The 57671-nt window shown below is 37.3% G+C and carries 47 protein-coding genes and 1 tRNA gene (2 of these 48 only partly in view); 19 read left to right on the top strand and 29 right to left on the bottom strand.

Annotated elements, in window-relative coordinates; genetic code table 11:
- The 4 genes in view from ACUNWD_RS09180 to ACUNWD_RS09195 are tightly spaced (at most 42 nt apart) and all read right to left on the bottom strand, a layout consistent with a single transcriptional unit that may run on beyond the window.
- On the bottom strand, nt 1-146 hold the beginning of the coding sequence (locus tag ACUNWD_RS09180) for a chemotaxis protein CheB (RefSeq protein ID WP_445587499.1). Its footprint begins 421 nt before the window's first position; the window shows 146 of its 567 coding nt (coding positions 1-146); its start codon is at nt 144-146; its stop codon lies off the left edge, out of view.
- The gene (locus ACUNWD_RS09185) at nt 146-991 is read right to left on the bottom strand and encodes a CheR family methyltransferase (RefSeq protein WP_445587500.1); all 846 of its coding nucleotides are present in this window, start codon (nt 989-991) and stop codon (nt 146-148) included. Before ACUNWD_RS09185 ends, ACUNWD_RS09180 begins: the two co-directional genes overlap by 1 nt.
- Nucleotides 972-2597, bottom strand: a complete 1626-nt coding sequence (locus ACUNWD_RS09190) for a response regulator (RefSeq protein WP_445587501.1) — start codon at nt 2595-2597, stop codon at nt 972-974. Before ACUNWD_RS09190 ends, ACUNWD_RS09185 begins: the two co-directional genes overlap by 20 nt.
- 42 nt (nt 2598-2639) lie before the next feature.
- Nucleotides 2640-6398, bottom strand: coding sequence for a response regulator (locus ACUNWD_RS09195; protein ID WP_445587502.1), 3759 nt, complete (start codon nt 6396-6398; stop codon nt 2640-2642).
- Nucleotides 6399-6801: 403 nt separating this feature from the next.
- On the opposite strand from ACUNWD_RS09195, the gene ACUNWD_RS09200 reads away from it, so the two are divergent.
- Nucleotides 6802-9276 carry a TonB-dependent receptor plug domain-containing protein gene (locus ACUNWD_RS09200; RefSeq protein WP_445587503.1) on the top strand — a complete coding sequence of 825 codons (2475 nt, stop codon included), beginning with the start codon at nt 6802-6804 and terminating at the stop codon, nt 9274-9276.
- Nucleotides 9277-9293: 17 nt separating this feature from the next.
- On the opposite strand, the gene ACUNWD_RS09205 is transcribed toward ACUNWD_RS09200, so the two are convergent.
- The 3 genes from ACUNWD_RS09205 to ACUNWD_RS09215 form a co-directional block, all read right to left on the bottom strand.
- Nucleotides 9294-10100 carry a hypothetical protein gene (locus ACUNWD_RS09205; protein ID WP_445587504.1) on the bottom strand — a complete coding sequence of 269 codons (807 nt, stop codon included), beginning with the start codon at nt 10098-10100 and terminating at the stop codon, nt 9294-9296.
- Nucleotides 10090-10458, bottom strand: a complete 369-nt coding sequence (locus ACUNWD_RS09210) for a heavy-metal-associated domain-containing protein (RefSeq protein WP_445587505.1) — start codon at nt 10456-10458, stop codon at nt 10090-10092. Before ACUNWD_RS09210 ends, ACUNWD_RS09205 begins: the two co-directional genes overlap by 11 nt.
- A 128-nt stretch (nt 10459-10586) precedes the next feature.
- Nucleotides 10587-10982 carry a heavy-metal-associated domain-containing protein gene (locus tag ACUNWD_RS09215; protein ID WP_445587506.1) on the bottom strand — a complete coding sequence of 132 codons (396 nt, stop codon included), beginning with the start codon at nt 10980-10982 and terminating at the stop codon, nt 10587-10589.
- 90 nt (nt 10983-11072) lie between these two features.
- On the opposite strand from ACUNWD_RS09215, the gene ACUNWD_RS09220 reads away from it, so the two are divergent.
- Nucleotides 11073-11144, top strand: a tRNA-Thr gene (locus ACUNWD_RS09220).
- 124 nt (nt 11145-11268) lie between these two features.
- Here the strand turns inward: ACUNWD_RS09220 and ACUNWD_RS09225 are convergent.
- From ACUNWD_RS09225 to ACUNWD_RS09240, 4 genes are all read right to left on the bottom strand, one after another.
- Nucleotides 11269-12876 carry an efflux RND transporter periplasmic adaptor subunit gene (locus ACUNWD_RS09225; protein WP_445587507.1) on the bottom strand — a complete coding sequence of 536 codons (1608 nt, stop codon included), beginning with the start codon at nt 12874-12876 and terminating at the stop codon, nt 11269-11271.
- A gap of 36 nt (nt 12877-12912) precedes the next feature.
- Entirely contained in the window at nt 12913-14148 is a 1236-nt protein-coding gene (locus ACUNWD_RS09230; RefSeq protein WP_445587508.1) for a TolC family protein, read from the bottom strand.
- Nucleotides 14145-17951, bottom strand: a complete 3807-nt coding sequence (locus ACUNWD_RS09235; protein ID WP_445587509.1) for an efflux RND transporter permease subunit — start codon at nt 17949-17951, stop codon at nt 14145-14147. Before ACUNWD_RS09235 ends, ACUNWD_RS09230 begins: the two co-directional genes overlap by 4 nt.
- Before the next feature lie 127 nt (nt 17952-18078).
- On the bottom strand, nt 18079-18456 hold the full coding sequence (locus tag ACUNWD_RS09240) for an HYC_CC_PP family protein (protein ID WP_445587510.1): 378 nt from the start codon (nt 18454-18456) through the stop codon (nt 18079-18081).
- A gap of 107 nt (nt 18457-18563) precedes the next feature.
- On the opposite strand from ACUNWD_RS09240, the gene ACUNWD_RS09245 reads away from it, so the two are divergent.
- On the top strand, nt 18564-19706 hold the full coding sequence (locus ACUNWD_RS09245) for an aldose epimerase family protein (protein WP_445587511.1): 1143 nt from the start codon (nt 18564-18566) through the stop codon (nt 19704-19706).
- Between the two features lie 85 nt (nt 19707-19791).
- Here the strand turns inward: ACUNWD_RS09245 and ACUNWD_RS09250 are convergent, their stop codons facing one another.
- Nucleotides 19792-20073, bottom strand: a complete 282-nt coding sequence (locus ACUNWD_RS09250; protein ID WP_445587512.1) for a cytoplasmic protein — start codon at nt 20071-20073, stop codon at nt 19792-19794.
- 108 nt (nt 20074-20181) lie between these two features.
- Between ACUNWD_RS09250 and ACUNWD_RS09255 the strand changes: the two genes are divergently transcribed.
- On the top strand, nt 20182-21207 hold the full coding sequence (locus ACUNWD_RS09255) for a zinc-dependent alcohol dehydrogenase family protein (RefSeq protein ID WP_445587513.1): 1026 nt from the start codon (nt 20182-20184) through the stop codon (nt 21205-21207).
- Nucleotides 21208-21214: 7 nt separating this feature from the next.
- Here ACUNWD_RS09255 and ACUNWD_RS09260 read toward each other — a convergent pair whose 3' ends face one another.
- The gene (locus ACUNWD_RS09260; RefSeq protein WP_445587514.1) at nt 21215-21760 is read right to left on the bottom strand and encodes a hypothetical protein; all 546 of its coding nucleotides are present in this window, start codon (nt 21758-21760) and stop codon (nt 21215-21217) included.
- A gap of 151 nt (nt 21761-21911) precedes the next feature.
- Between ACUNWD_RS09260 and ACUNWD_RS09265 the strand changes: the two genes are divergently transcribed.
- Nucleotides 21912-22745: a hypothetical protein gene (locus ACUNWD_RS09265; protein ID WP_445587515.1), complete on the top strand. Its 834-nt coding sequence runs from the start codon at nt 21912-21914 to the stop codon at nt 22743-22745.
- A gap of 97 nt (nt 22746-22842) precedes the next feature.
- Here the strand turns inward: ACUNWD_RS09265 and ACUNWD_RS09270 are convergent, their stop codons facing one another.
- The 15 genes from ACUNWD_RS09270 to ACUNWD_RS09340 all read right to left on the bottom strand — a co-directional run bounded on the left by ACUNWD_RS09270 (nt 22843) and on the right by ACUNWD_RS09340 (nt 39184).
- The gene (locus tag ACUNWD_RS09270; protein WP_445587516.1) at nt 22843-23229 is read right to left on the bottom strand and encodes a pyridoxamine 5'-phosphate oxidase family protein; all 387 of its coding nucleotides are present in this window, start codon (nt 23227-23229) and stop codon (nt 22843-22845) included.
- A 164-nt stretch (nt 23230-23393) separates the two neighbouring features.
- Nucleotides 23394-23966, bottom strand: a complete 573-nt coding sequence (locus ACUNWD_RS09275; RefSeq protein WP_445587517.1) for a Crp/Fnr family transcriptional regulator — start codon at nt 23964-23966, stop codon at nt 23394-23396.
- Between the two features lie 47 nt (nt 23967-24013).
- Nucleotides 24014-24613 (bottom strand): MarC family protein, encoded by a 600-nt coding sequence (locus tag ACUNWD_RS09280; protein WP_445587518.1) that lies wholly within the window; start codon nt 24611-24613, stop codon nt 24014-24016.
- A gap of 156 nt (nt 24614-24769) precedes the next feature.
- Nucleotides 24770-27034 (bottom strand): glycoside hydrolase family 2 protein, encoded by a 2265-nt coding sequence (locus ACUNWD_RS09285; RefSeq protein WP_445587519.1) that lies wholly within the window; start codon nt 27032-27034, stop codon nt 24770-24772.
- 201 nt (nt 27035-27235) lie between these two features.
- A complete protein-coding gene (locus tag ACUNWD_RS09290; protein ID WP_445587520.1) occupies nt 27236-27907 on the bottom strand; it encodes a hypothetical protein in 672 nt (223 codons plus the stop codon).
- A 136-nt stretch (nt 27908-28043) separates the two neighbouring features.
- Complete coding sequence (locus ACUNWD_RS09295; protein WP_445587521.1) at nt 28044-28280, bottom strand: CDGSH iron-sulfur domain-containing protein; 237 nt, start codon at nt 28278-28280, stop codon at nt 28044-28046.
- Between the two features lie 149 nt (nt 28281-28429).
- Entirely contained in the window at nt 28430-29329 is a 900-nt protein-coding gene (locus tag ACUNWD_RS09300; RefSeq protein ID WP_445587522.1) for a DUF4382 domain-containing protein, read from the bottom strand.
- Nucleotides 29330-29451: 122 nt separating this feature from the next.
- Nucleotides 29452-30366, bottom strand: coding sequence for a Cbp1 family collagen-binding glycoprotein adhesin (locus tag ACUNWD_RS09305; protein WP_445587523.1), 915 nt, complete (start codon nt 30364-30366; stop codon nt 29452-29454).
- Nucleotides 30367-30542: 176 nt separating this feature from the next.
- Entirely contained in the window at nt 30543-31892 is a 1350-nt protein-coding gene (locus ACUNWD_RS09310) for a sigma-54-dependent transcriptional regulator (RefSeq protein ID WP_445587524.1), read from the bottom strand.
- Between the two features lie 90 nt (nt 31893-31982).
- Complete coding sequence (locus tag ACUNWD_RS09315) at nt 31983-34394, bottom strand: ATP-binding protein (protein WP_445587525.1); 2412 nt, start codon at nt 34392-34394, stop codon at nt 31983-31985.
- 135 nt (nt 34395-34529) lie between these two features.
- Nucleotides 34530-35036 carry an O-acetyl-ADP-ribose deacetylase gene (locus ACUNWD_RS09320; RefSeq protein ID WP_445587526.1) on the bottom strand — a complete coding sequence of 169 codons (507 nt, stop codon included), beginning with the start codon at nt 35034-35036 and terminating at the stop codon, nt 34530-34532.
- Between the two features lie 155 nt (nt 35037-35191).
- The gene (locus tag ACUNWD_RS09325) at nt 35192-36094 is read right to left on the bottom strand and encodes an EamA family transporter (RefSeq protein WP_445587527.1); all 903 of its coding nucleotides are present in this window, start codon (nt 36092-36094) and stop codon (nt 35192-35194) included.
- Between the two features lie 110 nt (nt 36095-36204).
- Complete coding sequence (locus ACUNWD_RS09330) at nt 36205-36585, bottom strand: SRPBCC domain-containing protein (protein ID WP_445587528.1); 381 nt, start codon at nt 36583-36585, stop codon at nt 36205-36207.
- Nucleotides 36586-36640: 55 nt separating this feature from the next.
- The gene (locus ACUNWD_RS09335; protein ID WP_445587529.1) at nt 36641-38632 is read right to left on the bottom strand and encodes a DUF3078 domain-containing protein; all 1992 of its coding nucleotides are present in this window, start codon (nt 38630-38632) and stop codon (nt 36641-36643) included.
- 90 nt (nt 38633-38722) lie between these two features.
- The gene (locus ACUNWD_RS09340; RefSeq protein ID WP_445587530.1) at nt 38723-39184 is read right to left on the bottom strand and encodes a CYTH domain-containing protein; all 462 of its coding nucleotides are present in this window, start codon (nt 39182-39184) and stop codon (nt 38723-38725) included.
- A gap of 326 nt (nt 39185-39510) precedes the next feature.
- Here ACUNWD_RS09340 and ACUNWD_RS09345 point away from each other — a divergent pair, with 326 nt between their 5' ends.
- The 11 genes from ACUNWD_RS09345 (at nt 39511) to ACUNWD_RS09395 (ending at nt 54875) form a co-directional block, all read left to right on the top strand.
- The gene (locus ACUNWD_RS09345) at nt 39511-39975 is read left to right on the top strand and encodes an NADH-quinone oxidoreductase subunit NuoE family protein (protein WP_445587531.1); all 465 of its coding nucleotides are present in this window, start codon (nt 39511-39513) and stop codon (nt 39973-39975) included.
- 14 nt (nt 39976-39989) lie between these two features.
- Nucleotides 39990-41177 carry an NADH-ubiquinone oxidoreductase-F iron-sulfur binding region domain-containing protein gene (locus ACUNWD_RS09350; protein WP_445587532.1) on the top strand — a complete coding sequence of 396 codons (1188 nt, stop codon included), beginning with the start codon at nt 39990-39992 and terminating at the stop codon, nt 41175-41177.
- Nucleotides 41178-41196: 19 nt separating this feature from the next.
- Nucleotides 41197-42987 (top strand): NADH-dependent [FeFe] hydrogenase, group A6, encoded by a 1791-nt coding sequence (locus ACUNWD_RS09355; protein WP_445587533.1) that lies wholly within the window; start codon nt 41197-41199, stop codon nt 42985-42987.
- A gap of 124 nt (nt 42988-43111) precedes the next feature.
- Nucleotides 43112-44413: a serine hydrolase domain-containing protein gene (locus ACUNWD_RS09360; protein ID WP_445587534.1), complete on the top strand. Its 1302-nt coding sequence runs from the start codon at nt 43112-43114 to the stop codon at nt 44411-44413.
- Between the two features lie 75 nt (nt 44414-44488).
- A complete protein-coding gene (locus ACUNWD_RS09365; RefSeq protein ID WP_445587535.1) occupies nt 44489-44968 on the top strand; it encodes a methylated-DNA--[protein]-cysteine S-methyltransferase in 480 nt (159 codons plus the stop codon).
- A gap of 168 nt (nt 44969-45136) precedes the next feature.
- Nucleotides 45137-45538, top strand: a complete 402-nt coding sequence (locus ACUNWD_RS09370) for a hypothetical protein (RefSeq protein ID WP_445587536.1) — start codon at nt 45137-45139, stop codon at nt 45536-45538.
- 82 nt (nt 45539-45620) lie between these two features.
- Nucleotides 45621-46223, top strand: coding sequence for a DUF2490 domain-containing protein (locus ACUNWD_RS09375; RefSeq protein WP_445587537.1), 603 nt, complete (start codon nt 45621-45623; stop codon nt 46221-46223).
- Nucleotides 46224-46226: 3 nt separating this feature from the next.
- Nucleotides 46227-47039 carry a polyphosphate polymerase domain-containing protein gene (locus ACUNWD_RS09380; RefSeq protein ID WP_445587538.1) on the top strand — a complete coding sequence of 271 codons (813 nt, stop codon included), beginning with the start codon at nt 46227-46229 and terminating at the stop codon, nt 47037-47039.
- A complete protein-coding gene (locus tag ACUNWD_RS09385) occupies nt 47002-47679 on the top strand; it encodes a DUF4956 domain-containing protein (RefSeq protein ID WP_445587539.1) in 678 nt (225 codons plus the stop codon). Before ACUNWD_RS09380 ends, ACUNWD_RS09385 begins: the two co-directional genes overlap by 38 nt.
- Before the next feature lie 9 nt (nt 47680-47688).
- The gene (locus ACUNWD_RS09390; protein ID WP_445587540.1) at nt 47689-51240 is read left to right on the top strand and encodes a CotH kinase family protein; all 3552 of its coding nucleotides are present in this window, start codon (nt 47689-47691) and stop codon (nt 51238-51240) included.
- 110 nt (nt 51241-51350) lie between these two features.
- Nucleotides 51351-54875 carry a CotH kinase family protein gene (locus ACUNWD_RS09395; protein WP_445587541.1) on the top strand — a complete coding sequence of 1175 codons (3525 nt, stop codon included), beginning with the start codon at nt 51351-51353 and terminating at the stop codon, nt 54873-54875.
- Here the strand turns inward: ACUNWD_RS09395 and hydE are convergent.
- On the bottom strand, nt 54872-55966 hold the full coding sequence (hydE, locus tag ACUNWD_RS09400; protein ID WP_445587542.1) for a [FeFe] hydrogenase H-cluster radical SAM maturase HydE: 1095 nt from the start codon (nt 55964-55966) through the stop codon (nt 54872-54874). The genes ACUNWD_RS09395 and hydE overlap by 4 nt on opposite strands.
- 118 nt (nt 55967-56084) lie before the next feature.
- Here hydE and sigZ point away from each other — a divergent pair, with 118 nt between their 5' ends.
- From sigZ to arsN2, 3 genes are all read left to right on the top strand, one after another.
- Nucleotides 56085-56636 carry an RNA polymerase sigma factor SigZ gene (sigZ, locus tag ACUNWD_RS09405; protein ID WP_445587543.1) on the top strand — a complete coding sequence of 184 codons (552 nt, stop codon included), beginning with the start codon at nt 56085-56087 and terminating at the stop codon, nt 56634-56636.
- 64 nt (nt 56637-56700) lie between these two features.
- A complete protein-coding gene (locus ACUNWD_RS09410) occupies nt 56701-57501 on the top strand; it encodes an arsenite methyltransferase (protein WP_445587544.1) in 801 nt (266 codons plus the stop codon).
- A gap of 56 nt (nt 57502-57557) precedes the next feature.
- On the top strand, nt 57558-57671 hold the 5' end (the start) of the coding sequence (arsN2, locus tag ACUNWD_RS09415; protein ID WP_445587545.1) for an arsenic resistance N-acetyltransferase ArsN2. The gene runs 342 nt beyond the window's last position; 114 of the gene's 456 nt are visible here — the first part of the coding sequence; the start codon lies at nt 57558-57560; its stop codon lies beyond the right edge, outside the window.

Genomic DNA, 57671 nt, shown 5'->3' on the forward strand with positions numbered 1-57671 from the left:
TGCCTGATAAATATCTCATTATTGTGCTCACCAATATGCAACACCACAATAACGGGAATTGGAAAATTCTTCATGAATTTTGGAAGAATAGCTTTTAATGCATCCAATCCGCCAAATGAAGTACCTATGACAATGGCTTTGTACATCAAATTATTTTCTTCTTATAAATTTTCTGTTTTTGATCAATACAATCAAACTTGTTCTCAAAATTGGTGAATTTAATGCTCTCCTTTGTTCCAAGGCAAAGAATCCCGGATGGAACTAAACTCTCATAAAATAAATTTAACACCTTATTTTGAAGATCTTTCTCAAAATAGATTAAGACATTTCTACACATTACCAGATTCACTTCTGCAAAAACACTATCAGTTACCAGGTTATGATCGGCAAAAACAATTCGATTTGCAAGCTCTTTTTTCAACATAACCGAGCCATACATTCCTTTATAATAATCGGAGAGTTTATTGGTTCCTCCAGAGAGTTTATAATTGCGTTCGTATTGAAGCATATCTTCTTTCTGATAAACACCCTCTTTGGCAATTTCAAGTACCTTTCGATTAAAATCAGTTGCATAAACCTGACAACGTTCCAATAAACCTTCTTCGTGCAGTAAAATTGCTAACGAATAAACTTCTTCACCCGTAGAACATCCGGCATGCCATATTTTGAAATAAGTGTATGTTTTCAGTTTTGGGACAATATTTTCGCGAAAAGAGCGATAGAAATCAGGATCGCGAAACATTTCAGTTACGTTTATAGAGAGATCATCCAGAAATTCGCGAAAAAATTCCTGATCGCGCAGTACTTTATCCAACAGCTGAGTCACTGTCTCTAAATTACTCATACCTAAACGATTTAAAACGCGTCGGCGAATATGAGCTTTACTATAATTTCTGAAATCATAACCATATTTCAGAAAGATACCCTCCAATAACAAATTCAATTCAATAGTCAGCAGGCTTGCATTGGAATCATTGTAATAGGTATTCATGTTCCGTTTGATTCTTTTTAGTTAGTCGCTTTGCAACTTCCTGCAAGATATGCACAAGTTCCTTTTCAGAGAAGGGTTTACTTAAAAAATTATTCATTCCGGAAATAATACAATCCTTTTTATCTTCGACCAATGAGTTAGCCGTAACTGCAGTGATGTAAACCTCCGTTTTCACCATCGCACTCTTTTCATATTCACGAATCATCCGGGTAGCCTGCAAACCATCCATTTCAGGCATTTGCATATCCATGAGGATTAAATCATATGGTAACTTTTGATACATTTCAACAGCCTCTCTACCATTATTGGCAATATCACATTGATAGCCGAGCTGCTTCAATGTAAGTGTGGATACTTTTTGATTGATCAGGTTATCTTCTGCCAACAATATTCGAATTCCTTTGGAAAGTTTGTCATTTTTCTCAAAGGCACTGTCAATATCAACAACAGCTTCTTTTAGTGGTAGTCGAAACCAGAATTCTGAACCTTTTCCCAATTCACTATTGACATTAATTTCACCATGCATTAAGCTCACCAGATTTCGCGAAATTGCCAACCCAAGCCCAGTTCCACCATATTTTCGTGTAATAGACGATTCGGTTTGATGAAATTCTTTAAATAATAGGTTTTTTCCCTCTTCTGATATTCCAATACCAGTATCAATAACCCGAAAGAGTAATCGTGCAATGTTATTAATGTTATCGACCAGCTCAATTTTTAATTCAACTTTTCCTCTGTGAGTAAATTTTATGGCATTATTCACAAGGTTCATCAACACCTGATTAATTCGCAAAGGATCTCCGCACAATATGGGAGGTATTTCCTCTGCAATCGTATAATTAAGCTCAATACCTTTTTCTTCTGCTTTGAATTTCAGCAATTGATATACATTTTCAACCATCTCCACCAATTCAAAATTGATGGTCTCAAATTGTACCTGACCCGACTCAATTTTTGAATAATCGAGGATATCGTTAATGATCATCGTCAAATTCTCACCCGAATTGGTAATAATGCTGATCAGTTCATGCTGCTCTTCATTCAGATCTGATTTTTGAAGTAACTTCGATATTCCGATTACACCATTTAAAGGAGTTCGAATTTCATGCGACATATTCGCCAAAAACATCGATTTTGTGCGGGTAGCTTCTTCTGCTCTATCTTTAGCATTTTTCAGATTCAAATTAGCCTCCTCCATTTCAGCCAATAAATGATCGAGCTTTTTTCGCTGAAGATACAAATCCAGAAATACTCTCACTTTTCCCCGTAAAATATCGGGAATAATCGGCTTTGGAATAAAATCAACCGCGCCAGTTTCAATTCCTTTAATTATGTGAAGATCACTTTGATGAATAGCTGAAACAAAAATCACCGGCAGATACCTTGTTTTCTTACGTTGTCTCATCATCTCCAGCGTTTCATAGCCATTCATGCCTGGCATTTGGACATCCAAAATTACTAAGGCAAACTCCTCTTTCATGCTCCACTTTAACGCCTCTTCTCCGGATTGTGCTCTGATTATCTCAATCTCAAAATCTTCAAGGACTGCCTCCAAACTAATCAGGTTCTCAATCAAATCATCAACTATCAAAATTTTCGGTGTCATCTGCTATCAATTCAAGTTAGATTTATTTTCGCTTCTCTTCTGCTAATTCTTATACAACCAAATCTTAAGCATTGAAAATAGTTTCTCCTCGTTAAGCGGTTTTGACAAGTAATCATTTGCCCCATTTTTCAATGCATTCTCATGATCTTCCTTCATGGCTTTCGCTGTCAGGCAGATTATTGGAATGTTTTTAACTTCAGGGGTGTTTCGTATAATTCGCATGGCCTCGTAACCATCCATAACAGGCATCATTACATCCATTAATACCAGATCGACATTTTGATTCTCCTTCAGCATATCAATGGCAACTTGTCCATTTTCAGCTTCGATCACCTCAACGTCTCTCTCCTCCAGCATTTGCCCGAGTGCAAATACATTTCGGATGTCATCGTCAACCACAAGAATTTTCTTTCCTTTAAAAAGAGACTCCTCGTTTGCGATGGATGGTTTAGAAGAATTTTCAGGCATGCGTTTTGAAACCTGATGCAAGAACAAGGTTACTTCGTCCATTAAACGTTCATCAGATTTTATTCCTTTTAAAATAATAGTATCCGTGTAACCATTCAACTCCTTGATTTCTTCTGGAGTCATTTCCTTACCAGTGTAAACGATAACCTTCGGAATTTGAACATTATTTTGTTTCAATTTTGCCAGTAACTCCATCCCCGAGAAATCCGGCAATCCCAAATCAAGAATAACACAATCGAATGTTTCGTAATTAAGTATATTGTAAGCCTCGCCAGCCATCTGTGTTTCCTTAATATCCAGATTAAGCTCGTAAAGCATTGTTTTTATAACGCTTCTGGTAATTGCATTATCTTCTACAATCAACATCTTTTTAAGCGGGCTCTCAAATTGGCTTTCAATTGATTTTAGCGCATCAGCAAACTCCATTGTCTCAAGCGTTTTCAATTCTACTTCACCCTCATCGTCACTATCGATTGGAGTTATGACATGAACGGGAAGCTTTCTAAGTAACTTATGCGATTTTAATTTCTGATAATTGGGGTTTTTGCTATTTGCAAATTCAACAGCCAGCATAATGGCTTTGGGCCCATATTTTTCAGCGAGTATGATTCCATCCTCAATATTAGGAGCAACTATAACTTTATAATCTTTCGCCCGGGCCTGCAACAAATATTTATTGGCTTGCTCTTTAGATGGATGAATCACCAACACAGTTCGTCCATTAATTGCCTCATTGCGATCATCATCAATAAAAGGAATTAACTCTTGTGACTTCTCTATTGGCTCGACCTCAGCCACAGAAAGGGCATTATCCGACACAACTTCGGGTTGTTCTAATTGCACCTCTTCAACATTTTCGGAAAGAACTACTGGAAGGTACACATAAAATGTAGAGCCCTCATTGACTTTGCTTTCCAGCTGGATTTCACCCCCCAACATGCGAATGAGTTCCCTAGAAATGGATAGCCCTAATCCGGTGCCACCAAATTTCCTGGAAATACTGCCATCAGCCTGCTGAAATGCCTCGAATATTGATTCCAACTTCTCGGCTGGAATACCAACGCCGGTATCAGAAATTTTCACGCAGCAGGTATTTTCAGGGGACAGTTTACTGGAGCTGAACTTGACCTTTTTATTCGTTCCAATAAAATCAACGGCAACTTTCCCCTGGCTGGTAAATTTGAATGCATTTGATAATAAATTCTTCACTACCTGCATTAACCGGTAACGATCTGTTGAAATTTGCAAAGGAAAGGCTTTATCAATCTTAACTTCGAATTTCAGATTCTTATCATCGGCCATAGCATTGAAGTTCATCAATACTTCATCCTTCAATTCTTCAGCACTAACTACATTTACCTCCAGTGACATCTTACCTGCCTCAATTTTTGACAGATCGAGAATCTCATTGATCAAATGCAACAAGTCTGCGCCACTCTTATGAATAATTTTTGCTGATTGAATTTGATCAGCAGTCAAATTGCCTTTTTTGTTGTTTGCCAATAGATTAGACAATATCAACAAACTATTTAATGGAGTTCTAAGTTCATGCGACATGTTTGCCAAAAACTCCGATTTATACTGACTTGCCTGCTGTAATTCTTTGGCTTTTATTTCAAGCTTTTCATGAGTTTCAGTTAATTCAGTATTTTTTGTACTTATATCTTCCTTTTGAATTTCCAGCTGACGGGTTCGTTCTTCCAATTCTTCATTTGCCACTCTCAATTCTTCTTGCTGAACCTGAAGCTTCTTCTCATTCTCCGTCAATATCTTCGTATGTTCTGTAAGCTCCTCATTAGCAACCCTAAGTTCTTCCTGCTGAACCTGCAGCTCACTCGCCTGATCCTGAGTTTTCTGCAGCAACTCATTTGTTTTGATTCGGCTATCTGCAGAATTTAATTTAATCGCGATAATCTCAGATGCCTGACTTAAAAATTCCAATTCAAATGGAGTGTACTCACTTAACGAGGATAATTCAAGTACTCCAACTAAAGATTCATTAAACATTAGAGGTGTAACAACAATTTGCTTAGGCCGGTATTCACCAGTAGAAGAAAAAGTCGAATACAGTTCCCCAGGAATCTCATTTAACCGTTGAAGTTGTTTTGAAAATGCAACCTGCCCTAGAATTCCTTCATTTAACTTTATATGTTTTTTAAGTTTTTTAGGATCAAATCCCGATGAACTTAGCAGCTTTAAATGCTGATAATCCGGATTAAATAAATGAATGCTTCCCAATTGAGAATGTAGGAAATCCATTAAAAAAGATATCGAATCATTTGATATTTCAACCAAGCTTTTGTTACTGTTTAATTTGGCATTTATATCATTCAGTCCGGACTTGAACCAGGATTCCTGAGTTACCTTCTCATGAGATTCCTTCAATTTCTCAACCATCTTATTCAGTGCGATGCTCATCTCATCTTCATCCGACTTTGGCGCAATTTGACTACTGTAATCACCATCAGCCACTTTCTTTGTATACTCAATTACATCTCGAAGCCCATCCTGTATGCTACGAAATGAATCAGCTAACTCTCCAATTTCATTCGATGACTCGATGGTTAAATCATCGTTTAAGTTTCCTTTCGCAATCACACGAAATTTACTTACCATTTCTCCAACCGGAATTGAAATGGACTTAGATATAATAGTTGAAATGGATGCAATTGTAACCAACAATAAAAGTACTATAAACACAATGCCTATGTACAGCAGATTATTGGTATAGTTAATCAGCGAATTGATTGCAGTTGCAAAATCGCCGAATAAAATGCGGAATTGAGCTAGGTCTTTTTCAATTGAACCTTCTATATCATTCAGTTTCCCCAATTTATGATCCAGAATTTTATTTTTAATGAGCTCGCCATGCACGTAGGCATTCATTGCAGTTTTTTGTGCATCCAGCAATTTTACTGGTTTTAGTATAAGCAGAAGTTTAATTCGATTGGCCATCAATTCTGCATTAGACCGATCATTTTCGTATGCCTCTTTGTAAGTATCAAATAGAATATCTACAAACTCCTCGTTGGGAAGTTGAGCTAACTGATCAACTTTACCGAAGTCTCCTGCCATCGTGTTGGCTGCGTCCATTTGCTCAATTGCCAGATCTAACCATTTTGCCTCTTGAGTAACCTGATATCGATAGTAACTCTCAACCCCCTGCTGAAAGGTGTTATTGTGCACACGCTCAGCATTGATTATTAAACTAAGGGTTTTCCCGGTATTATAAAAATAGTTTGAAACAATTCCCAAGGTGATTAAGCTGAGAAAAGATAATATACTTAAAACCCGCAATTTGTTGCGGATTTTCAGATCACGAAATTTATACATACAAAAGCCAGTTAATTTTTCACCTTAAATATAGAAAATGATTAAAAAGACGATCTCTATTTCTTTATAAATTATAAAATCAAACGTAATTTGTATTGTGACTAAATAATAGTCACACCCCTTTAAATCAACCATTATGATCATTAAAAACACCCTCAGTCTTCCATTTTCCAATTAGATTTGACAGGCAAGAAAGTTGAAACGATGATCTTTAATTGCTACACGTATTAAACAATAATTCTTTATGTTTATTAGCATATAAGTGAGTAATGATCCACTATTCATGCGTATTGTATACATAAATTTCACCTATTAAACAAACAAACTAATAATCAACACAAAATTACCTTAATGGCATAATTTATGCGACAAAATAATTACATCTAAAACCAACTTAAACGATATGAAATCGAACTTCTACCCCTTCGTTATTTTACTGGCATTAGCAACACTATCTGCCAGCCAGATTTTTAGTCAAAGTATTTCTCCTTCGTACAAAAACGGTTTGAATCTCTTTTTAGAAAGCTACCCGAATGAATTGGTTTATGTTCATTCTGACAGGGAAGTTTATTCTGAGATTGACACCATCTGGTACAAAACCTACCTGGTGAATGGTAACTCTTTCATCCCAGAATCCGGAAAACGAAACATTTATGTTGAGTTGATTGACCAGTCAGACAGCATTCGACTGAGAAAACTGGTTCATTCCACGAATGGTTTTGGCAACGGTGATATCAGTATTCCCGAGTGTAAAATCAACCCCGGAAAGTACACCCTTCGGGCATACACCAACTATCAGCAAAATTTTAGCAGTGAGTTCCTTTTTTCTAAAAATATATTGGTTGAAAAACTGCGAAAGTATCAGTCAAATACAGACGTGAGTAAACCTGACGATAAAAAGCATGATGAGATTGATCTACAGTTTTTTCCTGAAGGAGGATACCTAACTCATGATATCTCCAACCGACTGGCATTTAAAGCCACCCTGCCCAATGGACATTCCGCTAATATCTCAGGCTGGGTTTTCGATGACCAGGGCAACAAAACAGGAACCTTTGATGCAACACATACCGGGATGGGAACATTCAATTTCATTCCCAGGAAAGGAGTAAACTACACAGCAAAGGTTGATGGATTTCCAAAACAATCATTTGAACTGCCCGAATCTACGAACAAAATCCAGCTTTCGGTTTACCCTCAAAAAGATACCGTTCTGGTTTGCTTAAATGCCAACTTGCAGGCAAAAGAATCCCAGCAATATTACCTGGTAAACAGTTCAAACGGGATTGTAAACTTCTATCTTCCGGTAGAGTTCACCGGCAAATCAAAAGAAATGGGAATTCTAAAAAGCAAGTTTGAAAATGGCATCAACCAACTGACCCTGACCGATGAAAAGTTGAGACCAATTGCCGAGCGATTGATTTTCGTATGCAATGAAGAACTGCTATCCATCCACGCAAATACCAATAAAGATGCATTCCATAAACGGGAGAAAGTAACGGTTGACCTGACAACCATGATCGATTATGAAAACACCCCGGCAAACCTTTCAGTTAGCGTGGTTAACCAAAGTCAGGATGTTCGTCTGGAAGACCATCCGCAAAATATACTAACCTACCTACTGCTTAACTCTGAGTTAAAAGGGCATATTGAAAACCCATCCTGTTATTTTGAAAATGACGACATGGAGACCCGCAACAAGCTTGATTTATTGATGCGATGCCAGGGTTGGCGAAATTACCTGTGGGACCAGTTTGATGAAAAGCTGCCATCAACAGAATTTGAAAAAGAAGACGGTTTGGTGATTTCCGGAATGGTAAACTTACCCTCAAAGAAAAAAAAGGCTGACAGCACCAAAGTTAGTATGACCATGCGCACACCGGATGATATGGTTTTTATGGATGAAGCCTTTTGCGATAAAAAGGGATATTTTGAGTTTCCGCCAATGGTTTTTCATGATTCCACTTTGGCCCTGATGCAAGCTTTCACAAAACGAAACCATAACCGGGAAATCCTTTCTGTAAGTTCATTTATAGACGAAGCTCCAATCAGTAAAAGAAATGGCAGTTTTATGGCCCCCGGAGAATCGAAAACATTTGAGTTTAATAAGAAAGCATCAGAGCGTTTTGCTGATTTAAAGTATTTCCATCCAGACAAGTACAATATTCTTGTTGACGATGTGGTCGTAACTGCAAAACTCGATCCTAAAAAGCAAAAAGAGGATGGTCATCGTCGTATCTACACACCCGTATCAGATCCGGTGATTTTTGATGATCGTGCCGGTGGGTATTCTGATGTTTTTGAATATTTATCTGGCAAAGTAGCAGGACTAAAAATAAAAAAAGTTAATGGAGGATATCAGATCAACCTAAGAGGTTCATTTAATTGGCAAAAAGGACTTTTGCCGCCTCTAATATTGAGGGATGGTCTTCCAATCAAACAGGATGATGCATTATTGATTCCTGTTTCTGAGATAGATAAAATAGAAGTATTAAAAGATGCTTCAGAAATTGCCATGTTTGGGGTAAGAGGGGCTGGTGGAGTCATTTCAATATTTACTAAAAGAGGAATGAATGAAGTCGAAAATCTAAGTTCTAGCTTCCTAGTAAATAAAAAGCTTCGTGGATACTCGGCTTCCAGAGAGTTTTACAATCCCAAATACGATGTTCTAAATACCGAAGAACCAGACCGCCGTGCAACCCTCTACTGGGAACCGAATCTGGAAACGGACAATTCAGGTAAAAGCAGTTTCTCATTCTGGACTTCGGATGACAAAGCCCCTATCCTCATTAAAGTTGAAGGGATCAGTAAAAATGGGGAACCGGGAGTTGCTTTTATAAACCTCGAAATGACAGGAGAATTAACCTCTGAAAAATAATAAATTCTTATTCGTTTTTAGAACAACAACCGAACGCCTGTTATTAAACGTGCTCCATTTTTCATTCCAGTTGACTTTGATGAATTCACTGGAATTTGATAAAGAGTTTCAAATTTGAAATGCGGTGAAACCAGCTGAAATCCAGGTGAAATAAATCCAAATGATACAGATTCTCCCATTTGAGGATTACTTCTTACAAACGACAATTCCTGAACAGGTGAAATCACCAGGTTATTTAGCTTACGTAATACGAAATTTCGTGAGATAGCCATGTTTAACTGCACTTCCCCAGATTCAGATTCTTTCAATTCTGTGTTGTAGTTTACCCATTCGTAGGCACTATTAAAATCAAACGACCAGAAAGTAGGTCTATACGATGCATTTACTCCGATTTTTGGACTGTACGTTTTCGACATTGAACTTTTCCATATTGGGAAAGTTGAACCAGCAAAGCCAGCTATACCAAAAGAATAGTTTCGGGTATTTTTGCGAAGCAGCTTCACTTTCCCCATGAAAAAAGGATCCATCCATCGATCTGCCATTATCATCATCGTTTCATTTTTACCAACAGCCATATATCCGTTTCGCATCATCAATGTAATGTCAGGCGTTACCCCATAAGCAATTACTATCGGCATCATGTGCATAATCATTTGATTATCCCCCATTTTACTAAGGACATTTCGGTATTGCATACGTATAATGATCCGATCTTGAGCGGGAGTAAGACCAGCATCCACACTTATTCCTTCCGCACGAGTGTTGCTTGATTGCAGCACAAAGATGCCGGCCAATATCAACACCAAATAAACTCTATTCTTCATCGTCATTCTTTGATTGAATTTTTTCACCTGGAGTAAAATTCGCTTTCTTAATACGTTTGGTAATCTCTTCGTCTGTTGGAACAACTTTGTCGTTGGTCCAAATTAACACTTGTTGCTTTTCCCAACTTGCTTTCACTTTTTCAACACCATCAAGTTTATTAAGCTGTTTTTCAAGGGCCGATTCACATCCTGGACAATCCATCCCGAAAACTTCATAACATACATTTGGCTCACATACAATAGAATCCTGTTGAACACCTATATTATAGGTTGTATCAATTTCAAGAGCCTGAGCAGAAATCATTCCACATAGAAAGAAGAAAAACACACTTATTCTCCTGAGTACTGAGTATTTCATAAATCACGATTTAAATGTTTTTGAAAAAAATTGTATTTGCAAAATGAAGCAACCCAATAAAGGTTGCTTCACAATTTTCAAATACATGACAATTTATTGAAAATAATGTTTTTAAAATCTTCTAAAAATTAATGTTGATGGTCATGATTGTGTTCATGATCATGAACCTGTGATTTATCCTTATTAACGTTCTCATTGCGGTCATATTTACAACATCTAGGTAATTTTTCATAAACATCATCACCAGACTTGTGCAATGGTGTATCATGCCCGACCATAGCAATTGCTTTTTGAACACGATGTATATCAGTTTCACTTTCTTCAAAAGTCACTTCAATCATCTTGGTTTTCTTATCCCAATCAGCCAAGCTAACACCCTCAACCGAGTTGGCAGCTTTTTCAATACGCTTTTCACACATTCCACAATTGCCTTTTACTTCAAACTTCACCGTTTTGTCCTTTGCAAATACACTCCCGGCACCTATACTCATTAAGAATGCCATCATAATTACTTTTGTTTTCATCTTGATTACTTTTTAAAATTAATACTTCAAAATTTTCTTTGCTTGCATATTGATTTTTAGTTTTCTCTCTCCTAATTTTATCTGACCTAAGCCTCTTTAGCTCAGCGGTAGAGCAGCTCACTCGTAATGAGCAGGTCGTGGGTTCAAATCCCATGAGAGGCTCAATAAATGCGGGAGTAGCTAAGTGGAAGTCCGTCAGTTGACGAATCCCAAACTATGGGCCGTCGGTTCGATCCCTGTTTCTCGCTCATGTTTTCTGGCTTCAGTCTACGCGAAATTCTTTTTTCTACTCACGATATAAACAACATTCCGGTAATTCATTATAAACAGAATCAGGTGCATTATACTTTTCAGTATCGTGTCCAACGCTAGCAATTGCTTGCTGAACTTTATCCACACTTGTTTTTGTTTGATCATATTGCAGATGTACCACCTGCTCATCTGCATCCCACTTTGCAGCGATTACTCCTGTAACCGATAGAGCAGCTTCTTCAATACGATCTTTACACATCTCACAATTGCCGGAGACCTTAAACATGGTATGCTCTTCACCACCGGAAGATTTTTGCTTCATGCTTTCCATATCCATCTCACCATGTTGATGATTGGTTGGTGCAACTCCCCCTTCGGGATTCATCATGCTTGGTAAACCTTGTAATTGGGCTGCTGCATCAATTTTGAACACACCATTGACTGCAACTTCTTCACCTTCGTTCAATCCATCGGAAATGACATAGTTGTTACCTGTTTCCGGCCCCAGTTTAATATCCCGGAAGCTGAATGTTGGATTTTCCGTATCCGGAACTTTAACATACACCACAGAGCGTTTACCTGTCCACAGCACGGCTGATTTTGGAATTAGTAACTCGTTAGTATTTTCTGCTTTATCCGACTCTACGATTCCGTTAACAAACATCTCCGGTTTTAATGTTTGTTTTGAATTGTTCACCACCAACCGGACTTTCGCTACCCGGCTATTCGAATTTAGAAATGGATCGATATAGCTGACTTTTCCACTAAACTCTTTTCCCGGAAGAGCCTGAACTGTAAATTTCACGGGATCCCCGATTTTAAGCCATGGCAGGTCGCTTTCATAAGCATCAAATAAAACCCATAGCTGCTTGAGGTTAATGAGTTGAAACAATTGCTGGCCTGTTTTTACATAATCGCCTACGGACACATGACGCATCATCACCGTTCCCGAAATAGTTGCCAATATATCAAAGTACGTTTGCGGTTCTCCCTTATTTTCAATGGATAAAATTTGGGCATCAGTCAGATCCCATAATTTTAATTTCTCTCGTGACGCTTTGTACAAGGATGGACGTGACTCTTTTAATTTAACAGTTTCCAACAATTCGCGCTGGGCAGTTACCAGTTCCGGCGAGTAAATGGTTGCCAACTTTTCACCTTCCTGAACTTGTTGTCCGGTATAGTTTACAAAGAGCTTCTCAATTCGTCCGCCAAAACGTGCCGTTATTTCAGCTATATTTCGTTCATCTGCCTGTACTTTCCCCTGCAAATAAATCTGTTTTTCGGCGGCACCTTTTCTAATCACCATGGTTTGAATGTCAGCCAGTTTGGTTGCCGATTCGGTCATGACAATATCATTAGGATTGGTAGCATCCTGATTTGATTCGACAGTAGCTAAAGGAATCAAATCCATCGCACAAATGGGACACTTTCCGGGCTTGTCTGTGCGCACTTGCGGGTGCATGGAACAAGTCCAAACTGTTGACTCCTCAGCATGATCGTGCTCATCATGCATCACAGGTTTGATGGGCGATGGCGCTTCACCAGAAGGGCTAATAATCCAACCCAGTAGCAACCCCACAATTAAAACTACAAGCACCAACCCATAATTTTCTTTTATTTTTTGAATGAAATTTTTCATTGTTGTCAATTCTTTTGTTCAAAATTCTAACCTTCTTTATTTTCCCATCAGATAATTGATAAACGACAGGGCCGCTTGCTTATCAGATCGAGCCTTTTCAAGCTCTAATTTATAAAGCAACAGTTTTCGTTCCATTCGAAGAATTTCCTCGAAATTTTTACCGGAATTGCTGTAGTCTGTTTCCAAAAGATCGATAGACATTCGTGCTAACTTAGACTGATTTGCATTCAGTGTGATTCGCCGATCCGCATCCAGAAAGTCCTTCCACCCCTGTTCGAAAACTGTTTCGAGCACATTAGACTTATTCAGCTTTTCACTTTGTTTCGCACTTTCCAGGTACACAGCCTCATTAATCATTGATTTGTACTTTTTTCTGTAAAGAGGAATCGTAATCCCAACCTGCGGAAGGACAAATGCATCATTGCCCGACAAATTGTTGTCTCCTTTACCGATAAAAGTGTAATCAACTCCAATCATTATTTTGGGAAGACCTTCTTTTCTGGCAGCTTCCTGCTTAAATTGTAAAGCTTCTTGTTGCATATCCAGACTGAGTAATTGATGATTCTGATCCAAAATGCTATCAAGAATTGCTTCTTTAGAATACAACATTCCCTCATCCCACAGAGTATCCGGGAGTATGATACGATCCTCACGTTCGCGATTCAGCAGTTTATTAAACATTACTTTCTGTGCAAATAGCTTATCCCGTAACAATGCCAGTTGATTTTCCAGATCGCCAATTTCCATTTCAATGCGATATTCGTCAATCAATGAGCTCATTCCGGCTTCTACTTTAATGATTGCCAATTTTTGCAACGATGAAAGTAATTTAAGGTTATCCCTGGTAGCATCAATCGCCTTGTTAGTGAAGTAAAGGTTGAAATATGTACTCCTGACTTCATTAAAAAGCTTCGCCTTGGTTTCCAGAAATAGTCCATATTTGGCCTTGGCAGCACTTGTAGCTGCATCTTCTTTGGCTCGCAGTGTTCCAAACCACGGGAACATTTGCGAAGCTGAAAGCTTAAAATTCATCGGGCCATTGCGAGTTTCCACTGGCTTGACAAAATAGCCGAAAGCCACCTGAGGATCAGGTAAACTGCTCACCTGAGGCACGGTCTCCAGAGCTGCCATGTATTCGTTAAAAGCAGCTTGCAGACCAGGATTATTTTCAGCGCCTGTTTGCAAATACCCATTGAGTTCTTGCTGAGCTTTTGCGTTAAATGGAACGAATAGCACAAAGCAAAATATGATTATATATGTTATTTTTTTCATGACTGTGCTTTTTTGAGTGAACGTTTCAGTTGGCTTTCCTGCCACATGCTGAACAGAACAGGTACGACAAACATGGTCATTACCTGGATGATCATTCCTCCAAAAGAAGGGATAGCCATCGGCACCATAATATCCGAACCTTTACCCGTTGAAGTGAGCACAGGAATTAAAGCAATAATCGTTGTAGCAGCTGTCATCATGGCTGGGCGCACCCGTTGCGATCCGGCTTCCAGTATCGATTGCCTGATCTCAGCAACCGTACCAGGTTTGTTTCTGCTGAAGACCTGTTTCAAGTAAGTTCCCATTATTACCCCATCGTCGGTGGCTACTCCAAACAACGCTATGAAGCCAACCCAGACCGCCACACTTAGATTGACGGTTCCCATTTGAAACATGTCCCGGATATTGATTCCTCCCAGACTGAAATTCATAAACCAACTTTGTCCGTATAACCAAAGCATGAGGAATCCACCTGAAAAGGCAACTAAAATTCCTGAGAAGGTCATCGCGGACATGGTCACCGATTTAAACTGGAAATAAAGAATCAGAAAAATGACGATGAGTGAAATTGGTACAACAATCAGCAATCGCTTAGTGGCCCTGATCTGGTTCTCGTAGTTTCCTGTGAAAATATATTTTACGCCGGAAGGAATTGATATTTCCCCGGAATCAATTTTAGCCTGTAGATACCTTTGCGCATTTTCAACCACATCGACCTCAGCATAGCCTGGCTTTTTATCGAAAATGACATAACCGACCAGAAAAGTATCTTCACTTTTAATCATCTGTGGGCCACGAGTATATTGGACGTCAACCAGCTCGCCCAGTGGAACCTGAACGCCCGCCGGAGTTGGAATGAGAACTCTTTTTAGATCGTCTGGGTTATCCCGAAACTCGCGGGCATAGCGCACCCGAACCGGATAACGTTCTCGTCCTTCCACAGTTGTCGTGAGTTGCATACCTCCAATGGCACTGCCAATAACCGACTGCAATCCCTGAATCGTCAATCCATAGCGAGAAAGCGCTTCTCGGTTAATCTTCAACTCAATGTAAGGTTTACCAACCACCCTATCGGCAAAAACCGACATCGGCTCAACACCATCTACATTCTTCAGTTCATTTTCCAACTCGTACCCCACTTTTTCAATGGTCTCGAGATCCGGTCCAAATACCTTAATCCCCATAGGGGCGCGCATACCGGTTTGCAACATCACCAAACGTGTTTGAATAGGTTGCAATTTGGGTGCGGAAGTTAAACCTGGAATACTAGATTCTTTGATAATTTCCTGCCAAATATCATCTGGTGAATGTATGTTTTCACGCCATTGACGGAAATATTCACCGTTTTTATCTTCAACCAGATTTTCCTTGTTAATCAATCGGAAACCATCAGTTTTTGGATCATATGTGGAACCGTCTTTCAACAAATACTGATTTTTTTTATTGACTTTAAAACGCATGCGCTGGCCGTCCTCGTTAAGAATATATTCGGATTTGTAATTGATTATATTCTCGTACATCGAAATCGGTGCCGGGTCTAAAGCCGAATTTACACGTCCCCATTTTCCAACAACATTTTCCACTTCAGGGATGGCATTGACCTTTTTATCGAGCATGGCGATTACTTCCAGATTTTCCTGAATACCGGAATGAGGCATGGTAGTCGGCATTAGCAAAAAAGAACCTTCATCCAGGTTGGGCATGAATTCCTTACCGATCCCTGGAAACCGATCACTTGTTGCCTGCCAAGCTTTAGTGTCTTTCACAAAATCAGGCATAAAGTTGAAAGTTTTGTTGAAACCTTGCCAAATCACAATTCCCAGGATAACAACAAAAATCGGGACACTCAGGAAAGTCCATTTATGAGCCAGGCACCACTTAAGTATCGAAGAATAAAAATGGACGATGGTCATCAATGAACCAAGAATGACGCCGATTACTGCAATGGCAAACAGAAAGTTGGCCAACATTGAATTTTGTGCTCCCATCGGCATCCATGCTTTGGTTAAGAAGAACACCACTACAATGAGAGTAATTGCCACATTGATATAATTTGTGAATTGTTTACGATTCTCTGACCAGCGGTATTCCAACAAGTTATTAATACCGATCCCAATCAGAGCTAAACCTATCCAATTGCCCGAAATAATTGGCAAAACAATTCCGGCAACAATAAGAATACTATTGAACAGTATTTTCACTCTTCGCTTGTCAAAACGAATAGAAAAAATAAGGTTTGCAAATGCAGGAATGAAAACCAAGCCAATGAATAAAGCCGAAATCATAGCAAAAGTTTTCGTGAATGCCAGTGGTTTGAAGAGTTTCCCCTCAGCTGCTTCCATTGCAAAAACAGGCAAAAAGCTTATAACAGTAGTTGCAAGGGCAGTAATAACCGCACCTGCTACTTCAATAGTCGCATCATATACAATGGTTAATAGTCTTTTGCCTTTTGCTCCAAGGTTTTCCACCATCTCCAGATGTCGGATGATATTTTCCGTGAAAACCACACCGACATCAACCATCACTCCAATAGCAATTGCAATTCCAGAAAGTGCAACGATGTTAGCATCAACCCCAAACCGCCGCATAAAGATAAAAGTCATCAATACGCCAATTGGGAGCAAGCTGGAAATGAGGAACGACGCTCTCAAATTTAACACCAAAACAATCACCACAAGAATACTGATCAATATCTCTAGAGAAAGTGCTTCCTCCAATGTTCCAAGCGTTTCTTTAATCAAACCGGTACGGTCGTAAAATGGAACGATTGTTACCTTAGAAACTGTGCCATCGACCAAAGTTTTGGAGGGCAAGCCGGGAGCAATCTCGGCAATTTTAGCTTTAAGGTTCTCGATGGTTTTCATGGGATTAGCACCATATCGGGCAACCACCACGCCACCAACTGCTTCAGCACCTCCTTTGTCGAGGCCACCACGGCGAGTTGCCGGGCCAAAGTTCACTTTCGCCACATCTTTAATCCGAATGGGAACATTGTTATGAACACTCACAACGCTTTCTTCCAAATCCTGAATATTCTCAATATACCCCAAAGCACGAATCAGGTATTCAGCACGGTTGTATTCAAGGGTCCGGGCACCAATATCAAGATTACTGTTTTTTACAGCATTCATGATTTGCATGACATTGACACCGTTGGCCTTCATTGCATTGGGATCAATATCTACCTGGTATTCTTTTACGAAACCTCCTATAGAGGCCACTTCGGCAACACCCTTAGCTGCAGTGAGTGAATAACGAACGTAATAATCCTGTACAGAGCGTAATTCCTGAGGATCCCATCCTCCAGAGGGATTACCATCTTTGTCGCGGCCTTCCAGCGTGTACCAATATATTTGGCCTAATGCTGTAGCATCAGGTCCCAAGGCGGGTGTCACATCATTGGGCAAAGTACCTTGTGGAAGTGAATTAAGTTTTTCAAGAATTCGAGTTCGGCTCCAGTAAAATTCCACATCCTCATCAAAAATGATGTAAATACTGGATAGCCCAAAAATAGAATTACTCCGAATGGTTTTCACTCCTGGAATTCCCAGCAATGAAGTAGTCAACGGATAGGAAATCTGATCTTCGATATCCTGTGGTGACCGTCCAGGCCATTCGGTATATACAATTTGCTGGTTTTCACCGATGTCAGGAATAGCATCCACCGGTACGGGATCATTGGGCAAAATTCCAATATCCCACCTAAACGGTGAATTGACGATTCCCCAACTCACGAATATGATGAGTAACAGAAATGTAACCAGCTTATTTCCTAAAAAGAAACGAATGAATTTATTCAGCATACCGTTCCATGTTTATGGTTATTTGAATTGATATTAAAAATGTCATTTACAGACAAATAAGATGCATGCGAATACATCTGCCTAATTCCGGGATTAAAGAATCTTAAAACCGGACTAATTCAAAAAATCATAAACGGTAAACCTGAACATCAGAAAGGAAATGAAGTACATCTTTTGGCGGCGGAGACTCACCAAAATTCAATGCACTTAATGTCGTATTTATTTCTTCCTGTCTTTCAATACAAAACTGGGGAATTTCAAACGTTACAAAAGTGAAATAGTAGACATGGTCAATTACAACCGGCGAGGTGTAATCCTGATTCAAATGAAAAGCTTGTGATTCATCATGACAGCAACCATCTTGCATATCACAACAGGAGTCAACATTTCCGGTAATAGACAAGTCAACCAATTCATCGCCACAATAATGTTTGGTAATAGTAAAACCAATACTGGCTACTATTAACATTAATGTCATCGTAATATGAATAAATCGTTTTGTCATCACTTATGAAACGTAAAATTATATAAATTTGTTTGCAATCTGCAAATTATGCAGGCTATTAACATTCCTTTAAATACTATTGATCCCAATTTAAAGCATAAAAATCTATGAAAAACCTACTACTAGTAATTATCATGACAATGGCATTTGCCTGCCAGGAAGCGAAAAAACCAGTTGAACTTAATTACTCAAAAGCTGACTTTGAATCAACTGTGAATGGAAAAGAAACAACCCTGTTTACATTGGAAAATGCGAATGGAATGATCGTTACTCTTACCAACTATGGAGCAAAAATTGTATCCGTCATCGTTCCCGACAAGGATGGAAACATGGCAGATGTAACTCAGGGGTTTAAGTCAATTGAAGAGTATAAAACGTTAGATGCAGGACAAGGAGCAGTTGTTGGGCCATACGCAAACCGGATTGGCAATGCTCAATTTGAATTAAATGGCGAAGTTTACCATTTGGAAGTAAATAATCACAAAGCAAACCTTCATTCAGGGAAAAATAGCTTTTATCGCCAGGTTTATGATGCAAAACAAATCGACACAGAAGATGGGCAAGCGGTTGAAATGACTTTATTGAGTGCAGATGGCGCTTCTGGATTTCCCGGCAATAAGGAAGTGAAAGTGACTTACACCTTAACGAACAACAACGAATTGAAAATTGATTACCAGGCAACTACAGATAAAGCCTGCCCATTCAACCTTACCAATCACGTTTATTTTAATTTGAAAGGTGAAGGAAATGGAAACATTCTTGATCACATCGTGGTGATTGATGCTGACTCAACGACTGAGGTAGTAAACAACGAATTGATTCCAACTGGAAAGATTGTTTCTATTAAAGGAACTGATATGGATTTCACCTCTCCTCATGCTGTTGGTGAACGTATTGAATCTGAAATGCCAGCCATTGCTGTAGCAGGTGGATACGATCACAACTACATTTTAAATAAAGATCAGGAAGCTGGAGAGCTAACTTTCTGTGCAAGCGTTTATGAACCAGTCTCCGGACGTTATTTGGAAGTATTTACCACAGAACCTGCAGTGCAGTTTTACACCGGAAACTTTTTAAATGGTTCGCTCACCGGAAGAAGTGGAAAGAAATACGAACATCGTTATGGATTGTGCCTGGAAACACAACATTATCCGGATTCACCGAATCATCCTAATTTTCCAAATACAGTTTTGGAACCGGGTGATACTTTAAAATCCACTACAATTTTTAAGTTCTCAGTAAAAGATTAAAACAATAATCCCGAATATATTCAAAAGGCTTGCAATAAATGCGAGCCTTTTGTTTTACGATAGATTACGGATTAAACTTTCAGAATCAATTTGCCGAAATCCACATTATAGGATCCATCAGTACAACCAGATACCATTGGTCATCCGACCTTTCATGCTTAATAATAAACTCTTTATTGGTTCTCGTAAGAACTTTAAAATAATCTGCTGCAGGAAATTCAGGTATATTATCTAATTGATACCAGCGATCGCGTATTGCAATGATATCGTATTCTTTATCATTCAAAAAAAAGCAGGTTGGATATTCTTCAGATTTATATCCACTATAAGTGCGAACCTGGATCGGTATGTTTTTAACACGTACCATCACTTTATTAATTTCCTTTTAGTAGACTGTCCCCTATTTCTTTTTACGTCAAGCTGCTTCTTCAGGTTTATTTTGTAATCATTCATTTCTATATTAATTTTAGTTATTATGAAAGCATGGGTTATCGATAAAATCACGGATTTAACGAAAGAATCTAATCCTTTAAAATTGGTTGAACTCCCCAAACCTATTCCTAAGGACGGAGAACTACTGATTAAAATAAATGCGTGTGGTGTTTGTCATACCGAAATTGATGAGATTGAAGGGCGAACTCCCCCATCACATTTCCCAATGATACCTGGTCACCAAGCTATTGGAACAATTGAAAAAATAACATCCAATTATTCTCAATTCAAAAAAGGCGACCGAGTTGGTGTCGCCTGGATTTTTTCAAGTTGTGGAAAATGTGAATATTGTAAAAGTGGTCGGGAAAACCTTTGTGCTGAATTCATGGCGACCGGTAGAGACGCGCATGGAGGTTATGCGGAATATATGGTAGTTCCTGAAAATTTTGCGTATAAAATACCTGATACTTTTTCAGATGCAGAAGCTGCTCCTCTACTGTGCGCAGGAGCAATAGGCTATCGCTCAGTTTCTCTGGCAAACGTGACAAACGGCAAAGCAATTGGGTTAACAGGCTTTGGTGCTTCTGCTCATTTGGTTTTGAAATTGTTGAAATTTCAATATCCCGAATGTGAAATTTTTGTTTTCGCCAGAAGCCAAAAGGAACGCGAATTTGCTATTAAACTTGGAGCGGCCTGGTCTGGTGACACCACGGATCAACCACCAAAACTGCTGGATAGTATCATTGATACGACTCCAGTTTGGAAGCCTGTTGTGTCAGCACTGAATTGTCTAAAACCTGGAGGTCGGTTGGTGATTAATGCCATTCGGAAAGAATGGATAGATACAGAATACCTTCAACAAATTGATTATGGACAGCATCTCTGGATGGAGAAAGAAATTAAAAGTGTCGCCAATGTAACAAGCACAGATGTTCGTGAATTTATAAGAATCGCTGCAGAAATGCCTTTTAAACCGGAAATAGAAACCTATCCGTTTGAGAAAGCCAATCAGGCGATTATGGATATAAAAGAACGAAAAATAAGAGGAGCAAAAGTCTTGATCATATGAAAACACACTAAAGTTTTTTTAAGAAGTGGTAGCATCTTAAAATTCCTTTCCCTGCCTCCAGCTTTTTTATTGGGGATAAATTAATCTGTTCTCTTGCCTCATTTACATCTTCCAACTTTAGAACCTCATTATCCGACATTTTTTTGGTCATCATTTTTACAACCGTTTTCAGGGTCGATCCTTTAAATCGAACAACATGCTTTCCTGTTCGTGCCGGATGAATGTGAATAAATCGATCAGAGTCTTCTCCCAACCGTAATATCCATTCCGACTGGTCCACTAATTTTATAGACCGATGCCCTCCATTCCGATCAAGCCAAATCTTAAATTCGTTAGAAGAAAATAGATTTTCAGTGCTAAGTATATCAATGATCGATTTGGCGATTTGAAATGAAGTGAATTCTCCAATATAAATGTCTATATAGTTATGGCAAAGCGGATCCAATAGTTCAATAAATTCAGCAGTTGAAGATTTAGCTAAAACCTCCAACATATAATTGCGATGGTGTTTAAAGGCATTAAAACGTATTGGCACCGGAACTTCATTCATCATAAAAAGCTATTTATCACATTAAAGTTACAATTAATCAGCTGAGATATAAATGAGTATTTGACGTTCAAAATCTTAAAACTACCATTAGGTAAACATGCAAATTTTTGTTAGTTTGGTGATTCATTTTAACAGGTCAGAAAAAAGATTAGACATGAAAAAATATACGCTCATTTCGTTATTTATATTCTTTAGTAGTGTATTATTTGCACAATCAAATTACAAATATGTAATTATACCAACTCAATTTTCAGAGATTGGCAGTGGATTTAATCCACATAATATTAGTTCAAGCATCCAGCGAATACTAAATGAAAAAGGTATTAAAAGTGCTTTTGAATCAAGCGATCGCCCTTTTGACTACTGTGATGCCTTAAGAGTTAATTTAGTCAATACCTCCAACATGTTTAAAAATAAGCTGAAAGTGAAATTTTTTGACTGCCAAAATAGAATGGTTTGGGAAAGTGACGGTAGTGGTATTTCTAAAGAATATGATAAAGGATTTGCCGAAGCATTTGAAGACGCCATTAAGGATTTGGACGAGTTACCACTAAATAAAAATGCAGCAAAAATTCAAATTAAGGTAACTGAGACACCAGCAGAAGAACCTATTGCAGAAACGGAAGTCAACTTAGTTCCAGAAGCGAAACCTATAAAAGCCGAGTCTCCAGCTATCGAGGGTGATGCCGATTCAGAAATTTATCGTCCTACTAATCTTTTTTACAATTATCGGTATTCAGTTGATGTAATCGAAAATACTGATGGCTCCCTTAAAATTTTAATTTTAAACGGAGAATCATTAGGCTACGACAAGCTGCAAGTAATTGCAAAACTTAGTCCTTCGGGTTTAGATGATGTATATACCGTTCGTTGGACAAAACCAGATGGAAATCAGCTTGATGGACTTGCAAATATGACTGGAAAAACTTTAAAAATTTCGTTGCAGGATGGTGATTCAAAAGAGGTAATTCAGCTTGCAAAATATTAATGATAAGTCAGAATATTTGGCGTAAGCATACTGATATGCAACTTCCAATATTCTGACTTTGATGAAAGCTTTGAATTAAAAATAATCATTCATCTATTTATAACATTTGCTTTGCTTTAGTTACTGTAACTTCGAACACACGAGAGAGAAACGAAAACTTCTCTTTCATAAAATCATATTCTTCTCCTGACTCAATATAAGCTGCAGTTCCTTCAATCAAAAAGCCAGTACCCGGATAGTTCTTATATCCTTCTACATCTTTACTTCCCAGTGTGAGTTTAACCTCGTTATTTACTTTTATATTCTTTTCTGTTTTCCGAAACCCGTAAGCAGGTATTAAAATTCGTTCGTCTTCGGTAATCACTAGAAAGGAATTCCAGGTATTTACAACGTGTGGCACTACTCCCCACGAAGTAATTGAGACTACTCCCTCATGATCGATTACTTCGTAGAATTTCTCTGATAATTTTTTCTTTTCACTCATTGTTCTGAATTTAATATTTTCAACTCGGCTTATTTGGGTTGCCAAAAACATCTGCGCGGAAAAACAATGCTTCCCTCTGCTTTTAACGAAGCCGATAGTACTTTACACCATGCAAAGCTATAGACCACGAATGTGAAAAAAATTAAGCTGGTTTAAGAAAATAATTAGAGGTGCTTTTTTCTAAGTTCACTTACATATTCGGGTGTAAGTCCAAGGTAGGAAGCAATCATATATTGGGGAACACGTTGCATGAATTCAGGAAATGAGGTACTAAAATGAATGTAAAATTCTTCTTTCGTTAATTCATACATATATTTAATTCGTAGCTGCGATGCAGCCAAAGCACGTTGCATCGAAATACGCAGGTAACGCTCCATTTTCGGAAGCTCCTTTAACATTTCCTCAAATGCGGTATGACTAATTGATAAAATTTCTGATTTCTCAACGGCCTGAATATAATACTCGGATGGGGTCCTGTCCATAAAGCTAAAATAGTCCGACATCCACCATCTATCAATTGCAAATTGTGTAATCTGTTCAACCGCCCTTTCATCAATAAAATACATTCTCAAACAGCCTTTCTCAACAAAAAATAGATCGTGGCATACGTCTCCTTCTTTCAACAAAAAGTCTTTCTTTTTTAGTTGATGAGAATCAATATAATTACAAAGAATACTGATCTCTTTTTCATCCAGATCAATGTGTTGCTGAATACTATGAATCAGATTTGTGAACATTACCAAAGTCTTACAAATAAATAATAGATATGGGTTTCAATACAAAATTACAGAAACATATTTTTTATCCCTACCAACACCATATTAATACCAATAGCACCAATAAAAAACCCATTTAGCCGCAAAAGTACTTCCATATTTTTGTCAAAGGCTGTTTTAAATTTTTTCATTTCCAGAGAATCCCGAACCTTCTTCATAAAAAAAAGGATTAAAAAATTTAAACCAAAAATGATGAAAAGTGCAACTGTACCCAGCACCAAGGCATGCTTTTGCGAAAGCAAAATACTCAGAGAAATTGCACCTGCTCCCACCATAAAGGGCAATGCTATTTCAGATGCCAAGTCATCCAGGTTTTCTTTAATCATTATCAATGCTTTTTGTCCCTTAACAATATAGAAATAGGCATATGAAAAGATAATGATGCCACCAAAAATTCGGAATGACTCAAAATTTAGTTGAAATATTTTCGCAAAAATGAACTCACCAAAATAGAAAAAAACTGCACAAACAATAAATGAAATCAATGTCGCCTTTAAAATTACAATCATGAAGTCTTTATGAGAAAGATCCTTACGAATGGGTTCCAGGTAAAGAAACAATGCAAATGGATTTAACATGACGATAAACTCGATGATAGATGATAGCATGGCGGTATATTTTGGTAATAAACTACGAGTTTAAGGAATCAACAGTAGCTTTCCAAATAATAAGTATTCGAATTAACTCGCCCAAAAATGAAAACACCTGTAGGATGACACGATTCCTACAGATGCTAAAACTATCTCTTAAATTGACTGATCTTTCTATTTACGATACAAAAAGTGAACTATGCCAACATCGATAAATTGATTCCCAACTGTTTGCTTGCAGTAAACTGCTATGGTATTTAAGCTACCTATTTTCAAGCTCTTTTTTGCCTCATCGCTTATTACCAGCAACTCGTATTTAGAAGAATGTCCTTTGCCAGATGCTGCCAGAACACCATTAATATGTACTTCAAAATCTTCATCGTGCATAATTTTCAGAAATAAATCATCTGAATCAATCTGATTGATTTCAAATGATTTTCGTAACCATATTTTATCCGTATCCCAATTGGTGTTCACTTTCCCTTTCTCGATATTCCCATGCCCAAAACCGGCCTGACCAAGTTCCCACGAGGCATCATCAAAAGATCCAGTTGTCCAATTTTTAGCAGGTTCTTTAAAAGTGTATTTCCATACGGTTGCTGCATTTGATGCAATTGGAAGTATTTCATCGGTTTTTACTATTACATTTTCAATAAGCTTTTCATTGATCTTTTTCATCTTATCAATGTCAACTTTTGAAACACGATCGTAAGATAAAAATCCATTTATCTCCTGTTCCACATCTGTAAGTTGTGTAAAAACAGCCCCACTCATTCCATCCTCCGACTTATATTGAGCCAACATTTGAATATATCCTTCATAAATATCTTCCAATTTTTCGGCTGTATTAACCATGATCATACTCACACCAGAATCGGGCATCCACTCATGATCTTCAAGCGCAAAGCCGACACTTCCAAACTCACCGCAAGCAGTCGCCATTGTTTCACTTTCAATAGCTCTGGGTGAAGGATATGAGTGATAATCGAGAATATCTCCAACGTAATCTTTGAAAATATTATCACTTGCAGGATTTATCAGTCGTGATGAATCTTTTGAACGAACAAGCTCGACCATCCGACCAGTTAGATTATTGCCATTTTCATCTTTTTGCCCCTGTGTCTCATTATATATTACCCAGGTTGTAATTGAAGGTGAATTATACCTTCCATCAATCATCCGCTCAAGTTCCTTACGGTATTGAAGGGTATCAACCGGAGGTGGATTGTGTCGGTATGAATTTGCAGAAGGCATATCCTGCCATACCATAATCCCTAATTTATCGGCCCAGTAATACCAACGTTGCCGCTCAACTTTCAGGTGTTTACGAACCATATTATAACCAAAGTCTTTTTGAATCTGCACATCGAATTTTAAAGCTTCGTCAGTTGGTGCTGTGTAAATCCCATCGGGCCAATAACCTTGATCCAGAAATCCTAGATTATAGACAAATTCATTATTCAAAAAAATCTTTGGATTTCCTCCCTCATTAGCGATACTTACCTTTCTCATTCCGAAATAACTATCGACCTTATCAAAAACCGTTGATCCTTTCACTAACTCAACCGTTAGATCATATAAAAATGGAGATTTCGGAGACCACAATTTTGCATCTTTTATCGGTATGCTAAATTCATTTCCAGCAGTCCCAGTGACAGTAGCTACGATTTTCCCATTGTCAAAAGCTTTTGCAACAACCTTAACTCCAGCTTGAATATTGTCCGCAAAGACAGCCAATTTCAATTGATCATTATCTATATCGGGCGTCATTTTTAATTGATCAATATGACAATTTTCAACTGGCTCCATCCATACTGTTTGCCAGATTCCAGTCACAGGAGTGTACATAATCAGTAAATTATGTGGAGGTGTTTCCTGTTTGCCACGAGGAATACCCTTAGCTTCAGTAGGATCATAAACTCGAACAAGTAATTCTTGCTCTATGCCTTTTACCAAATATGGCGAAATATTATAGCTTATCTCATCATATCCCCCCTGATGAATTCCAAGGCTTTTTCCATTGATGAAAATTTCAGATTCCCAATCAATGGCACCAAAATGAAGTAAAATTTGCTTTCCATCCCAATCTTCAGGAACAGAAAAAGTACGCCGATACCAGATGTGCTCGTGTTGCTCCATCACACCCGAAAGTGCAGATTCTACTGGAAATGGAACTAATATTGTATCGCTTAAAGTCTTTCCAATAGGTGGATTTTCTCCTGCTTCACCTACCTGAAACTCCCATACCCCATTTAAATTAAGCCAATCCGCTCTTTCCATTTGTGGCCTCGGATATTCGGGAAGTAGGTTTTCGATATCCAAATCGTCTGCCCAGCGGGTCATTAACGGCGCTTGTTTTAACGTCCAATTTTGAGAATATACTGTACTAGCCAGAAACGTACCTATAAGTAAAACTAGAAGCCTGAAAAATAATTTCATGAATTCATGATTAGTTGGTTATAAATTATTACACGAAGATAATACTGGAAGTATTGAATATTTACTCACTAAAAACACCAAGATATTTCAAAATGATAGTGGTACAATGGCTTAGAATCAGCCAATTCAAGTAAAGACTTATGCGAAATAAGATACCTATATTATTGATTTAGAATTTAATGGACTTGATTATTAGAAAAGTTACACAACTTGATTATTGGCAGCCATTTCACGATCCTTTTCTCTTAGTATCAACAATATAATTACAGCCCAAAACAATGTGCTAAATAAATAGAAAGAGTAAAAGACATTCTGCACCGTGTTATTAGCCAAAATCTCCAATGATTGATTCACAAAAGCTGCTTCAAAAAATCGAATTAATGTAGATAAAGCAACAATTACATATAAAAATCCAGCGAGCCGTTGAGTTTTATTCATTCGTTGATTTAGAATGAGAAAAACGCTGCATCCCGTAAAAAACAAACCAAGCAAACCGGAGTTAACAACAATTCGAGTGTTTTCAATAGAGGACAGAAACGAGATGAAAATTAATGACATCAAAATTGGAACGACCAATAATCTATAAAAATGTCTGGAATTAAAAGTTCTTTTTGCAAATGCTATGCTATAAAACTCTAAAAAGTGAGCAGTGAAAATAAATACGTTAAACACCCCAATAGCAAATAGATCTGGAATTTTGCCCCTTAATACATACAAAGGTGCCATCATTAAAAACAAAAATCGGGAACTGATATATATACGAATAGATTTATCTCTGTCTTTATTAATCAATAAATAGGCAGTAAAAAAAAGAGCAATAAGAATATTACCAGCAAAAATTAACGTAAATACAGATTCTATATCAATATTCATTGGTTTGATAATTTATTCAAAACTAACAAATTACTCATCAATATTCTTATTTCTGCATGAAATTCCTTTTTAATCGATTGTTTGTTGTCTCATTAAATCTTGACCAAGATTAATCTGATTAAAAATATTCAACTTTCTATAAACTTCGATGAGTTCCATCGCAAAACGGAGGATTGCTGGTTTGCTTGCAACGACACCAGAAGACGGTCTGAATTTGATCAATCTTCACTTCCCTGGGTTTGAAATTTGTCACTTTATGAGATCCATCGCAAAAAGGTTGATTTTTGCTCCGACCACAAGCGCACCAATAATAAGTACCCGGTTGCATTTCCATCATTAATGGTGATCTCTCAGCTATTTTTGGTTTTTCCATGATTGTCTAATTTTATATGATATCTACTAAACAAAACAAAAGTGCAAAAGTTGATCTTCTCATTTACAGAAAAAGCTGCTCGATAATATCGAACAGCTTTTCAAATCCAATCCAATGAATATTATTTCAGACACTTAAAATCTTAAAATTTACTCACCACCTTCTTCGGCTGGTGCGTCTGCAACTTCCTCTACCGGTGTCAACTCAATATCAACCATGGTTGAACTTCCTTCGGTAACATCAACATTCCAAACCGTATCGTTAATGAAACCTTCCAGCTCGGTAGTTAAAAAGTAAGTACCTCCCAATAAACCAATAACTTTGTATTTACCATCAACATCTGTAAAAGAAGAAGTTACTAAGCTATCCTCCATTTCAGCTTCGCCTGGAAGCCAAACTTTTACCGATGCATTTTCGAGAACTGTTTCAGTCGTATCAGTTACCATACCTTCAATGCGACCTGTCATTCCCATTAATACTCCGCGGACAACGGGTTTAAAATTAAATCCATTAATATTTCCACCTTTCCAATTTCCTTTAACAACAAAGGATTTACTTACGTCAAAGTCAAGCAACACGTCTGCTGTTTGTCCTTCAGTCAATTCAATTGCAGGTTCTATTTTTACTTTTAGACCACTCGATGAACCACTTGGAATTTTAAGATCAAATTCAGTATCATCCGTTAACACAACTTTAGAGTTGACAACATGTAATCTAATCATATCATACATTCCAGCATCCAATTCGGCAGAAGCCAAATTTTCAGTGATGCCATTTGAAAGCATTAATAAATCTATTTCAGCTTCCTCCTCAGAAAGAACAATAAAAGAAGCTTCCGTAGAATCGGTTGCTTGTTTCCTAATTTCAACTTTATCAATGGTGACCATTGTTTTTGACACTAGATCTACTGGGAATGGTGCATCGGTCAGATAAATATTTACAGTTCCTTTACCTTCAAGTGAAGAAACAGAATTGTCTTCACTGCAAGAAATCAAAACAAAAATACCTACAACGAACACACCTAATAAAAATCCGATTTTTCTCATCATCTATTATTTTTAGTTTTCTATAATTATTGTTTGGTAATTTTTAAAAGTTAAAGCCGCAGTTGAATTCAATTACGGCAATAACCTTATCTATTTAATGAATTCTATGTCTTTTTGTTCAAATGTTATTTCACTTCGATAACTGCATATTTTGAAATTTTCCAGAATTCTTCCGGATTTTCAATTTGCAAATATGATACCATACCATCTTCTTCAACTAAACTGTATGAACTGTCTGGATGTTCAGAAATAATCGTTGCTTTTTTTGAGTGAAGAGGAATTGTTTTTGTATCCTGAATATTCAATTCAGTAAAATAATCACCATCAAAATTTTCCTCAATAGCTGTATGTCTTCCAATCCATAAAAATCCACCATCCTTTGTCAGCAGACCTCTTTCTTTCAGCTCCTTATAAGTACCGTAAGCAATATACGCTTTGTTGAGCTCATTTGTTTTCTGATTGATTACTTCTTGCTTCATCTCCAGAGTATCCGATTTTTTAGCAATCTCAAACTCCATTTCATCGACTTTTTTATTCAAATCAGCAATCATAAAATCACGCTCTTCAACATCCTTTTTAAGCTCTGCAATCTGCATGTTCTGATCTTCAATACTCTTTGTCAGATTTGCAATTTTCTTCTTGAAGGAATTCAGTTGGAATCCTGAATTTTTTAAATTTTTCTCAAGATCAGCAATGTGTTTGCTACTTTCTTCCAACATTTCATTCATTAAACTGATATCTGCGAGAATAGCTTGCTTCTGATCTTTTCCACCCTCTGTTTCAGTATCAATTGAAAGTTGCTTGCGTTTCTCCTTGATGAATTTCAAATTTTGTTCAATTTGATTAAACGCATCAACGAGTTCGTTAACAACAGAATCGCGCTCAGAGAGCACTTGATTAATGTTTTCGTTTTCTGATTGAAGTGTAGACACCTCAGTTACTTTCTGATTGTAAAAGTATACACTGGCTCCAACGCCAGTAATAATAATGGCCAATGCAATCAATATGGTCGTTAAGAGTGTTTTTTTGTTATAATTCATGACTTTACCCTCCTTGATTAATTTGTAAAAAAACTAAAGCGAGAAGGTATTCGCAACACTTATGCCAAAATCACAACACACACACATTCAACGATTTAAATCAAGATAGACGAGTCTGATTTTTATCAAAATGATTTATTGATTTCCATAATGATAATTTGGATTGAAATACCAGTTTAGCCTCTATTCTCTTTTAACATGCGATATATGGTAGCAACACCGATATCCAGTTTTTCGGCTACTGTTTTGGTATTATTGTCATACCGATCCATATATTTCTTGACAATACGGATATCATATTCCCGCAAAGTCATTTCCTCAGAAAGAAGCGTATCGATATTCTGATGATCACCTAAAATTAAGTGCTCTTCAGTAATTTCATTTTCATCAGCCATTGTGACGGCTAATTCGATAACTGATTTCAATTCACGAACATTTCCGGGAAAAGGATAGGCCAATAATTTATTGATTGCCGATTTTTCAAGAGATTTAAGTTCCATCTGATTTTCTTTGCAAAATTCAGTTATAAAATGTTTAGCCAAAACAATAACATCATTTCCCCGATCGCGCAACGGTGGTAACTCAATTGGAAGCCCATAAAGACGATAATATAAATCTTGTCTGAAATTACCATTTTTCACCTCATCCAATAAGTTTTTATTGGTCGCAATGATAATTCGGCACTCGGTTTTTACTGGATTATTACTTCCAATTCTAATGATTTCCTTTTCCTGAAGTGCCCTTAAAAGTTTGGCTTGCAAAGAAATATCCATTTCCGCTATTTCATCCAGAAATAGTGTTCCCGAGCTGGCTTCTTCAAATTTTCCAATTCGTCGTGAACTCGCCCCTGTAAAAGAACCTTTTTCATGTCCAAATAATTCACTCTCTATCAACTCTTTAGGAATTGCAGCAACATTAACAGGAACAAAAGGTTTCTTCGCCCGCTTGGAATTATAATGAATCGCCTTTGCAACCAACTCTTTCCCTGTACCGGTTTCACCTGTTACAGAAACAGTGATATTTGTGCGAGTTGCTTTTTCAATTAAATCAAATATTTTCTGGGTGGCAGTATCATTGCCAACAATGGAATTCTGATAGCTATATTTTTTACGAACTTCCTTTCGCAAGGACTTTATTTCGTCTTTAAGTCGGACACCCTTTTGAATGTTGCTAACCGTATTTAGCAAGCGTTCCCGAATGTCTTTGGATTTCACGATGTAATCGTATGCTCCATGTTTCAACAATTCAACCACCACTTCAATATCATCCTGCTCCGAAATGAGGATCACTTGAATATCTTCATCCAATTCTTTTATTTGCTTTAAAACTTCAAGCCCTTTCATATCAGGCAACCGATAATCCAGCGTTACAACATCCGGTTTTTGATGAAGATTATCCAGGCAACTTTTGCCATCGCTAAAAGCCTGTATTTCATAATCAGGGTTTAATGAAAGATTATGAACGAGCAAACGATTATACCATTCGTCATCTTCAACTACAAATATTTTAAAGGCATTGGAATCCATACATTAACGTCTAAAAGCTGAGTCAGCGCACTTCTACTAAGCAAATGAAACTATTATTCAAACAAAAGACAACAAAAAAGCATACTGAAATCAACCAATTTCTTCTTCCAGGTACTCCTGCAATTGATTATCCAATAAAGTTATTTCCTTTTTAAGCTGTTCAAATTTATTTTTTAGAAGTTCTTCATCTTGGTTTGTTTCTGCAATTAGCTGCAATTGTTTTACTGTTTGATGCACTTCAGTAACATTCATATGCTTCACCGGAGCAGCGAGTTTATGAGCAATATCAGCAATCGCTTGCCAATCACTATTTTCAAAACTCTGTTCGATTAAATCAATACTATTTTTGCTTGACTTCAAGAAAATATTAATCATTTCTTTCAAAAATGAAGGATCTCCATTTGACATACTCTCCAAGGTACTCAAGTCAATTTCATAACTCTTAACTGCTGGTTTTCCAGTACTTTCAGCGGGTTTTTCAGTACCTTTCATCGTTTCCGTAATAACATCATGCAGTTTTACTTCAGAAAACGGCTTTTCCAAATGATTGTCAAAGCCAACATCTTTGTACCGGTCAAAATCCTTCACATGGCTGTTTGCAGTCAAGGCAATTATCTTCGCCGGGTAACCATTCTCCTTAAATTTCTTAGCAGCATCAATACCATTTAAAACCGGCATCCGAATATCCATTAGAATCAAGCCAAAGTCAAATTTCTCACCTAATTCCAATGCTTTTTGCCCATCTTCAGCTTCCTGAAATTCGACTTTCCATTTGCTAAGAATATTTTTTAAAAGATGGCGATTAAACTCTTCATCATCCACAATTAAAACAGTCACTCCTTTTAAAACACGAGGTGCAGATAAATTTCTTATTACGTTTTGAATTTTATTAGAATTTCCTTTTCTGAATGGAATAGTGAGATGAAAAGTCGTTCCCACATTAATTTCACTTTCAAGACTAACCCCACCACCAAGCAACTCCACCAATTTTTTCACGATGTACAGTCCCAGCCCAGTTCCTCTTGCCTTTTTATTTGCATCAGTTTCTAACTGGACAAAATCATTAAATATGAGTTCCCTGCTATCCTTCGGAATACCAATACCGGTATCTGTCACACTAATGGAAAGAACTTCGACATCACTACTTCCACTATTTTTTACATTCAATGTGACACTACCTGTATCCGTAAATTTAATTGCATTTGTTACCAGGTTAATCAGTACCTGTTTTAACCTTCCCTGGTCTCCAAACAACACCAATCCATCAGGATATTCTTTTTCGATAATGAAATTAATTCCCTTAACCGCTGCACTTTCTTTATTAAACAGCTCCACCTTTTCCAACACTTCATCCAGCAAAAAATCTACTGGTTCCAACTGAATTCGCTGGTTTTCAATTCTGGTAAAGTCAAATGTATCGTTAACCAGATCTATTAAATGTTTGGTTGATTTGTAAATTACATCTAAATCCTTCTGAGTTTTAGGATCATGCCCACGTTGAAGAAGTTGTTCCGATAAACCAAAAATTGCATTTACGGGTGTTCGCATCTCATGACTTACAGTAGCGACAAAAAGCTCTTTGGTTCGTGCTAATTTTTCAGCTTCAGTTTTAGCTTCTTTTAAAACACGTTGGTAGGCCCTGGATTTTCTTAAATCGCGGTAAAAAAGGAACAATACCAGAATCATCAGAAATACCGCTGCGATCGTAAACATGGCAAGTCGCTTATAAGTAACTGACGCCAAACGATCGGCTTCCTGTGTTTTCTGTAACAAGTTTTCCTGCTCTTGATTTTCAAGTTCTTCAATAATACTACCCAGCGCCTCATTTACCGTTATATTCTTCTGCATCAAGGCTGTTTCCCGTGAAGCAATAAGCAAATTTCTGTCTGCTATTTCTTTTTCCAATGCAGCAATTTCCTGCCGCATAGTTTCTTTCTCTTCTGTCCGATCGACAATTACGGGCTTTGGCGGTTCTGGTTTCTTTCCAAACAATCGTTTAATGAAGCCTACTTTCTCTGCCTCTTCAAAATGAATCGTATCTTTTTCGACACTTATGGTATCTAACTTTTCGTAATAATCAGAAAATGTTTCATGCTCATCTTCCTTTGAAATATGCAGCGTCAGTATGTTTTCCCAGATGATTAATTTTTGACGCGCCAGCACACTTAAAGAATCAAGAAGAATCTTCGTTTCATCTCCGGAAAAAGCATAATCCTGCAAATCAATCAATTTAGATCGAACTTCCTCATTTAAGGTATAGTAAGGAGATAAGTAACTGCGCTTATTACTTATAGTGTAGAGTTTTACAGTGTTTTCAATCTCTGTCAAATCAGAATTAATATCCTTGATCAACAGTAATTTGTAATCGGGGCGTGCTTCTTTGTGAACCGAATCTACAATTTCAGTTAAACTTTCATACACCAGATTACCTGAAAGTACCATAAGTACCAACATGATAATGGTGAGTAAAGTAATAGGTATTTCAACCTTGATTTTTTTCATGCAATTTGCTGATAAGTTTTACAAAAGAAATTTACTCAAAAGCTTGTAATTTCCTTTCGGATGTATCCAACATCTATAAATCCTGATAAAAACTTAACATTATATTTTAATCAGTTATTAAAAAGTTATTCATTTCTATTCCTCAATCAATTTTTGATATATTTCAAGGTTCTCTTCATCAAAAACACAAAAATAAACCTGCTCAAGGGTATCATTCTTTTTCAGAAATTCCCGCACTGTTTTTACGGCAATTTTGGCTGCAAGTTCTTTCGGAAAATGATATACGCCAGTGCTAATATTTGGAAAGGCAATAGAATCGAGCTCGTGCTTTACAGCAAGCTCCAAACTGGAGCGATAAGCAGATGCTAATAATTCTTCTTCCTTGTTTTTTCCGCCATACCAAACCGGACCAACTGTATGTATTACATATCGACAAGGTAACCTGTAGGCATTCGTTATTTTAGCGTTTCCAGTTTCACAGCCATTCAACTTTTTACATTCATCCAACAGCTTAGGCCCTGCTGCTCTATGAATAGCTCCATCCACTCCTCCCCCTCCAAGCAAACTACTATTTGCTGCATTTACTATCGCATCTACATGCATTTCTGTGATATCACCATGGTATAATTCAATTCTTTCCATTGTAAATAGATTAGCTAATAGTTCATTAAAACAAATAAAAGTCTGTATCGACTAGAAACATCTACCATTGAAACGGATGTTCATTTTAATTGTTTTCTAAATTTAGCTCAATGAAGAAAGAATACGGGAAGAATTAAGAAGAAATGGAAATATTGTTAAGCACTTCCTAAGCTAATCATTAAAATACCAGCTAAAATTCCTAACAAATAAAGTCCCTTTTGACGAATGTTCTTTTCTTTAAACAACAATGCACCTGTTATAAACGCAACAACCACCCCGCCTCGCCTGATCGCTGAAATGATCGAAATCATCGCTCCTTCATAGCTCAATGCATAAAAATAAAGAAAGTCAGTCAACAATAAAACTAATCCAATGGCAGGGATCGTCCATCGCCATTCAAATGGAATGCGTTTTTCCTTTTTGATTGAATAGCGGGTAATCGCTAAAACCGGTCCCAATAAAAGTACCTGGTAAATTGTGAACCACGACTGTACTGCAAGTCGATCTATTTTTCGAATAATAAACTTATCATACAAACCACTGGTGGCAGCCAAAAGCGTACCTGCGATGATGAAAAAGATCCATTTATTTCGTCTGAAATGAATGCCTTCAAGTTTACCAGCAGCTGATAGTAAATAGAAAAACAACAGTGTAGTAATAACTCCAAGCCACTGCAATACATTCAGTGACTCATTAAAAATCAAAATTGCTCCAATTAAAGTCCATATTGGACTGGTGGAACGTATCGGTGCAACAATCGTAATAGGAAGGTTTTTCAATGCAAAAAAGGAAAATATCCAACTCGAAACAACGATTACCGACTTCAGTAAAATCAGTAAATGTTCGGTCAAAGAAATAGAAGGAACGAAAATGTGAATTGACTTAAAAAATTCAGGATGAAGCGAGGAGCCTATCATTATTGGCACAACAGCGATTGCTGATGCCAGACTTGAAAAAAACAAAACCGGGAAGACCGCATTTCCATTAACGGAAAGCTTCTTAAAAACATCGTAAATCCCCAACACAAAAGCCGAACTCAACGCTAGAAAAACCCACATAACTGGTTATATTTTCCGCAAAGAAACGACTTTCAGATTTCAATGAAGTTGATCAACTTAAAAGTAAATCAACTCTTAACGATAATAAAACAACTGCTTAAATAATTGATCTATTCCTCAAATAACTGGTTCAGGGCATCGAAGTAATCCTCTGTCCAGCCTTCCACAATATTGTCATAGGCTTCATTGGGAATATTGGTATGCTTTACCTCCATGCTTGTTCCATTTTTGTCTTCATGAAACTTAATGGTGACAATAGATGGTTCATCTTGCTCTCCAAAATACCATTCCTGCACAATCTTATGGTCTTTGACAAATTCAAGGTTTTTACCACAAATACTGCCGTCCCAAAGCGAAAATTCTGTGCCTGCTTTTTCTTCCATCACAGCGGCTTCACCAGTCCATATCTCCAACATCACCTTATTGGTTAATGCATTGTAAACATCTTTGGGTTCAGCTGCAATTTTGAAGTATTTTTTAAAGTCTTTCATGCCTTTCAATTTTCGACGAATGTATAAATAAATTCTCAAGAACCTACAGCTACTTTCAATTTACCAACCTACGACGATAAACCCTTTTATTCAGTTTGTACGAAAATCCAACAGAAATAAATTCTTTTACCTGCCACTTAGGTTCCTTTCCGACTTCAACCTGCGCTCCATCAATCTCACGATATATAGGAAATTTCACATTATCATCGTACAACAAATGAAGCATAACGCGCATGTTAATAAAATCATTTAATCGCATCACGAAGTTATTTTCCCAACTGATATCAAATTTAGAAAAAGGTTCGCTATAATTTATGAACATCTTGTATTTCAACTCATAAGACATATCTTTATCAATGTCTTTTTTCCATCTTATGTCGGCATTTAAACCCGGCTCCCAATAACGCTTCTTATCTTTATCAATCCCAAATTTTGTCTGGTCAATTTTCACAGTATCCCTTACATAAACGGTTTTGGATGTAAAAGGTGACAAGAACAGAGAGAAATTTTTATTCGGTTTATAGTCCAAACCAAACTTCATCAACGTTCTGCTTGGCGCTAAAAAACCCGAGATTGGATTATCCCGATTAGGATAATTATACCCATTGAACAATTGAGTCTCAAAATCAAGCTCAGCACTGTAGTACCATTTTTTAAATGCGCTGATACCAAACCTGGAAATAATCTCAAATTTATCGTCGTTCTTTTGTATTTTATCTCCGCCAGGCTTTAACCATCCGTTTCTTAGTTCCGCGTTGTTCTCCCACTTAATTTTTTTCTCCGAATAATTAGCAAATCCTTTAAGCACCATTAAAGTTGACAATGCACTCTTACCTCCTTTTTTCCAATTATTCAAATATGTTTGGGTAAAACCAACGGTACCATCTCCCCCTAAAGTCCAGGGAGTAATAACATTGTATTTTTTCTCGACCTTCCGTAGATTACTCTCATGCATCAACTCATCGAATTTAAAGCCCTTTGATTGCTGCTGTGAGAAGCGGTTAAAAGTAACACCATCATCAATCAATATCTGAATAGCATTTTTGTCAATATTTCTCAGTCGAATCCCCAGCGAATCATTTTGTTCATTTTTAATATACATCCGCTTCGAATACGGATCATTTTTCCTCAACCAAATTTGTGTTATATCACGTTCACTATTTTGAACCCATAGCAACGTAGAATCATTTTCCGCGTGTGATGTCAATACATCCAAATACTGAAAAATTGTATCATTCACAGCTTTCACCACAGAATCATTATATGCAATAAGCTTTTGATTATTTGAATTTTTAATCTCATCCCTAAGTTTCTGTTGTTCTCTTTTTGACAATTCGAGGACAACCTGCTCCCTGTAATCAGATGAAATAGAATCAATATAATGTTGAAGCAAATTGTTATTATATTCTAACCTTGCGTTTTCCAAAATAACCCGCTTAAGGCTGTCCATCCTCTGAATCCTTCTAAAATCGGCAGGGCTCATCAATGTGGAATCAGGAATGGCTTCAAATGATTGAATGCTATCTGGCAAAATAACACGTGAATCTCTAAGCAGTAAATCGGCTTCATCCCTTTTCAATAATGGGACTTTCTCAGTCAAATTCTCCATCAATTGCTCGGGCACTGGAATTTCCTCACGAACAACAGTATTTCGAACTTCCCTATCAATTCTTTTTAATTGTTCTATAAGCTGTGAGTTAGAAACATATCCTTCTATTTGCAAACTATCTGAAATCAAGTTATACGGGCGATAAAAAAGCTGATTCGCGGGTTCTACCGTGAACTCTGACACTTTATGAAGTATAGTATCTATCTTTTCATCTTCCACAAAATGGATCAGTCCGCGTAAGGTTTTTGCCAACTCTTCATTTTGAGGTTTCCATCCGTCTTTTCCCGATAAAAAATAGTTCAAATAATCAACACTTACTTTTACAGAGTCAATATTTGAAACTTTTTTCTTTTTTTGAAGTGGCACCGAAAAAGAAGATTGAGAAACCAGTATCGAAAAAATTAATAACAGTCCAGTAACAATATGTTTATACCGCATACTTAAAAGGTTTATTTGGCTATTGGGTAAAACGCAATTTCATAAATAATCTTGTCTGCACTTTACAAAAATTAAGCCATTGAATACTTTTTACCAGACCGAAAATGGAAATTTGGCAAGTCGCGAATTATAATACCGCTGATCGCCAGTCACTTCTTTAAGTATCCAATTTGGCAAAGAAATTTGATCCGCTTCATTTAATAATTCAATCTCTGCAACAATTAAGCCTTCGTTTACCCCATGAAAAAAATCAACTTCCCATTTTCGCCCTTCATCAATTATGATATTTCTAATTTTTTCTACCGGAGGAAAAACTGACAATTTTAGCATTTCTTTAGCATCATCAATTGGTATCTCATATTCAAACTCAGGCCTAGAGATACCAGTAACTTTCCCTTTAATCGTGAGATATGCTTTATCATCTGAAATTCGAATTCGAATGGTCCTCTCTTTATCATCACTCAAATACCCTTGTACCATTTCGATTTTCTCAGCTGGTTCAGGCAATAAGTGCTCTTTCACCAGAAATTTCCGTTCTATTTCAACCGCCATTTTATCTATGATTTTTGCTTCAACAAAAATAACAGACTAAATGGGATATAATTGGATAGACAAATAAATATTTCATCTTTATTTTGATTTAGTCTTATTTACAATAGGCCAATTATGTTGGAAAACACCCGTACTTTTCCCTTTTCTGATAATTGCTTGTAGTTTATCAAAATACACTTCTTTATTTTTATATAGAAATAAACATATGTTCTCCCTTGGTCTGAAGGGGATTAATAAATAAAACACTCGATCCTGCCTTTAATTAGGCGTTTTACAAGTAAAATTACCTATATCTCAATTTAAAAAAAACACAATAATCTCATCTTATGAATCCCGCACAGGATCTAATCAAGTCCCTGGCCGAGAAACACGGTCGGAACAGAGAAAACCTGCTCCCTGTTTTACAGGGCGTTGTTGAAAAAGAAAAGTATTTAACCGAGTATTTAATGATTGAAATTGCCAGGGAAATGAACTTACCCGCCGCAGAAGTGTACGGCACAGCAACCTTCTATTCGTTTCTGGAGCATAAAAAAATGGGGGAATACATCGTTCGAATTTGCAAGACAATTACTTGTTCAATGAAAGGTAAGAATCAGGTCTTATTAGCTATTCAGGATATGCTAAAAATTGGCGTTGGTGAAACAACTGCCGATGGAAAGTTTTCACTATTGGAAACCAACTGTCTCGGCTGGTGCCATAAAGCTCCGGCCATGTTAATCAACGATGATGTTCACACGGATCTCACTCCAGAGACAGTTCGTGAAATACTTAGCAAATACATGAAAAAATAACAAATACAAATACTATGGTTGCTGCAACATATCAACTCAAACGAGCCGATTTCATCTTTAGAAATGACAACGACTGGGAACAAATTCTATTCAAAACACTAAAGCGCAAACCTCAGGAATTAGTAAATGAACTAATGAGCTCTGAATTAAAAGGTCGCGGTGGAGCTGGATTCCCAACAGGCTTAAAATGGAAATTAACTTCAGAAGAAGAATCAAAAGTAAAATACGTAATCTGCAACGCAGATGAAGGAGAACCAGGCACTTTTAAAGATCGCGAAATTCTTACTAAAGTTCCATATAAAGTTCTTACTTCAATGGCGGCATGCGCGCATGTAATTGGTTCTTCACATGGATATATCTATCTGCGTGGCGAATATAAATTCTTAGTTGCCGATCTCGAGAAAGCTATTAAGGAATTTGAGTACTACTGCAAACAAATCAACTTCAAATTCAAAATTGATATTTTTCTGGGAAGTGGGGCTTACATCTGTGGAGAAGAAACTGCACTATTTGAATCCATGGAAGGGAAACGTGGTGAACCTCGAAACAAGCCACCGTACCCGACTTCAATTGGTTACATGGGACAACCAACAGTTGTAAACAACGTTGAAACACTTGCCCATACTTTTACGATATTTAAATATGGAGCCAAAAAATTTTATGACCTTGGAGTACAATACTCGAGGGGATCAAAATTATTTTCCGTTTCAGGAGACACGCCAAAGCCCGGTATTTACGAGTTAGAATTGGGTATGAGCCTTCAGGATTTCGTTGATGAATTTGGTGATGGAGATACAAAAGCTGTGCAAGTTGGTGGCGCTTCCGGATTTCTGGTACCTAGAAAACGATTTGGAGAAACAACCATCGGATTCCAGGGCAAACTTACCGGAATTTCGCTTCCTACCGGAGGATCAATGATGCTTTATAATAGCTCACGCTCCATGTTTAATGTGTTAGACAATTACCTCGATTTTTTCAGAGAAGAAAGCTGTGGGCAATGCACTCCATGCAGAGTTGGATGCCAACAATTACTGAGAGGGATAAAAGCAGTGAAAAGAGGGGAAAAACCAGCTGCATATCTCAACAAATTGTTGAAGCTTTCGGAAACCATGCACATGACCGCGAAGTGTGGATTGGGTCAATCAATCGCTAATTCATTCTCATCAATTGTTGAAAATTTCCGCGAAGAAATGATTTACTAATTCAAATTCAAGAACCAATATGGCTACAAATATAAATATCTCCATAAACGGGGCATCAGTCGAAATAAAGAAAGGTGAAACGATCCTTGATGCTGCAAATCAAGCTGGAATTAACGTACCCACTTTATGCTATCACAAAGATTTATGTGTGGCGGGTAATTGTCGGGTTTGCGTGGTTGAAGTAATTGGGCAAAAAAGGCTTGCGGCAGCTTGCGCTACTCCTTGCGAAGAAGGAATGGAAATCCTCACAAATAGTTTAAAAGTAAGAAACTCAAGAAAGCATATCATTGAATTGCTACTTTCTGAGCATGATTCGGACTGTACCAGGTGTTATAAAAACGGGAACTGCGAATTACAAAAATTGGCATCTGAGTACAAAATCATGACTCAGGATTTCATCCGATTGGCTCCGGAAAAGAAATACACCATTGACATGTTTTCACCTTCTATTGTAAAAGATGACAGCAAGTGTATTCGCTGTCAGCGTTGCGTTAGAACGTGCGAAGAACTGCAAGGTGTAAATGCCCTAACAGTTGCTTACAAAGGAGATGAAATGAAAATTTCAACCTTCTTCGAGAAACCGATGAGTGAAGTTGTATGTACCAACTGCGGACAATGTGTAAATCATTGCCCAACCGGAGCGCTTGTTGAAAAGAATTATATCGAGGAAGTTTGGGATGCAATCTCCAATCCCAAAAAGCATGTTGTTGTTCAAACTGCTCCAGCCGTTAGAGTTGGACTTGGTGAAGAATTAGGAATTCCCATTGGAACAAGTGTAACCGGTAAGATGGTCGCCGCTTTAAAGCGTTTGGGGTTTGACTCGGTTTTAGACACCGATTTCACCGCCGACTTAACAATCATTGAGGAAGGTACAGAACTTTTAAATCGATTAAAAAAAGCACTGGTGGATAAAGATGAAACGATCAAACTCCCCATGGCAACATCTTGTTCGCCTGGCTGGATAAAATACATTGAACACATGTTTCCTGAATATTTAGGCAATCTTTCAACTTGTAAGTCTCCCCAACAAATGTTTGGTGCCCTGGCAAAAACCTACTATGCAAAAGCCCGAAAAATCGATCCGGAATCGATTGTTTCTGTATCAATCATGCCATGTACTGCCAAAAAATTTGAAGCCAATCGTCCGGAAATGCACGACAGCGGTTTCCGTGATGTTGATTATGTACTAACCACGCGCGAACTGGCTATCATGATTAAACAAGCCGGTATAGATTTCCTTAAGTTACCTGAAACAAATTACGATCGTTTGATGGGAGAATCAACTGGTGCAGCTGTGATTTTCGGGGCAACCGGAGGAGTCATGGAAGCAGCACTGCGTACTGCCTACGAGCTAGTTACCGGACGTGAAGTACCATTTAAAAACCTCGACATCAACCCAGTGAGAGGAATGGATGGTGTGCGTGAAGCCGCTGTTAAAATTGAATCACCACTGGAGGAATGGTCATTTTTAGATGGCATTGAATTGAAATGCGCTGTTGCCCATGGATTAGTCAACGCAAAGAAAGTTATGGATGCTGTGAAATCAGGAAAAAGTGATTATCACTTCATCGAAGTAATGGCTTGCCCCGGCGGATGTCTCGGAGGTGGAGGCCAACCAATCCCAACGAATCCGGAAATTCGAAAAAAGAGAGCCGAAGCAATTTATGCTGAAGATGCCGGAATGCCGATGAGGAAATCTCACGAGAATCCGGAAATAGTTAAAATTTATGAAGATTTCTTAGGTGAACCTTTGGGTGAAAAATCTCATCACCTACTCCACACGAAATATGTGACGCGAGAACGGTTCTGAAGGAGTTAATCCTGAAAGCTGCCTGAATTTGCAGGTGGCTTTTTTGTTGCTCCATAAATCAACAACATGCATGAATATCTGGAATTCATTACTTATTTTTGAGAAAACCAAAAAAAACTAATACATGAAAAATCTCCTGCTGATCCTATCAGTTGTTTTCTTTTTAACGGCCTGCAATTGTGAAACAAATGAAATTTCCACGCTTGTACAAACAACACCTGAAGAAGCTGGTTTCTCTGCAAACCGCTTGGCAATGGCTGATTCTTTAATTCAAAACTACATGCAAGAAGAATGGCTCCCCGGTGGAGTTTTTCTTGTCGCACATAAAGGGAAAATAGCCTATTATAAAAATTTCGGCTATCGGTCAACTTCAAAAGACAGTCTGTATCAAAAAGATGATATTTTCAGAATTGCATCAATGAGTAAAGCAATAACAACGGTGGGGATCATGCAATTGTACGAGCAGGGGAAACTTCAACTGGATGATCCGGTTTTCAAATTCATCCCTGCTTTTAAAAACTCAGCTGTTTTAGATTCTTTCAATCTGAAAGATTCTAGCTACACGACAATTCCAGCAAAAAAGCCAATTACAATCCGTCAATTGCTAACACACACTTCTGGAATTATTTATGGGGACTTTTCAAATGGAAACATGAGAGCTGTTTATGCAAAACATGACATGCTTGGTGTTGGGCTTTCCCGCGACACATGGACAACTGAAGAATTTATCAATCGACTGGCAAAAGTACCACTGGCATTCCAACCCGGCGACCGGTTTCATTATGGATTGAATGTTGATGTTTTAGGGCGAGTGATTGAAGTAATTTCAGGCAAGGGGCTGGCTGAATATTTTAGTGAACACATCTTTAATCCTCTCGGCATGAAAGATACCTACTTCTATTTGCCACAAGAAAAACAGTATCGATTAATTCCAGTGTATTCTCAAGATGAAAAAGGTTTAAAAATGCCGGAAGGCGACCAATCCAGCTATTTTGAGTATCCAAAAAATGAAGATGCCGGATATTATGCAGGAGGAGGTGGATTATCTTCTACTGCAATGGACTATGCCATTTTTATAGCAACACTGGCCAATAATGGTAAAATGAACGGCTATCAGTTATTAGGTCGAAAAACGATCGAATTAATGACAACCGATCAATTAACTGTTCAAAATAAAAATGGCAAAGGAATAAGTCACATCCCTGGTAATACTTTTTGCCTCGGATTTGGATTATTAACAGATGAAGCTGCTGGATTAAATTCAAAATCACCTGGGACTTACGAATGGGGAGGATATTTCAGTACGAAATTTTTCATTGATCCCGAAGAAGAACTGATTTTTGTTGGAATGACTCAAGTATTGCCTTTTATTCACGGAGAATTCTACGATCAATTAACATCAATTATCTATGGGGCTATTGAATAAAAAAATCATAAATAAGTCGACGTTTTTGCCGACTTATTTATTTTAACTCATCAAAAGCATTAATTTAGTCCATTAATGATCGAAGTTTTTTCATACCATTCTCCAATCGGTTATTTGAATGTTGAGATAAAGGACAATCATATTTCAAAAGTCTCATTTTCAGAAACCCCTCTAAATAATGACTCAGATTCATCACTAAAAGAAAGAATCTTTCTGCAATTGGATGAATATTTTGATGGCGATAGGCAACAGTTTGAACTTCCCCTTGCTCCTGAAGGTACAGAGTTTCAAAAAAATGTTTGGGAAAAATTAGAAAAAATACCGTATGATAGCACAACAATGTACCTTGACCTTGCGATAAGCCTGGGTGATAAAAAGAAGATCCGAGCAGTTGGTGGCGCAAACTCGAAAAATCCTATCGCAGTTATTATTCCTTGTCACCGGGTAATTGGTGCAAATAATAAATTAATTGGTTATGCTGGTGGCCTATGGAGAAAGAAATGGCTATTGGAACATGAGTTAAAACATAATCCCATTAAAAGAACTTTGTTCTGAAATCTCTCTAATTAAAACATAGTGATAATAAAAGTCGGAATGTGTTGGCAATTCATCCATCATTTCACCGAAAATATTGCTATTCCACAAACAACCAGACAATTACAAAACTTCATTTGTGTTAACATTATTTTTATATTTGGGTGATTATAATTTAATGTTAAAAATATGCGGAAGTTCGTCTTCTTTTTGGTTTCACTGGTGATGATTCTTTTCACAACTTCTTGTGAAAAGGAAGAAGGTGAAGGCGGAAATTCAACCATTATGGGTCGGGTGTTAGTGAAAAACTACAACAGTGATTTCACCATTAAGCTAGGAGAATATTATGCTCCAAATGTTGATGTATATATCATCTATGGAAATGATAGTATCTATTCTGATAAATTTGACACCAGCCTAGATGGGTGGTTTCGATTCGAATATCTAAATAAAGGTACCTATACCGTTTATGCCCTTTCTGCTGATTCGACCCGACAATCGCCATCCGGAGAAATTGCCGTTAAAAAAACCATTGAGATAACGGATAACAATTCAACGGTGATTGTGGACGACCTGGTAATATTCGATTAACTTGAAAAAGCAAATACGATCATACAGGCTATTGCTTTGTGCCTTATTGTTTTTTGTAGTCAGTACAAAATGCCTGGCACAAATGGAAGATTTTGGATTGTGGACTGGTATGGAAATTGAAAAAAAGATAAACAAACGATTTGATACCGAGATTGAATTTGGAAATCGTTTAAGAAATAACCTCAATCAACGTGATGAATCGTTTATGGGATTAGCGCTTACCTGGTCCAAAAAAGACTTATCGTTTTCAACCAGCTATCGTATTTCAAACGAAAATGACGAGGACCGCTACAATGTTGCTCATCGTCTTGCGCTGCAAGGACAATATGAAATAGAGATAGATCGATTTAGCATTGGTTATCGAGCGAGGGTGCAATCTCAATACAAAAATATTAACAGCTCAAAAGATGGCCATATCCCAGAGTCATATCTAAGAAATCGTTTTAAAGTTGATTATAATATTAAAGGCCTTCCTCTAAAACCAGCATTAAGCTGCGAATTCTTTTACCGGATTAATAAGTATGCTGTAAAACAATTTGAAAGAAGGCGTTATATTCTTGGCTTGGGGTATAAAATAAATAAGGATAACCAGGTAGGTGTTTCATATATCTTGCATGAAACATTCAACAAAAATAATCCTTCAAAACAACATATAATTGGAATTGATTACAAATTGGAGATCTAATTAATGATTAAAGAAACGGAACATATAGAATTACTACTTGAGGAAATGAATTCGATTCTACAGAACTGTTCAACAATTCCGCTTCAGGAGCTAAATGGCGAATCTCATATGTCACGTTTCGATAATAAGTACATTTTTTGTTCCTCAATATTGCCAGATATATTAACAGCATGTAACGACCATTACAATGTTCTTGACGTTGATGGCAACCGACTACTCAACTATCAATCTGACTATTACGACCTTCCAAGCTTTGGAATGTATTTAGATCACCACAACGGGAAACGAAATCGCTATAAAATCAGGTTTAGAGAATACCTGGAGTCAGGAGATAAATACCTCGAAATAAAACACAAAAACAACAAAGGTATTACGACAAAAAAAAGGATTGCAACTGAAAATCTGGATATTTCAAGTGATAAATCAAACGAATTTATACAGGAACTAACACCTTATACATCCGAAATTCTTATTGAATCATTAAAGACAAAATACAGGCGTTTGACCTTGATAAACAAGCATGTTGAAAAAAGAATCACCATTGATTGTGCGCTAGAATTTACATATAGAGATCAAAGTTTATCTTTACCAGGGATCGCAATTGCTGAGATTAAAAATCTGGATAGAAACCCCACCTCCCGCTTTAACCGTATTTTAGATTCGTATGGAGTTAAAAAAAGTGGTTTTAGCAAGTATGCAGTAGGAATGGCCTTACTAAACAACCAACTAAAAAAGAACCGTTTTAAAGAAAAACTAATTAAGATACAAAACTTTCAAAATGAATTTACTAACCATTATACCACTGAACATGCTTAATAGTATAAACTTTGATTTTACCGGAATAGTTGATTTGCTATTACGCTTTTCATTCAACTTAGCAGTTGCCGTCATCATTGTAAGATATATCTACTACAAAAAGAATAAACGTAAAGATTACCTATTCACCTACCTTCTAATCAACACGATGGTTTTTTTACTTACGTATTTACTATCTGATGTTGAACTGAAATTAGGTTTTGCTTTTGGATTATTTGCCTTGTTTGGCATTTTAAGGTACCGCACCAATCCAGTGCAAATAAAGGAGATGACATACTTATTTGTGCTCATTGGCATTGCGGTAACAAATTCAATATCTATCGACTACCTGCCCTACATGATTGTAGTAATCAGCAACATACTGATAATCGTGATCCTTTGGATACTAGAGTTTGCCTTATTGCTTTCTCATGAATCCTCTAAACGAATTTTGTACGAGAAAATTGATCTCATCAAAGAAAATAACCGTGAAGCATTAATTCAGGATTTAAAGGAACGAACTGGCATTAATATTCATAGGGTGGATATCGTTTCCATTAATTTCTTGCGAGATACCGCCAGAGTAATTATATATTATTACGAGAAGAACAGAATTTTCAATGTGGAGGACATGCCATATGAAGATGATGGAGATAATTAAATTCTTAGAATGATACGATCCTGCAAATACGGTTTATTGTTGGGACTGTTTTGTATGCTATTTCAAAATATTTCAGCGCAAAACATTCGCATCAACGAAGTTATGCCTTCGAATTATTCCGTATTGCAGGATGAAGATGGTGATTTTCCTGATTGGATTGAGATCATAAATACCAGTAGTGCATCGATTAACCTTTCCGACTATTATTTATCGGATGATATCAATGATCCAACGCAGTGGCAATTTCCGAACATAATCCTTCCCAGTAAACAATTTGCACTGGTCTTTGCCTCCGGAAAAGACAGAAGTGCAGAAACAAGCTACTGGCACACTTTGATTTCAGAGGGAATAAGTTGGCATTACATTCTGCCAAATTCAACGATTCCAAATTGGTGGTCTATTGATTTCGATGATTCCGAGTGGTTGATTGGTCAATCCGGGTTTGGATATGGAGACTACGATGATCAAACAATCATTGAACCAACGGTCAGCATTTTCATGCGAACGACTTTTGAAATTGAAAATCTAAATGATATTCAAAATGTTTGTTTTCATATCGATTATGATGATGCATTTGTAGCCTTTTTAAACGGAGTTGAAATCGCTCGATCCGGAATTGGAACGACTGGTGACCATCCTGATTATAATACGTTGGCTGACATTCCAAGCGAAGCTTCAATTTATCAAGGCATAAAACCTGATTCGTATTTTATTGAAGATCCTTCGAGTTTCTTGATGTCAGGTCAAAACATATTGGCGGTACAGGTTCATAATTCTGATGCAAGTTCATCAGATTTAACAGCAATCCCATTTCTGTCAATTTTAAAAAGTTCGGAGCCAACATCCCCCCCTCCATCAACAATAGATTTACCAACATACCATCCACATACAAATTTCAAGATTGATGCAGATGGAGATACAGTATACGTTTTCAATTCTACTGGACAAATCGAAGATCAAATTTTGATCGATCAATTTCCAATCAATTTCTCAGTTGGATACAAACCAGATGATTATTCACAATTGTATCATTTCCCCACTCCTACACCAGGTCTGCCAAATACTGGTTCCACCATAAACTTTGATGATAAACTTGTTCCTACTTTTTCTAAAAATGGAGGAATTTATTCTGACGCATTTGAACTATCAATTTCTAGTGAAGATCCTGCTGCTACGATTTATTACACTGTTGATGGTTCGGAACCAACCATGCAATCTTCAACATACAACACACAAATTTTAATTGATCAACCAACTTCAATTAAAGCCAAGATTTTTAAATCGACTGATTCATTTGGACAAACAATTACTCAAAGTTATTATCCTGCAAATGACAGCGATCTACCTATCTTTTTTCTTTCTACTGATCCTGAAAATTTGTGGAATGAAGAAACAGGGATTTACACATTTGGTGAGACTTATGAAACAGAATTTCCGTACCACGGGGCAAATTTTTGGGAAGACTGGGAAAAACCAGTTCATATGGATCTATTTTTTCCCTCTGGTGAACCAGGTTTCAGCATTGATGGAGGATTTAAAATTCATGGTGGGGGTTCGAGGGGATACGAGCAAAAGTCGTTCAATTTATATTCCAGAAGAATATATGGAGATGGGGATATTGAAGCGACGATCTTTGAAGATAAAGACATCGATAAATTTGAATCATTAGTTCTGCGAAACTCAGGTAATGATTGGTTTGGACAAAGACGACCAATTGGATCACTGTTTCGCGATTTATTTATGTCTAAACTTGGGATGAATATGAATATAGACGTTGCAGCAGGAAGACCATGCCAAGTCTACTTAAATGGTGAATTCTGGGGCATTTACAATATTCGTGAAAGACTTGACGAACAGTTTATTATTGACAATCACCGCTATTCAGAGGAAGAATTTGACCTTTTAGAATATAAATATTCAATCATTAATGGTGAATCTGATGGCTATAGAGAGATGCTTAGCTTTTTAGAAAATAATGATATAGCCCAAAATGATAACTATGAGTACCTCAAATCACAGATGGATATCTCTAATTTTATAAGATATCAATCTGCAGAGATATTCTTTGGAAATTGGGATTGGCCTGGAAATAATATCAAATTTTGGAAAAGCCATTCTTTAAAAGGAAAATGGAACTGGATATTACACGATACTGATTTTGGCTATGCCCTCTATGACACTGATAATTTTTTCTATCATAACTCGTTAGTTGCTGCAACAGCCACCGATGGAGACGAGTGGCCCAACCCACCATGGTCAACCTTAATTTTGAGGAATTTACTTGAAAACGAAGAATTCAAGAAAGAATTCATCAATACGTTTGCAGATCATTTAAACACAACGCTTCAGCCTGTTTCAACCAACGCATTAATTGACCATTACAGTTCTCAGATTGAAAATGATATTCCAAAGCAAATTGAGAAATGGGGATCAACTTATGCGGATTGGTTAAGCACGATCGAGCTTATGCATGAGTTCAGTAATCTGCGTCCGGAAATACTCCGTCTATACTATCGGGACTATTTCTCAATTTCACAAAACCAAGAAGTTAATATTTCAATCAGTGGAAGTAATGATGCCGAAGTTTTAGTAAACACAGTTATTATTGATCAATTCCCTTGGGAAGGTGTATATTTCAATCAAATACCGATTGAATTAACGGCTATTGCTCCATCCGGCTATCAGTTTGTTCGTTGGGAAGGTGAATATTCATCAAACGAGGCAAAAATTCAAATCCCAATGGATACGGATGCAGATGTAACCGCTGTTTTCGAGCACACACAACCTGATGTAAATGCTGGAATAATAATCAATGAAATTTCCTACCATGCGTCTCCAGATGCAGACAGCGAAGATTGGGTTGAATTATACAATAATACGACCAGCTATGTCAATCTTTCAAACTGGATAATTAAAGATTCCAACGAAGACAATTATTTCAGATTCCCAATTAATACCATCATGAAACCTGAAAGCTATCTGGTGGTTGCTCGCGATTTAATCGATTTTCCAGAGATTTATTCAGAAGTGAAAAATGTTACCGGGCAATTAGGATTTGGATTTAACAGTGCCGGTGAATGTGTTCGTCTTTTTAATAATATCGGCGAATTGCAGGATGAAGTTTGTTTTTCCAATGAGTACCCATGGCCAACCGGAGCTGATGGGTTGGGCTATACACTTTCATTAAAATCGCCTGATATAGATAATTCACTTGGTTCCAACTGGAATAATTCCCAATATTTACTTGGAAGTCCGGGGTCAGTCAATGATAACATTACAAATACAAAAGTTATTTCAGAGCAAAGCAACACAAAGTTGCTAAATTGTTTTCCGAATCCGTTCAATGACCTGGTATACATTCCAATTATATCAAAGGGGGAAGAACTTCGAATTGACGTAATTAATTTAAATGGCCAGTTAATTGAAACAGTTTTTGAAGGCTACCTTTCAAACGGGACTCATCAATTAAACTGGAACGTGAAAGAAAATAATTCAGGAATGTATCTCATTCGCTTACAATCAAAAAACAGCATACAAATCAAAAAAGTACTTAAACAATAATAGAGCAATCTAATTTGACACTTAATAAAAACCCATATACCAGTTAACTAATCATCTACAAATAACCTGCTTTGAAAAAAACGACGTTCTCCATACTAATCTTTGTCTTCGTGCAACTTGTGCTGCTCAGCTATACTTCTGTTGGGCAAGAATTACATTTTAATGAAGTTATGCCATCAAATGTAACAACCATTTTGGACGAGGATCAGGATTATCCGGATTGGTTTGAACTGTATAATAACAGCGATCACGACATTCAATTGAAAGACTACAGGATCAGTGATGATGAAAACTTTGAGTCAGCATGGATATTTCCAAACTGTCAGATAAAATCAGGTGGTTATGTTTTAATTTATGCTTCTGGCAAAAATAGAAATCCAGATCAAAAATTTTGGGAGACCGTTATCAACCAAGGAGACGAATGGCATTATATTCTACCAAATCAGAATATTAACAATTGGTACAAAAATGAATTTGATGATTCTGACTGGAATATAGGTAAAACGGGGATTGGCTACTCGGATGGTGATGACTCAACAATAATTGCAAGTAATAGCAGTGTTTACCTGAGAGATACTTTTCAGATTGAACATATTGACCAAATAGTTTCTGCCATTTTACACATTGATTATGATGATGGATTTATCGCCTACCTCAACGGTACTGAGATTGCTCGCTCATCAAATATGGGAAGTGCTGGACAGGCTGCGAACTTCGATGACTTCACATCGATTGATCATGAAGCAAAAATGTACCAGGGAGGACTTCCTGAAGAATTTCCAATTAACAATTTCTATGATTTGCTAGTCGAAGGCGAAAACCTATTGGCTATTGAAATTCATAACAGATCCTATGACTCATCAGACATGTCTGCAATACCATTCTTGTCTTTTGAAAGGACGCAAGAGCCCGATGAATACAGGACTGCGGAATTCCTGGATCAAAAAGGAAATTTACACACGAACTTTAAGCTGGATGCTGATGGTGACAGCCTGTTTTTATTCTCACCAAATGGAGCATTAATTGATGAAATGATCATCCCGGTAATTGGACCTGATATATCACTAGGATTCATCAACGACAACTATACAAATATCTATGCATTTGAAGAAGCTACTCCTGGTTTTGCTAATTCTGAAAATGCCTTGATGTTGTCGGACTCAATACCGGTAATTTTCAATTTAGAAAGTGGAATATATGATTCTGAAATTTCTGTTTCACTTTCAACAGATAATACAACAGATACTATTTATTATACAACCAACGGATCTGACCCAACCACAGGATCTCACATTTATACAACTGAAATCGAACTAAATTATCCGGCAACCATAAGAGCACGAGTGCTAAGAAGTGGTGTTCTTCCGGGTGAAATTTACACCAATAGTTATTTTCCAAAGTACAATAAAGATTTACCGGTTGCCTTTTTTTCAACCAATCCCAAAAACCTTTGGGACTATAATGAGGGCATTTATGTAAAGGGGCCAAATGCTCAGGATGGCTATCCATTCTTCAATGCAAATTTTTGGCAAGACTGGGAAAAACCAGCTCACATTGAGTTATATCTGCCTGAAGAAAAACAATCGTTTAGCATCGATGGTGGAATAAAAATATTCGGCAACTACTCCAGAGCTATTGAACAAAAATCACTTGCTGTATTTGCCCGTAAAATGTACGGTGCAGGTTCTATTGATTGCAAATTATTTGAGGATCGTCCTTTTACAAAGTTTGAATCGGTAGTATTTAGAAATAGCGGAAATGACTGGCATGGCACGGGATCTGAAGCAGGATCAATGTTTCGCGATGTAGTAATGACCAAAATCGCCGATAAAATGCAATTAGATATTCAAGCCGGCCGACCTGTTGTGACCTATTTAAATGGACAATATTGGGGAATCCAAAATCTACGGGAAAAAGTCAATGAGCATTTTCTGGCTGCGCATAAAAATGAAGATCCGGAAAAAATGGATATTCTACTCAATAACAGGCAGGTAGTTGAAGGAAGCGCAGAACATTACAACAATATGCAAAATTTGCTGACCAGCACTAATCTTACGCTCGATCAAAATTATCAACAAATTGCCCGATTGATAGATATTCCCAATTTTATAAAATATCAAATAGCACAAATCTTCTTCAACAATAGAGACTGGCCCGGTAATAACATCAAATATTGGAGACCTCAACGGGCAAATGGGAAATGGCGCTGGATTTTATACGATTCCGATTTTGGACTTGGATTGTGGAACTTAAATAAAGCTTACGAAAACAGCATGGTATTTGCGACAAAGCCAGACGGGCCAGGTTGGCCAAATCCACCATGGTCTACCCTACTGCTGCGAAAACTTCTTGAAAATGAAAGTTTCAAAAATGAATTCATTAATACATTTGCAGATCATTTAAATAGTACATTTTTGCCTTCAGATGTAAAATCGATTATTGATTATCAAATTGACTTAATCCAAAATGAAATTGTCAACCATATTAATAAATGGGGAGGCAACTTTAATACATGGGTGAATAACAATAGCAAAATGAAGCAATTTGCAGAAATTCGTCCTGGGATTATGAGGGGGCATTTGGTCGGCTACTTTAATTTGAATGGTCAACAAAGTGTTCAACTTAATATTCAAGGATGTGATTCTGCCACCATTAAGCTAAATACAATTCGAGTAAAGGAATTTCCATGGCAAGGCATTTATTTCAATAATGTGCCAATTAAACTCACTGCGGTTCCTCCTAAAGGTTTCCGATTTAAAGAATGGCAGGGTATTGTTTCTTCGGATCCAACAATTGAGGTCAGTATGAATTCAAACAGAAATATTACAGCAGTATTTGAATCCTATCAACCCGAAGAAAACGAAGGCGTCATCATCAATGAAATTTCATACAATTCGGCTCCCGAAGCCGACAGCAAAGATTGGGTGGAGCTTTATAATAATAGCAACAATTACATCGATATTTCCAACTGGATTTTACAAGATTCGGATGAAGCAAATCATTATACAATTGAAGCAAATACTCTTCTGTCACCACATGAATATTTAGTAGTTGCACGCGACTTGGAAGCTTTTCCAGAGGTATTTCCAATGATCGAAAATGTAATCGGCCAATTGGGTTTTGGCTTTACCAGTGCCGGCGAATGCGTTCGACTGTACAATGAATTTGGGGAATTAGAAGATGAAGTTTGCTATGCTAATGAATATCCCTGGCCAAGTGGAGCAGATGGAGGAGGTTACACTCTTTCACTGAGGTCACCTGAAATGAATAATTCATTGGGAGCAAACTGGATCAATTCTAAATTTTTGTATGGCACGCCTGGAGGAAATAACGATTGGGCAACTGGAATTGAAGCAATAAGCGCTAATTCAAAATCGGAACTGATGAACTGTTATCCGAATCCGTTTTCTGAAACACTATTTATTCCTGTTAACTCAGCTGGTCATGAGAATATTAAGATTGATATCTTGAATCTTAACGGACAAGTCATACAAGAACTCTATAATGATTTAATGCCATTTGGAAATCAAACTATTGAATGGAATTTTAGTAATTACCAATCAGGATTTTATATCATCCGAATGCAAACCGCAGATAATATTCAAATCAAAAAAGTATTGAAAACAACTAATTAGGACTGTTTCACTATTTTGCGATTAAAATAGTGTTTCGAGTCACCCCATTCGCCGTAGGCAACTTTGCTTCCGGCCACTTCAATGCGGGCTTCAAGGCAGTTTCTGCATAGTTCTGCATCTTCGTCCAGGCAAGGTTTGTCTTCGTAAAGCTGGTATTCTTTTCGATAATCGCATGGAGTCAGGTTGGGCATAATCACATTGGCACCTACTTTCAAAGCTTTCTCTCTACCAGCCGGATCAATTGCTTGAAGTGCCGTTGCTGCGGCAATATTAATATCAGGCATTAACAGTCGCAGAATGGCCACCATCCTCAGGGCTAAATCAAAACGTTCCTGCTTACTCGTCAACAATTGTCGATGACCATACAATGGCGTATCCTCGTGCTCGATATATGGCCCCATCCCAACCATGTCAATATCTATTTTTTTGAAGAATAGCAGATCGTCAGCCAGGTTTTCCGTCGTTTGAAATGGCAAGCCAATCATCACACCGGTGCCAACCTGGTAGTCACAGGCTTTCAATAATGAAAGCGCTTCAAGCCTTTTATCAAAGGCATGCAAGGAATCATCTGGATGGATTTTTTGATACAATTCTTTATTAGAACTTTCAATTCTCAAAAGATACCGATGGGCACCGCTTTCACGCCACCGTAAATAGGTTTCTTTCGTTTGCTCTCCGCACGAAAGGGTAACCCCCAATTCATTATTCGAAAGCTCTTTGATTGATTTTAATAACCGATCAACCCGGTCAACAAAAGCTGGCGATGATAACTCGCCCGATTGCAAAACCACTGACCCAAACTGATTTTTGAAGGCAAAATCGCAAGCAGCAAGTATTTCTTCATCACTGGCTTCATATCGCAATACGTTCTTATTGCTCTTCCGTATTCCGCAATAAAAACAATCTTTTGAGCAGATATTTGAAAACTCAATCAACCCACGGAAATAAACTTTATTTCCAACTGTTTCATTTTTCACCTCACTTGCACGATGAAAAAGTTGAGTACGCTCTTCTCCCTCTAATCCCAACAATCGAACTAATTCGTCTCTGCTGAAGGACGATTGTGTCAATATATCTTTTAATGATTTCACGATGCGAAGATAAATAAACCTCTGAATTTATTTTTTCGGTGTTACATCAAAAAATCAATATTAAGTGTATCTGTTTTGCATGTTGACCGTCATTATTAAAAATGATATTTTTAAAACAATGAATACGCATATCAATAAAATTTGGAAAGAATATCACAATCAGCTATTAGCATTTATCAACACGCGAGTGCATGACAACGCTATTGCTGAGGATATTTTGCAGGATGTTTTTGTTAAAACACTTCATAAGATTGATGAACTAAAAGATGAGCAGAAGCTGAAAAGTTGGCTGTTCTCAATAACCCGAAATGCAATAACGGACTATTTCCGAAAGAAGAAAAAAGAGAGTTCGATAGTTGGATACGAAGATTCTGATGACGAATTTGAACAGGAAAACGCCATGAAAAAAGCAGAAGGCTGGATTGGAATTTACATCGATGAATTGCCGGATAATTATAGAAAACCAATAGAACTTTACGAACTCCAAAATAAATCAATTCAGGAAATCGCGGATGAACTGGGCATCACTTATACCAATGCACGCGCTCGAATCCAACGCGGACGGAAAGCGTTGAAAAAAAGTCTGACGGATTGCTGTACTTTTCATGTTGATGTTTACGGAAATGTAATCGATTACTATCCCAACCCTCCAAAATGTGACGGATGTTGAGATACAAACTGTGTCCGTTTCCAGCATTCAACGTCAATAGCATGTAAACTTTAAAATGAAAAACATGAAAACTCAAAATGAAATTAGAGACAAAGTCAGGGAAAGATATAGTGCAATTGCAGAATCCTCCAATTCAGTATTGGCTGGCTGTTGCACACCAAATTCGTCGTCAAATTGCTGCTCCTCTCAGGACGACTTTGATATCGCCTCAATGAAGATAGGCTACTCGTCTGAAGATTTAAAGCTTGTACCAGAGGGCGCCAATTTGGGATTAGGATGCGGAAACCCGCAGGCCATTGCAGCATTGAAAGCAGGTGAAACAGTTGTCGACTTGGGCAGTGGTGCCGGCTTCGATGCTTTTCTTGCAGCGCAACAAGTTGGCAGAAATGGCCTTGTTATTGGTGTAGATATGACCCCGAGCATGATTACCAAAGCGCGAAATAATGCGGAAAAGATCGAAGCCACAAACGTTGAATTCAGACTAGGTGAAGTTGAAAATCTTCCAATTGCAGATTCAACAGCTGATGTGATTATTTCCAACTGCGTCATCAATCTTTCACCAGAAAAGCAAAAGGTTTTCAACGAAGCCTTTCGGGTTCTCAAACCTGGCGGAAGATTGGCCATTTCAGATGTGGTTAGTTTAAAAGAATTACCCGAAAAAGTAAAATCAGATATGGAACTTTATGGTGCCTGCATTTCAGGTGCTTCTTCTATTGAAACAATTACAAAAATGCTGGAGGAAGCAGGTTTTTCGGATATTCGAATCCGACCAAAAGAAGAAAGCAAAGAAGTGATCAAAGACTGGGACCGTGAAAATAATTTCGCTGATTATGTAATTTCGGCTACAATTGAAGCCACAAAATAAAAACACAAATTAGGCCATTCAGACATTAGCAGAATGGCCTTCCCAAATTTCTATAAATGAATTCAGTTGTCTCATTAAATAATTCTGAAATACCAAAAATTAAGAATCTGCTTTCAGAATCCAATTTACCAACTGAGGATTTAGATCATGCTCCCATCCTTTTTTATGGT

This window comes from Sunxiuqinia sp. A32 (assembly GCF_052690465.1).

Coding starts and splice junctions, on each gene's coding strand:
- ACUNWD_RS09375 (WP_445587537.1), top strand. CDS start 45,621: ATGGAAGATTTTGGATTGTGGACTGGTATGGAAATTGAAAAAAAGATA.
- ACUNWD_RS09365 (WP_445587535.1), top strand. CDS start 44,489: ATGATCGAAGTTTTTTCATACCATTCTCCAATCGGTTATTTGAATGTT.
- ACUNWD_RS09355 (WP_445587533.1), top strand. CDS start 41,197: ATGGCTACAAATATAAATATCTCCATAAACGGGGCATCAGTCGAAATA.
- ACUNWD_RS09245 (WP_445587511.1), top strand. CDS start 18,564: ATGAAAAACCTACTACTAGTAATTATCATGACAATGGCATTTGCCTGC.
- ACUNWD_RS09210 (WP_445587505.1), bottom strand. CDS start 10,458: ATGAAATACTCAGTACTCAGGAGAATAAGTGTGTTTTTCTTCTTTCTA.
- ACUNWD_RS09380 (WP_445587538.1), top strand. CDS start 46,227: ATGATTAAAGAAACGGAACATATAGAATTACTACTTGAGGAAATGAAT.
- ACUNWD_RS09190 (WP_445587501.1), bottom strand. CDS start 2,597: ATGACACCGAAAATTTTGATAGTTGATGATTTGATTGAGAACCTGATT.
- ACUNWD_RS09225 (WP_445587507.1), bottom strand. CDS start 12,876: ATGAAAAATTTCATTCAAAAAATAAAAGAAAATTATGGGTTGGTGCTT.
- ACUNWD_RS09385 (WP_445587539.1), top strand. CDS start 47,002: ATGAATTTACTAACCATTATACCACTGAACATGCTTAATAGTATAAAC.
- ACUNWD_RS09325 (WP_445587527.1), bottom strand. CDS start 36,094: ATGTGGGTTTTTCTAGCGTTGAGTTCGGCTTTTGTGTTGGGGATTTAC.
- ACUNWD_RS09280 (WP_445587518.1), bottom strand. CDS start 24,613: ATGCTATCATCTATCATCGAGTTTATCGTCATGTTAAATCCATTTGCA.
- ACUNWD_RS09285 (WP_445587519.1), bottom strand. CDS start 27,034: ATGAAATTATTTTTCAGGCTTCTAGTTTTACTTATAGGTACGTTTCTG.
- ACUNWD_RS09260 (WP_445587514.1), bottom strand. CDS start 21,760: ATGATGAATGAAGTTCCGGTGCCAATACGTTTTAATGCCTTTAAACAC.
- ACUNWD_RS09235 (WP_445587509.1), bottom strand. CDS start 17,951: ATGCTGAATAAATTCATTCGTTTCTTTTTAGGAAATAAGCTGGTTACA.
- ACUNWD_RS09315 (WP_445587525.1), bottom strand. CDS start 34,394: ATGAAAAAAATCAAGGTTGAAATACCTATTACTTTACTCACCATTATC.
- ACUNWD_RS09240 (WP_445587510.1), bottom strand. CDS start 18,456: ATGACAAAACGATTTATTCATATTACGATGACATTAATGTTAATAGTA.
- ACUNWD_RS09410 (WP_445587544.1), top strand. CDS start 56,701: ATGAAAACTCAAAATGAAATTAGAGACAAAGTCAGGGAAAGATATAGT.
- ACUNWD_RS09200 (WP_445587503.1), top strand. CDS start 6,802: ATGAAATCGAACTTCTACCCCTTCGTTATTTTACTGGCATTAGCAACA.
- ACUNWD_RS09270 (WP_445587516.1), bottom strand. CDS start 23,229: ATGAGTGAAAAGAAAAAATTATCAGAGAAATTCTACGAAGTAATCGAT.
- ACUNWD_RS09185 (WP_445587500.1), bottom strand. CDS start 991: ATGAATACCTATTACAATGATTCCAATGCAAGCCTGCTGACTATTGAA.
- ACUNWD_RS09330 (WP_445587528.1), bottom strand. CDS start 36,585: ATGAAAGACTTTAAAAAATACTTCAAAATTGCAGCTGAACCCAAAGAT.
- ACUNWD_RS09360 (WP_445587534.1), top strand. CDS start 43,112: ATGAAAAATCTCCTGCTGATCCTATCAGTTGTTTTCTTTTTAACGGCC.
- ACUNWD_RS09290 (WP_445587520.1), bottom strand. CDS start 27,907: ATGAATATTGATATAGAATCTGTATTTACGTTAATTTTTGCTGGTAAT.
- ACUNWD_RS09390 (WP_445587540.1), top strand. CDS start 47,689: ATGATACGATCCTGCAAATACGGTTTATTGTTGGGACTGTTTTGTATG.
- ACUNWD_RS09230 (WP_445587508.1), bottom strand. CDS start 14,148: ATGAAAAAAATAACATATATAATCATATTTTGCTTTGTGCTATTCGTT.
- ACUNWD_RS09255 (WP_445587513.1), top strand. CDS start 20,182: ATGAAAGCATGGGTTATCGATAAAATCACGGATTTAACGAAAGAATCT.
- sigZ (WP_445587543.1), top strand. CDS start 56,085: ATGAATACGCATATCAATAAAATTTGGAAAGAATATCACAATCAGCTA.
- ACUNWD_RS09295 (WP_445587521.1), bottom strand. CDS start 28,280: ATGGAAAAACCAAAAATAGCTGAGAGATCACCATTAATGATGGAAATG.
- ACUNWD_RS09195 (WP_445587502.1), bottom strand. CDS start 6,398: ATGTATAAATTTCGTGATCTGAAAATCCGCAACAAATTGCGGGTTTTA.
- ACUNWD_RS09370 (WP_445587536.1), top strand. CDS start 45,137: ATGCGGAAGTTCGTCTTCTTTTTGGTTTCACTGGTGATGATTCTTTTC.
- ACUNWD_RS09345 (WP_445587531.1), top strand. CDS start 39,511: ATGAATCCCGCACAGGATCTAATCAAGTCCCTGGCCGAGAAACACGGT.
- ACUNWD_RS09340 (WP_445587530.1), bottom strand. CDS start 39,184: ATGGCGGTTGAAATAGAACGGAAATTTCTGGTGAAAGAGCACTTATTG.
- ACUNWD_RS09310 (WP_445587524.1), bottom strand. CDS start 31,892: ATGGATTCCAATGCCTTTAAAATATTTGTAGTTGAAGATGACGAATGG.
- ACUNWD_RS09350 (WP_445587532.1), top strand. CDS start 39,990: ATGGTTGCTGCAACATATCAACTCAAACGAGCCGATTTCATCTTTAGA.
- ACUNWD_RS09205 (WP_445587504.1), bottom strand. CDS start 10,100: ATGAAGAATAGAGTTTATTTGGTGTTGATATTGGCCGGCATCTTTGTG.
- ACUNWD_RS09215 (WP_445587506.1), bottom strand. CDS start 10,982: ATGAAAACAAAAGTAATTATGATGGCATTCTTAATGAGTATAGGTGCC.
- ACUNWD_RS09250 (WP_445587512.1), bottom strand. CDS start 20,073: ATGGTACGTGTTAAAAACATACCGATCCAGGTTCGCACTTATAGTGGA.
- ACUNWD_RS09275 (WP_445587517.1), bottom strand. CDS start 23,966: ATGTTCACAAATCTGATTCATAGTATTCAGCAACACATTGATCTGGAT.
- ACUNWD_RS09300 (WP_445587522.1), bottom strand. CDS start 29,329: ATGATGAGAAAAATCGGATTTTTATTAGGTGTGTTCGTTGTAGGTATT.
- ACUNWD_RS09320 (WP_445587526.1), bottom strand. CDS start 35,036: ATGGAAAGAATTGAATTATACCATGGTGATATCACAGAAATGCATGTA.
- ACUNWD_RS09335 (WP_445587529.1), bottom strand. CDS start 38,632: ATGCGGTATAAACATATTGTTACTGGACTGTTATTAATTTTTTCGATA.
- ACUNWD_RS09305 (WP_445587523.1), bottom strand. CDS start 30,366: ATGAATTATAACAAAAAAACACTCTTAACGACCATATTGATTGCATTG.
- ACUNWD_RS09265 (WP_445587515.1), top strand. CDS start 21,912: ATGAAAAAATATACGCTCATTTCGTTATTTATATTCTTTAGTAGTGTA.